Source organism: Marimonas lutisalis (assembly GCF_005434965.1).
Lineage (GTDB): Bacteria > Pseudomonadota > Alphaproteobacteria > Rhodobacterales > Rhodobacteraceae > Marimonas_A > Marimonas_A lutisalis.
Genome location: NZ_SKCI01000006.1, coordinates 56,416 through 109,815, shown reverse-complemented (window position 1 = coordinate 109,815; position 53,400 = coordinate 56,416). Strand labels below are relative to the sequence as shown.

65 protein-coding genes, 1 tRNA gene and 1 pseudogene (1 of these 67 only partly in view) are annotated in these 53,400 nt (G+C 63.6%); 24 read left to right on the top strand and 43 right to left on the bottom strand.

Going from position 1 to position 53,400, the window contains the following annotated elements:
- The 6 genes in view from E0501_RS20020 to E0501_RS19995 are tightly spaced (at most 32 nt apart) and all read right to left on the bottom strand, a layout consistent with a single transcriptional unit that may run on beyond the window.
- Positions 1 to 537, bottom strand: partial view of a phage BR0599 family protein gene (locus tag E0501_RS20020; RefSeq protein WP_137703186.1) — the 5' portion only. The gene continues 312 nt to the left of window position 1, outside the view; the window shows 537 of its 849 coding nt (coding positions 1–537); its start codon is at positions 535 to 537; its stop codon lies off the left edge, out of view.
- 13 nt (positions 538 to 550) lie between these two features.
- Positions 551 to 1,672, bottom strand: a complete 1,122-nt coding sequence (locus E0501_RS20015) for a hypothetical protein (RefSeq protein ID WP_137703185.1) — start codon at positions 1,670 to 1,672, stop codon at positions 551 to 553.
- The gene (locus E0501_RS20010) at positions 1,665 to 4,151 is read right to left on the bottom strand and encodes a phage tail tape measure protein (RefSeq protein ID WP_137703184.1); all 2,487 of its coding nucleotides are present in this window, start codon (positions 4,149 to 4,151) and stop codon (positions 1,665 to 1,667) included. Before E0501_RS20010 ends, E0501_RS20015 begins: the two co-directional genes overlap by 8 nt.
- Positions 4,144 to 4,338 (bottom strand): DUF7697 family protein, encoded by a 195-nt coding sequence (locus E0501_RS20005; RefSeq protein WP_235857921.1) that lies wholly within the window; start codon positions 4,336 to 4,338, stop codon positions 4,144 to 4,146. The genes E0501_RS20010 and E0501_RS20005 overlap by 8 nt, the downstream gene beginning before the upstream one ends.
- 32 nt (positions 4,339 to 4,370) lie before the next feature.
- Entirely contained in the window at positions 4,371 to 4,808 is a 438-nt protein-coding gene (locus E0501_RS20000) for a hypothetical protein (RefSeq protein ID WP_137703182.1), read from the bottom strand.
- Positions 4,808 to 5,746, bottom strand: a complete 939-nt coding sequence (locus E0501_RS19995; protein ID WP_137703181.1) for a phage tail tube protein — start codon at positions 5,744 to 5,746, stop codon at positions 4,808 to 4,810. The genes E0501_RS20000 and E0501_RS19995 overlap by 1 nt, the downstream gene beginning before the upstream one ends.
- 110 nt (positions 5,747 to 5,856) lie before the next feature.
- Here E0501_RS19995 and E0501_RS19990 point away from each other — a divergent pair, with 110 nt between their 5' ends.
- Positions 5,857 to 6,060: a hypothetical protein gene (locus E0501_RS19990; protein ID WP_137703180.1), complete on the top strand. Its 204-nt coding sequence runs from the start codon at positions 5,857 to 5,859 to the stop codon at positions 6,058 to 6,060.
- Between the two features lie 22 nt (positions 6,061 to 6,082).
- Here E0501_RS19990 and E0501_RS19985 read toward each other — a convergent pair whose 3' ends face one another.
- Positions 6,083 to 6,502 carry an acyl-CoA transferase gene (locus tag E0501_RS19985; RefSeq protein WP_137703179.1) on the bottom strand — a complete coding sequence of 140 codons (420 nt, stop codon included), beginning with the start codon at positions 6,500 to 6,502 and terminating at the stop codon, positions 6,083 to 6,085.
- An 88-nt stretch (positions 6,503 to 6,590) separates the two neighbouring features.
- On the opposite strand from E0501_RS19985, the gene E0501_RS19980 reads away from it, so the two are divergent.
- Positions 6,591 to 7,193, top strand: a complete 603-nt coding sequence (locus E0501_RS19980) for a hypothetical protein (protein ID WP_137703178.1) — start codon at positions 6,591 to 6,593, stop codon at positions 7,191 to 7,193.
- A gap of 36 nt (positions 7,194 to 7,229) precedes the next feature.
- Here E0501_RS19980 and E0501_RS19975 read toward each other — a convergent pair whose 3' ends face one another.
- From E0501_RS19975 to E0501_RS19940, 8 genes are all read right to left on the bottom strand, one after another.
- Positions 7,230 to 7,859 (bottom strand): DUF6441 family protein, encoded by a 630-nt coding sequence (locus E0501_RS19975; RefSeq protein WP_137703177.1) that lies wholly within the window; start codon positions 7,857 to 7,859, stop codon positions 7,230 to 7,232.
- Entirely contained in the window at positions 7,856 to 8,167 is a 312-nt protein-coding gene (locus E0501_RS19970; RefSeq protein WP_137703176.1) for a head-tail joining protein, read from the bottom strand. The genes E0501_RS19975 and E0501_RS19970 overlap by 4 nt, the downstream gene beginning before the upstream one ends.
- The gene (locus E0501_RS19965; RefSeq protein WP_137703175.1) at positions 8,167 to 8,502 is read right to left on the bottom strand and encodes a DUF2190 family protein; all 336 of its coding nucleotides are present in this window, start codon (positions 8,500 to 8,502) and stop codon (positions 8,167 to 8,169) included. The genes E0501_RS19970 and E0501_RS19965 overlap by 1 nt, the downstream gene beginning before the upstream one ends.
- Before the next feature lie 79 nt (positions 8,503 to 8,581).
- Entirely contained in the window at positions 8,582 to 10,636 is a 2,055-nt protein-coding gene (locus E0501_RS19960; protein ID WP_137703174.1) for a prohead protease/major capsid protein fusion protein, read from the bottom strand.
- A 5-nt stretch (positions 10,637 to 10,641) separates the two neighbouring features.
- Positions 10,642 to 12,201 carry a phage portal protein gene (locus tag E0501_RS19955; RefSeq protein WP_137703173.1) on the bottom strand — a complete coding sequence of 520 codons (1,560 nt, stop codon included), beginning with the start codon at positions 12,199 to 12,201 and terminating at the stop codon, positions 10,642 to 10,644.
- Positions 12,201 to 12,410, bottom strand: a complete 210-nt coding sequence (locus E0501_RS19950; RefSeq protein ID WP_137703172.1) for a phage head-tail joining protein — start codon at positions 12,408 to 12,410, stop codon at positions 12,201 to 12,203. Before E0501_RS19950 ends, E0501_RS19955 begins: the two co-directional genes overlap by 1 nt.
- A complete protein-coding gene (locus E0501_RS19945) occupies positions 12,410 to 14,401 on the bottom strand; it encodes a phage terminase large subunit family protein (protein WP_137703171.1) in 1,992 nt (663 codons plus the stop codon). Before E0501_RS19945 ends, E0501_RS19950 begins: the two co-directional genes overlap by 1 nt.
- Complete coding sequence (locus E0501_RS19940; protein ID WP_137703170.1) at positions 14,349 to 14,909, bottom strand: hypothetical protein; 561 nt, start codon at positions 14,907 to 14,909, stop codon at positions 14,349 to 14,351. Before E0501_RS19940 ends, E0501_RS19945 begins: the two co-directional genes overlap by 53 nt.
- 111 nt (positions 14,910 to 15,020) lie before the next feature.
- Between E0501_RS19940 and E0501_RS19935 the strand changes: the two genes are divergently transcribed.
- The 3 genes from E0501_RS19935 to E0501_RS19925 all read left to right on the top strand — a co-directional run bounded on the left by E0501_RS19935 (position 15,021) and on the right by E0501_RS19925 (position 15,848).
- Complete coding sequence (locus E0501_RS19935) at positions 15,021 to 15,290, top strand: hypothetical protein (RefSeq protein WP_137703169.1); 270 nt, start codon at positions 15,021 to 15,023, stop codon at positions 15,288 to 15,290.
- 5 nt (positions 15,291 to 15,295) lie between these two features.
- Positions 15,296 to 15,514 (top strand): hypothetical protein, encoded by a 219-nt coding sequence (locus tag E0501_RS19930; protein WP_137703168.1) that lies wholly within the window; start codon positions 15,296 to 15,298, stop codon positions 15,512 to 15,514.
- 91 nt (positions 15,515 to 15,605) lie between these two features.
- Entirely contained in the window at positions 15,606 to 15,848 is a 243-nt protein-coding gene (locus tag E0501_RS19925) for a DUF3489 domain-containing protein (RefSeq protein ID WP_137703167.1), read from the top strand.
- Here the strand turns inward: E0501_RS19925 and E0501_RS19920 are convergent.
- From E0501_RS19920 to E0501_RS19840, 17 genes are all read right to left on the bottom strand, one after another.
- The gene (locus E0501_RS19920; protein WP_456237894.1) at positions 15,830 to 16,132 is read right to left on the bottom strand and encodes a DUF7220 family protein; all 303 of its coding nucleotides are present in this window, start codon (positions 16,130 to 16,132) and stop codon (positions 15,830 to 15,832) included. The genes E0501_RS19925 and E0501_RS19920 overlap by 19 nt on opposite strands.
- On the bottom strand, positions 16,129 to 17,388 hold the full coding sequence (locus E0501_RS19915; RefSeq protein WP_137703166.1) for a site-specific DNA-methyltransferase: 1,260 nt from the start codon (positions 17,386 to 17,388) through the stop codon (positions 16,129 to 16,131). The genes E0501_RS19920 and E0501_RS19915 overlap by 4 nt, the downstream gene beginning before the upstream one ends.
- A gap of 406 nt (positions 17,389 to 17,794) precedes the next feature.
- The gene (locus E0501_RS19910) at positions 17,795 to 18,175 is read right to left on the bottom strand and encodes a DUF6362 family protein (protein WP_137703165.1); all 381 of its coding nucleotides are present in this window, start codon (positions 18,173 to 18,175) and stop codon (positions 17,795 to 17,797) included.
- On the bottom strand, positions 18,168 to 18,365 hold the full coding sequence (locus tag E0501_RS19905) for a hypothetical protein (protein WP_137703164.1): 198 nt from the start codon (positions 18,363 to 18,365) through the stop codon (positions 18,168 to 18,170). Before E0501_RS19905 ends, E0501_RS19910 begins: the two co-directional genes overlap by 8 nt.
- The gene (locus E0501_RS19900; protein ID WP_137703163.1) at positions 18,362 to 18,847 is read right to left on the bottom strand and encodes a hypothetical protein; all 486 of its coding nucleotides are present in this window, start codon (positions 18,845 to 18,847) and stop codon (positions 18,362 to 18,364) included. Before E0501_RS19900 ends, E0501_RS19905 begins: the two co-directional genes overlap by 4 nt.
- Positions 18,848 to 19,229: 382 nt before the next feature.
- Positions 19,230 to 21,500 carry a PriCT-2 domain-containing protein gene (locus E0501_RS19895; protein WP_137703162.1) on the bottom strand — a complete coding sequence of 757 codons (2,271 nt, stop codon included), beginning with the start codon at positions 21,498 to 21,500 and terminating at the stop codon, positions 19,230 to 19,232.
- Positions 21,500 to 21,724, bottom strand: coding sequence for a DUF6511 domain-containing protein (locus tag E0501_RS19890; protein ID WP_137703161.1), 225 nt, complete (start codon positions 21,722 to 21,724; stop codon positions 21,500 to 21,502). Before E0501_RS19890 ends, E0501_RS19895 begins: the two co-directional genes overlap by 1 nt.
- Positions 21,721 to 23,460, bottom strand: coding sequence for a DEAD/DEAH box helicase (locus E0501_RS19885; protein WP_137703160.1), 1,740 nt, complete (start codon positions 23,458 to 23,460; stop codon positions 21,721 to 21,723). The genes E0501_RS19890 and E0501_RS19885 overlap by 4 nt, the downstream gene beginning before the upstream one ends.
- A complete protein-coding gene (locus tag E0501_RS19880; protein ID WP_137703159.1) occupies positions 23,454 to 24,398 on the bottom strand; it encodes a PDDEXK family nuclease in 945 nt (314 codons plus the stop codon). The genes E0501_RS19885 and E0501_RS19880 overlap by 7 nt, the downstream gene beginning before the upstream one ends.
- Entirely contained in the window at positions 24,398 to 24,760 is a 363-nt protein-coding gene (locus tag E0501_RS19875; RefSeq protein ID WP_205123525.1) for a hypothetical protein, read from the bottom strand. Before E0501_RS19875 ends, E0501_RS19880 begins: the two co-directional genes overlap by 1 nt.
- 64 nt (positions 24,761 to 24,824) lie before the next feature.
- The gene (locus tag E0501_RS19870; RefSeq protein ID WP_137703158.1) at positions 24,825 to 25,322 is read right to left on the bottom strand and encodes a DUF669 domain-containing protein; all 498 of its coding nucleotides are present in this window, start codon (positions 25,320 to 25,322) and stop codon (positions 24,825 to 24,827) included.
- Positions 25,323 to 25,340: 18 nt separating this feature from the next.
- Positions 25,341 to 26,087 (bottom strand): ATP-binding protein, encoded by a 747-nt coding sequence (locus tag E0501_RS19865; protein WP_137703157.1) that lies wholly within the window; start codon positions 26,085 to 26,087, stop codon positions 25,341 to 25,343.
- Entirely contained in the window at positions 26,087 to 26,572 is a 486-nt protein-coding gene (locus E0501_RS19860) for a hypothetical protein (protein ID WP_137703156.1), read from the bottom strand. Before E0501_RS19860 ends, E0501_RS19865 begins: the two co-directional genes overlap by 1 nt.
- A 10-nt stretch (positions 26,573 to 26,582) precedes the next feature.
- Complete coding sequence (locus tag E0501_RS19855; protein WP_036175309.1) at positions 26,583 to 26,792, bottom strand: helix-turn-helix transcriptional regulator; 210 nt, start codon at positions 26,790 to 26,792, stop codon at positions 26,583 to 26,585.
- 233 nt (positions 26,793 to 27,025) lie between these two features.
- Positions 27,026 to 27,574 carry a hypothetical protein gene (locus tag E0501_RS19850; RefSeq protein WP_137703155.1) on the bottom strand — a complete coding sequence of 183 codons (549 nt, stop codon included), beginning with the start codon at positions 27,572 to 27,574 and terminating at the stop codon, positions 27,026 to 27,028.
- Positions 27,575 to 27,766: 192 nt separating this feature from the next.
- Entirely contained in the window at positions 27,767 to 28,660 is an 894-nt protein-coding gene (locus E0501_RS19845; RefSeq protein WP_137703154.1) for a hypothetical protein, read from the bottom strand.
- Positions 28,661 to 28,688: 28 nt separating this feature from the next.
- Positions 28,689 to 29,915 carry a hypothetical protein gene (locus tag E0501_RS19840; protein WP_137703153.1) on the bottom strand — a complete coding sequence of 409 codons (1,227 nt, stop codon included), beginning with the start codon at positions 29,913 to 29,915 and terminating at the stop codon, positions 28,689 to 28,691.
- Between the two features lie 168 nt (positions 29,916 to 30,083).
- Between E0501_RS19840 and E0501_RS19835 the strand changes: the two genes are divergently transcribed.
- The 6 genes from E0501_RS19835 (at position 30,084) to E0501_RS19810 (ending at position 33,921) form a co-directional block, all read left to right on the top strand.
- A complete protein-coding gene (locus E0501_RS19835; RefSeq protein ID WP_036175300.1) occupies positions 30,084 to 30,404 on the top strand; it encodes a helix-turn-helix domain-containing protein in 321 nt (106 codons plus the stop codon).
- Entirely contained in the window at positions 30,401 to 31,318 is a 918-nt protein-coding gene (locus E0501_RS19830) for an ImmA/IrrE family metallo-endopeptidase (RefSeq protein ID WP_137703152.1), read from the top strand. The genes E0501_RS19835 and E0501_RS19830 overlap by 4 nt, the downstream gene beginning before the upstream one ends.
- A gap of 222 nt (positions 31,319 to 31,540) precedes the next feature.
- Positions 31,541 to 31,732 (top strand): hypothetical protein, encoded by a 192-nt coding sequence (locus tag E0501_RS19825; protein WP_137703151.1) that lies wholly within the window; start codon positions 31,541 to 31,543, stop codon positions 31,730 to 31,732.
- Entirely contained in the window at positions 31,716 to 32,213 is a 498-nt protein-coding gene (locus tag E0501_RS19820) for a DUF2924 domain-containing protein (RefSeq protein ID WP_137703150.1), read from the top strand. The genes E0501_RS19825 and E0501_RS19820 overlap by 17 nt, the downstream gene beginning before the upstream one ends.
- A 2-nt stretch (positions 32,214 to 32,215) precedes the next feature.
- Positions 32,216 to 33,541: a recombinase family protein gene (locus E0501_RS19815; protein ID WP_137703149.1), complete on the top strand. Its 1,326-nt coding sequence runs from the start codon at positions 32,216 to 32,218 to the stop codon at positions 33,539 to 33,541.
- Entirely contained in the window at positions 33,538 to 33,921 is a 384-nt protein-coding gene (locus tag E0501_RS19810; protein ID WP_137703148.1) for a hypothetical protein, read from the top strand. The genes E0501_RS19815 and E0501_RS19810 overlap by 4 nt, the downstream gene beginning before the upstream one ends.
- Positions 33,922 to 33,981: 60 nt before the next feature.
- Here the strand turns inward: E0501_RS19810 and E0501_RS19805 are convergent, their stop codons facing one another.
- The 5 genes from E0501_RS19805 to ychF form a co-directional block, all read right to left on the bottom strand.
- Entirely contained in the window at positions 33,982 to 34,281 is a 300-nt protein-coding gene (locus E0501_RS19805; RefSeq protein WP_137703147.1) for a hypothetical protein, read from the bottom strand.
- A 346-nt stretch (positions 34,282 to 34,627) separates the two neighbouring features.
- Positions 34,628 to 34,864 (bottom strand): hypothetical protein, encoded by a 237-nt coding sequence (locus tag E0501_RS19800; protein ID WP_137703146.1) that lies wholly within the window; start codon positions 34,862 to 34,864, stop codon positions 34,628 to 34,630.
- 349 nt (positions 34,865 to 35,213) lie between these two features.
- A tRNA-Ser gene (locus tag E0501_RS19795) sits at positions 35,214 to 35,303 on the bottom strand.
- Between the two features lie 78 nt (positions 35,304 to 35,381).
- The gene (locus E0501_RS19790) at positions 35,382 to 35,630 is read right to left on the bottom strand and encodes a helix-turn-helix domain-containing protein (protein ID WP_137703145.1); all 249 of its coding nucleotides are present in this window, start codon (positions 35,628 to 35,630) and stop codon (positions 35,382 to 35,384) included.
- A gap of 248 nt (positions 35,631 to 35,878) precedes the next feature.
- Entirely contained in the window at positions 35,879 to 36,976 is a 1,098-nt protein-coding gene (gene ychF / locus E0501_RS19785) for a redox-regulated ATPase YchF (RefSeq protein ID WP_137703144.1), read from the bottom strand.
- Positions 36,977 to 37,268: 292 nt separating this feature from the next.
- On the opposite strand from ychF, the gene trpA reads away from it, so the two are divergent.
- Complete coding sequence (gene trpA / locus E0501_RS19780; protein ID WP_137703143.1) at positions 37,269 to 38,060, top strand: tryptophan synthase subunit alpha; 792 nt, start codon at positions 37,269 to 37,271, stop codon at positions 38,058 to 38,060.
- A 5-nt stretch (positions 38,061 to 38,065) separates the two neighbouring features.
- Entirely contained in the window at positions 38,066 to 38,851 is a 786-nt protein-coding gene (locus tag E0501_RS19775) for a hypothetical protein (protein WP_137703142.1), read from the top strand.
- Here E0501_RS19775 and modC read toward each other — a convergent pair.
- The 3 genes from modC to modA are packed head-to-tail and all read right to left on the bottom strand — an operon-like array spanning position 38,842 to position 41,371.
- Positions 38,842 to 39,933 carry a molybdenum ABC transporter ATP-binding protein gene (gene modC / locus E0501_RS19770; protein WP_137703141.1) on the bottom strand — a complete coding sequence of 364 codons (1,092 nt, stop codon included), beginning with the start codon at positions 39,931 to 39,933 and terminating at the stop codon, positions 38,842 to 38,844. The two genes, E0501_RS19775 and modC, sit on opposite strands and share 10 nt — an antisense overlap.
- Positions 39,930 to 40,619 (bottom strand): molybdate ABC transporter permease subunit, encoded by a 690-nt coding sequence (gene modB / locus E0501_RS19765; protein WP_137703140.1) that lies wholly within the window; start codon positions 40,617 to 40,619, stop codon positions 39,930 to 39,932. Before modB ends, modC begins: the two co-directional genes overlap by 4 nt.
- Complete coding sequence (gene modA / locus E0501_RS19760; protein ID WP_137703139.1) at positions 40,619 to 41,371, bottom strand: molybdate ABC transporter substrate-binding protein; 753 nt, start codon at positions 41,369 to 41,371, stop codon at positions 40,619 to 40,621. The genes modB and modA overlap by 1 nt, the downstream gene beginning before the upstream one ends.
- 183 nt (positions 41,372 to 41,554) lie before the next feature.
- Here modA and E0501_RS19755 point away from each other — a divergent pair, with 183 nt between their 5' ends.
- The 7 genes from E0501_RS19755 (at position 41,555) to ptsP (ending at position 48,079) form a co-directional block, all read left to right on the top strand.
- Complete coding sequence (locus E0501_RS19755) at positions 41,555 to 42,046, top strand: NUDIX hydrolase (protein WP_235857920.1); 492 nt, start codon at positions 41,555 to 41,557, stop codon at positions 42,044 to 42,046.
- A gap of 61 nt (positions 42,047 to 42,107) precedes the next feature.
- On the top strand, positions 42,108 to 42,548 hold the full coding sequence (locus E0501_RS19750) for a DUF1178 family protein (protein ID WP_137703138.1): 441 nt from the start codon (positions 42,108 to 42,110) through the stop codon (positions 42,546 to 42,548).
- Positions 42,549 to 42,639: 91 nt separating this feature from the next.
- Entirely contained in the window at positions 42,640 to 43,284 is a 645-nt protein-coding gene (locus tag E0501_RS19745) for an SDR family NAD(P)-dependent oxidoreductase (protein WP_137703137.1), read from the top strand.
- Positions 43,281 to 43,733, top strand: coding sequence for an SgcJ/EcaC family oxidoreductase (locus tag E0501_RS19740; protein WP_235857919.1), 453 nt, complete (start codon positions 43,281 to 43,283; stop codon positions 43,731 to 43,733). The genes E0501_RS19745 and E0501_RS19740 overlap by 4 nt, the downstream gene beginning before the upstream one ends.
- Before the next feature lie 158 nt (positions 43,734 to 43,891).
- Positions 43,892 to 45,130, top strand: a complete 1,239-nt coding sequence (locus E0501_RS19735) for an aspartate kinase (RefSeq protein ID WP_137703135.1) — start codon at positions 43,892 to 43,894, stop codon at positions 45,128 to 45,130.
- 57 nt (positions 45,131 to 45,187) lie between these two features.
- Complete coding sequence (locus E0501_RS19730) at positions 45,188 to 45,697, top strand: hypothetical protein (protein WP_137703134.1); 510 nt, start codon at positions 45,188 to 45,190, stop codon at positions 45,695 to 45,697.
- 129 nt (positions 45,698 to 45,826) lie between these two features.
- On the top strand, positions 45,827 to 48,079 hold the full coding sequence (ptsP, locus tag E0501_RS19725) for a phosphoenolpyruvate--protein phosphotransferase (protein WP_137703133.1): 2,253 nt from the start codon (positions 45,827 to 45,829) through the stop codon (positions 48,077 to 48,079).
- A 9-nt stretch (positions 48,080 to 48,088) separates the two neighbouring features.
- Here ptsP and E0501_RS19720 read toward each other — a convergent pair whose 3' ends face one another.
- Both E0501_RS19720 and E0501_RS19715 read right to left on the bottom strand, forming a co-directional pair.
- A complete protein-coding gene (locus E0501_RS19720) occupies positions 48,089 to 48,859 on the bottom strand; it encodes an EcsC family protein (protein WP_137703132.1) in 771 nt (256 codons plus the stop codon).
- Between the two features lie 52 nt (positions 48,860 to 48,911).
- Positions 48,912 to 49,394, bottom strand: coding sequence for a GNAT family N-acetyltransferase (locus E0501_RS19715; RefSeq protein WP_137703131.1), 483 nt, complete (start codon positions 49,392 to 49,394; stop codon positions 48,912 to 48,914).
- A 79-nt stretch (positions 49,395 to 49,473) separates the two neighbouring features.
- Between E0501_RS19715 and E0501_RS19710 the strand changes: the two genes are divergently transcribed.
- Complete coding sequence (locus E0501_RS19710) at positions 49,474 to 50,079, top strand: flavin reductase family protein (RefSeq protein WP_137703130.1); 606 nt, start codon at positions 49,474 to 49,476, stop codon at positions 50,077 to 50,079.
- On the opposite strand, the gene E0501_RS19705 is transcribed toward E0501_RS19710, so the two are convergent.
- Entirely contained in the window at positions 50,080 to 50,655 is a 576-nt protein-coding gene (locus tag E0501_RS19705) for a DNA-3-methyladenine glycosylase I (RefSeq protein ID WP_137703211.1), read from the bottom strand. It lies immediately after the preceding gene.
- A 104-nt stretch (positions 50,656 to 50,759) separates the two neighbouring features.
- Between E0501_RS19705 and E0501_RS19700 the strand changes: the two are divergent.
- The 3 genes and pseudogenes from E0501_RS19700 (at position 50,760) to E0501_RS19690 (ending at position 53,328) form a co-directional block, all read left to right on the top strand.
- Positions 50,760 to 51,602, top strand: a pseudogene (locus tag E0501_RS19700) (EAL domain-containing protein).
- A 147-nt stretch (positions 51,603 to 51,749) separates the two neighbouring features.
- Complete coding sequence (locus E0501_RS19695; protein WP_137703129.1) at positions 51,750 to 52,925, top strand: acetyl-CoA C-acetyltransferase; 1,176 nt, start codon at positions 51,750 to 51,752, stop codon at positions 52,923 to 52,925.
- A gap of 1 nt (position 52,926) precedes the next feature.
- Entirely contained in the window at positions 52,927 to 53,328 is a 402-nt protein-coding gene (locus E0501_RS19690; protein ID WP_137703128.1) for a hypothetical protein, read from the top strand.
- The last annotated feature ends 72 nt before the right edge of the window (positions 53,329 to 53,400 follow it).

The window sequence follows — 53,400 nt, the reverse complement described above, 5'->3', positions numbered from 1 at the left end:
ATGCGCACTCGCCGTGCCCCCGACGAAAAACGTTTCGATGTCGAGGCGGCAGCCCCGGGAATAAAGCGCATGACGACAGAGACGTTGATATTTGGCGCGCACGCCTTCGCGGCGCATGGATGTGAAGAGGGATTCACAGCGTAGAGTGATGCGCCGACCTTCGACCCGAGCCGAGACCACTCGACCCTTCCAATGCGCAACCACCTCCGTCGGCACCTGTTCGTGGCCGCGAAAGATGGTCAGCGTCGTGACCGCACGACCACGGGGTCCGAGATAACGTCGGGCGAAGGGATCGGAGAGCGGAAAGGAGACGCTGAGATCGACCCGTCTAGGGTCGCTGCTCTGAACGACAGACCCTTGGCTGACGGGCGAAGGGTCCCAGATCAGATCCTCAGTCTCGTCGGCAATCGCCCCTGCAGGCGAAGTCCAGGCCGTAGCTCGGCTGGTGAACCGCCAGACCAGATCTCCTTCTGCAAAAAGATACAGGAAATACGGCCGCCCTTCGGCGGTCGAGGTTTCAGCAAGATCGTAGGTCATGTGGGTACAGCGGTCATACTGGCGTCTCGATCAGGCTGGCTGCGAACTCGGACCGGTTGCCGAAATGCTCCAGTTCGATCCGGTCGGTATCGAGCCGCACCTTCGTGAGCAGATGAACGGGCGTTGTGACGGGAATGCTCTTCCCCGGCGCCGCGATGGTCAGCCGAATACCAAGTGCGTCATAGACGGCGTCGGTGATCTCGCGGAACACCGGGCCAGAGGCGACCTCGAACATCACGTGCCGTCCGATCCAGACACCGGGATCAGCGGTGGCCGCGACGACAATTGAAGTGGCCGAGGACGTGACAGGTGCCTGCAATACCAGTTCCCGCCCCCAGGTCGGAAGCCAGAAAGCGCGTTGGCGGCCGCGCAACGCATGCAGCCAGCGGCGGCGCGACCAGCGGGCCGTACCTCGGTCAACAAGGGTGATCGTCGACCGACGCTGGACATGGGACAGCACCGGTTCCATCACGACGGGACCGAAGCCATTGTCGATGACCTCGACGGATTGCGCGATGCTCTCGGCCAATGGCTGACGGAGCACGGCCGGATCGGTCAGCACATCGAGCCCGAGATGGGTGGGATAGCTGCTGGCCGGTGTCACCATTGCGTCCTGCAGCGTGAAACGCGCCGTAACGGTTCCCAGTCGCTGACGCCGCCTGTCGATCTCGATAGGACGCGTCAGGATCCCGGTGCCCACTGGAACCACAATCGGATGCACCAGCGTCACGCCCGCTGGCGAGGCCAGCTCCAACCGGTCCGGCAGGACCGCGCTGACCTCTACGGGGACTGCCTCCCCGCCATCGGCGGCGATAACCGCCTGTCCCGGTGCCTCGAAGATTCCCTCGCTGGTATCTACGAACACAGTCAGGTCGGCGGCATCGATTGGTGTCGTCGCCGGACGCGCCAGATGCCAGAGAGGAAGGATCCTATCGTCAAGTGCCCCAGCCTGGGCGAGCTCGGCGGAACGTGCGAGGCCAATCCCATCAAGTGAATGCGTGTAGGTCAGGATCGACCGGGGTCCCGTCCGCAGCGCGATACGCTGTTCGGCCGCCTCGGTGATCAGTGTGTCGGTGTTCCATTCCAGCACTTCAGAGACCGGTTGGCGTACAGGGAAAGGCCAGAGGTCAGGCATCAAGGCCTCCCCGATTGCGCCGGATCACGTTGACGATCAGTCGTTCGCCCGCGGGCGTCGCCAGATAATCGCCGACGATGGAGGGATCGAGCACGTTGACGATACGGGTCGCGGACTGAGCGCCCTGGCCTTCGCCACTCGCCTCAACCCCAAGCCGACCGCCCCGCCCACGCCGCAAAGGCAGGATCGCCTCCGGGCCTGCTTCACCCATCAGCCCGATGCCGCGGGCAAAGGGAAACACGGTCGGGTGTGAGACCACACCACCGCTGGCAAAGGCCGTGATTTCGCCGGCCTGACCGAAGGCACCGCCGCGCGCAAAAGTGCCGCCAATCCCGAAGAGACCGCCGAGGGCGCTGGTCAGCCAGCCAAAAAGGCCGCCACCCCCGCCGGTGCCCGCGCCGGAAAAGGCACGAAACAACGCATCCTCTATCGGTTTGAAGGCGTTATCAATCAGACGGTTTGCCAGGTTCTGCGCGATCCCAGATATTGCGCTCGCGAAGGTTTGCCAGCTCAGTTCGCCTGACTTCAGAGCCTCTTTGATCGGCCCGGTGATATCGTCGGCCAGCCCTCGCGCGATTTCCTGCGTGCGCTCCACGGCAGCCCGCGCCGCATCCCAGGACTGGCGCGCAACATCGGCAGCACTTTGCAGCGCCCCACCGGCACGACCGGCTGCAGCGGCCGTCTCATCAAGCGCGGCTGCAGGACCACCCGTTTCATCTTCGGCCAAGGCCGCATCAAAGCGATCCGCAGCTGCCGTGGCTCCATCAAGGGAGGTCTCTGCCTCGGCGCCTGCAGCTCGCATCGCCGTGCGCAAAGCCTCAATGGCTTCTAGCGGCTCCAGGGCGCCATCTGCGAGCGTTGCGGCGCTCTGCCTCCATGCCTCGGCTGAAGCGGCGGCGTCTCTGGCTGCTCCGGCAAGTCCGAGATCTGGAACAGCCAACGGGTTGTCCGCGAAGGCACCGGCAAAAGCATCTTGCGCTGCATTGGCCGCCTGGGTCGCAGCACCCGTAAAGCGGTTCTCAAGCTGTCCCAGATCGAGATCGGCGATCAGGCCGATCCGCCGCTCCACGCCAAGCGCTTCAAGCCCGGCATTCACGCCATCGATGAAACCGTTGATCCGGGACACAACGCCGTTCAGCATCGCCTCGACGCCTTCGATCAAGCTGTTCGCCGCCTGAAACGCCAAATCGCCTATGGCGGCAGGCAAAAGCACCCAGACAGCCTTGATCGCCTCGAACGCCCCCTCAAAACTGTTCACGGCGGCATTGGCAAAACCGACAACGCCTTCAAGCGCGCCCTGCATAGCGGTGGCCGAAGCTGCTTGAACGTCGGCGAAAGCCGCCATCGCAGAGGCTGCAAAACTACCAACACCCATCTTGATCCGTTCCCAGACCTCGCTCACGAGGTTGCCCAGCATAGCCATGGCATTGCCGAAGCCACCTGCTCCGGAGACAAGCTGACCGAATTGGTAGATCAGTTCACCCGCGCCAACGATCAGCGCCCCGATCCCGGTTCGGATCAATGCGCCTCGCATCACGACAAGTGCGGTTGCAAGCCCGCGGACGGAAATCGCCGCAGCCGTCATTCCGGCCACCCAGCGCCCCGCCAGGAGGGCTGCGAAGGTCGTGGCGTAGGTGGTCAGACGGCCGATATTGTCGAAGAGCCCGCGAATGGCGATGCCCAGCGGGCCGGTGCGACTGGCCACGGACGCCATAGCATTCGCGACCGCTTCGAGTGCGGGGGCTGCGGCAACCGCCAACTGGTTCGACAGCCCGCGCCAGACCAGGCCTAGCCGAGAAATTGCGTCATTGGTGCGTTCGATCTGGTCGGCATCCTGCTCGGACACAACAACACCGAACGCAAGGACGTCCTCGGTCGCCTGGCGGAGCGTCGCAGTGTCGATGCGCGACATTGCGATTGAGCCTTCTTCGCCGAAGAGCTGACCGGCGACCGCGGCGCGCTCGGCCACCGGTACGAAATCTTCGATGGCGGCGTTGATGGCGCCGACGCGCTCATCTAGCGGTAGGCCCAGCAGGTCAGACGCGGACAACCCAAGCCGCTCAAGTGCCTGCGTTGCAGGGCCGCTACCGGCGGCCGCCTGGCTGAGACGACGCGTGAGGTCCTTCGTCGCCTGCTCGATGCCAGACATCGAGACGCCCGCCAGTTCGCCAGCACGTTCGAGTGTCTGGATTGAGGCGACCGTGGTGCCGAGGGATTGCGCCAGCTTTGCCTGTGCATCCACCGTCTGCAGCCCGGAGCGGACCATGGCAACTCCAGCAGCCGCAGCGGCGGCAACTGCAGCAGCCGCAGCGATCCGGACGCGCCGCGAGAATGCAGCCAGCCGCGTATTCGCCGCCTCCATCTCCCGGCTGAGCCGCCCGAAGCCACGCGCCCCGGCTTCGCCGACACCTTCCAGCTCGGCGCGCACCTGCCGCCCGCCAACCGCGGCAAGGCGGACAGAAACGCGCTTCTCAGCCATTGGTGTGATCCATCTGTTCGTTGAGTTTGGTGACCATCACCGCCTCGATGACGGGCAACAGTTCAGCCATAACCAGTGGCGAGATGCCAAGGGCATCACCCAGTGCCAGTGCAGCCGACATGTCCCAGCCGACGACAGCGCCGGGCAGCACGCGCAGTTGTCCGCCAAGACGGCCTACAAGATCCAAGACCTGCCAGCCTTCAAAGGAGGTGGGTCGATTCAGCCGCGCGGGGCAGTCTTCGCAGACTTTTTCGCAGGCTTGACAGTATTGCTCGCCCCCGCCGAAGGACCACTCGGCAAGGGCGCTAAGGCGTTTTTTTCCTGTTCCAGCAGCAGGCCCTTGGACACATAGGTCAGCTGAAACGCCTCGAAGATTGGCCAGACGTCCAGGAGCGCATCGATGGCCTCGGGGCTCGGGTCGATGGGATTGCCGTCGGCATCGCCGATGCCATCCCAGGCGAGGATCACCCGGCGAGCCAGTGCTTTAGCGAATGCAACGGCGCGTTCCTCGTCAGACGCCTCCTCGGGGACCTCCTCAACAGCGGTGTCGCTCCGCGTCGCCACCATCAGAGCTGTGGTCAACGGGCGCAGCTGCACCCGCACGCCGGGCACGAGATCATGCCAACACGGGGCGTTGGTCAGGTCGAGCGTCAGCATCAATACACCTCGATGTCGTTGATCAGGGTCGCAGTGCACATCCGCCCGATCAGACTGTCGCGCGCGGCCTGCCAATCGAAGGTCGCTTGGACACCCTGCGGCCCGGAGATCTCGATCCGCGGGCGCGGCAGGTAGACGGCGTGTACGGTGAAGGTGAAGCTCTCGCCCGACGGCAAAACGTAGGCGAACTCCAATTCGCAAGCCTCGCCGTTGATGGCCTGCGTTACCAGCGTCTGATCGGCGAAGCGCACTTCGATTGAGCCGGTCAGCGCGGCGATAGAGGGGTCGGCCCCATCAATACGGCCGTCTGACCGGATGGTTTCGATACGGTCGAGGTTGTTTGCATAGGTGATGTCGGCCGAGACGACGTTGCCAAGCGCCGATCCGTTGCGGGTGATCGCCCCGTTGAAATGGCCGAAGCGCTGCAATTCGAGCGATGCAGGCGTGCCTGCACTCGTCGTTGTGCCCACGGTCTCCCCCTGCGCCACCAGACGGGCCGTTGCGGTCAAAAGGCCAGATCGCTGCATTTGCCAGGTGATCTGGTCGAGCACACAGCCGGAATACATCGCATAGCGCGGCACCTCGGGCATGCCGGTCTCGATAGACATGCTGGGCAGCGTCCAGGCCCCCGACTGAAACTCATGGGTCCAGGGGCCGGTGCCGGTCGTGGTCGGATCACCAAAGGCAGCCTTGAGCCAGAAGCCGAAGGCTTCCGCATCGAGCGGCACGACCACATCGCCATCGGCCGTCACCGCATCCTTGATTGGCGCCAGCGGATCCCGGCCGTAGCCGAGCAGTTCCGAGTTCAGCAGCGGCTGCTCTGCGCCAAGCGAGGTACTGGCGAAGGGCATCTTCGTGAAGCCGCCCACGGGGGGCGTTCCATAGGTCGTCTCGAACGCAAGCGCCATTTGCGCCCGCGCCCCTTGGGCTCGTGCCATTGGAAGTTTCTCCTGTAACGAATAGAGTGTTTTCGGGCATCAGGTGACGTTACAAAACCCGGACATTCTATGGGTTTCAGTCCACTAGCGAATTTTGAGGAGCCGCCACGTTGGAAACGGTTTTTACCATCATCATCGGGCTGGCAGCTCTCTATGTCGTTCTTTGGATTTACATCCTGTTACCCGCAGGGATGGCCGCGAAACGCGGGCGCAGTGCCTTTGGCTGGGTGGTTTTGAGCCTGATTTTTTCGCCAATCCTTGCCTGCCTTTTGCTGCTACTCCTTGGAGACAATCCGAACGCGCAACGAGGTTAACCTTCGCACAGCGTGCTGGAGTTTATCCAAGCGGATCGCTTGTCGCGTAGAACAGCGAAACCCTGATCACGGCAGCCTTCAGGCTCGCGGCGCCCTCGACCGGCAGATCGACTGAGCGTGGTGCTTCGGCCTCGACCCAGTCGCAGAGGCCGCCCAGCGTCCGATCAGCGGCGAGCGTCGCGCCAACGCTAGCACAGAGATTATCGAACAGTTCATCGCGGTCATCACCCTGGACGACCGCCTCGATCTCCGCGCGGTGCTGGTAGTGGTAGGCAAGCGGCGACAGAGTGACATCGGGATCGCCTGGCTCCCCATCCCGAAGGATCAACAGGCCCTCGGATGGGACGCGCTCGGGCAGCACCTCGCCGCGCAGGGCGCTGGCGGCCAGCGCCGAGAGCCGCGCGTGCAGTGCGGCGAGGATGGTTTCGCGAGGTGTGGGCATTTTCTACTCTGCCGGGGGCTGGTGAGCATCAGCAATCGTCGTGTACTCGTCGGAATTGTAATTCAATCAATCAGTGAGGGGCGTCAAAGTGTTTTACCTTGATCTTTATCCAGCCAATCCGCCTGGCTTTCATGCACTTTCGACATCCGCGGATTGGCTTCCTTGGTTGATCAGGGCAGTCCCGGCCGGCATTCACTTAGATGTCAGGAGAAGGCTGAAGTCTAACCTGAAGCACATCATGGTCGGCCTTGAGATGAAAGCTGGCCTTATCGTTCCGCATGGGGAGCGGGTATCTGGCAGATCAGTGCTTTTCGAGCCCTACTTCCAAATCATGAACTTCGAGTTCAGCGTTGGGGTGTTTTCGGTCTGTGAAGGCCTTGGTTCGGTCCATCACCTGGCCGGAATTGGCGACGACGGCACCACAGGCGCTCGCGTCAACACGAACGACTGGATTGCAGCACTTTGCCGCGAGTTCGACCCAACCGGTGCAGCGCAACTTGATGCAAATGTCCGCCGGGTCAAAGAGGTGCGGGACAAGATGCACCAAGATCGGCTTGGCGCACGGGCTGACATTGATTGGCACGACTTTGACTACAACGAGTCATTTATTCCGTCCCGCGCCGCATTGCAGCCGCTTCTGCGGAGGCACCTTGGTGACGTTCCGGGGCAAACCAATCTACTGCTTACATGATGTCAGCGGGATTGACGCTCGTGCGCCGGACGAGCTTCAACGCGCCTCCACCCAATTTGCCACGATAAGCCACGGCACGCTGTCGAGCGCCCTGTCGGCGTCTCGGTCGAGATCGAGCCGCTTCGGCAACTTGACCTGCGGAACGAGCAGGAAGATCGGTGCGGTGACCTGGTTGCGGCCGGTCTTCGCGCGCGAGGCCACCGCCTGGCCGCGGCTGTTGATGCGGGCCCGGTCGGCGACCAGCAAGCTCGGCCGGCGCCTACGGTAGACGAAGCGCAGGCGCAAGCCGCGCCGCCGCTCCCATTCCCCCGGGGTGATCCGGCGACCCCGCAGGCCTCGACCTGCTGCTTCGGTCGGGATCGCGAGGTAGAACCCACCTTTCGAACGGATCAGCGGACCAGAGTCGTGCGCACCGACGATGACCGGGGCTTTGGACCAGACCAGCGCCGCTGCATCAAGGCTTTCGCCTGCACGCGGGAAGGTCTGGTTGCGGATCGAGTTGGCGAGCCGCCGACCGAGTCCTGCGCCGGTGATCTGGGTCCGCCACGAAGACTTCACCCCGGTGCCGGCTTCCCGCATGGCGGCGGTGACGGCCTTCTCACCCGCCTTCACCTCCGTGGCCATGGCAGCAACGAGGTCGGGCGTGATGTCGAGCTTCAGCTTCATGCTGCGCGCAGATCCAACGTCCAGACGAGCCGCTCGCGGTCGCGGATGGGTTCGCCTTGGATGAGGAACGCGTCACCATCAATCTCGATCCGGTCGCCGGGGCGTGGGTTCGCCACCTCGGCGACGCGCAGGTCGATCCGAGTGGTCTCGGACCAAAGCCTCGCGTCGCCGAAGTCGGTGATTGCATCCGCCTGCCGGGAGACGATGCGCACCAGAACGGGCGCACCGCCATCGGAGGTGTAGACCGCTTCGCGTCCGATGTTCGGATCGGAAAAGAGCGCATCAACCACGGCGACAAATGCAGTCATCAGAACGAGGCGTTCAGGCGCACCCGGCCGATCAGGTCGCCCGCACCGCCCGCAACAGCCTCTGTGGCCACGCCGATCAGGGTATTCGATGTGGCCACGCTCGTGGTGCGCTTGTTGGTGTCGTCCCAATAGACCTTCGCGCCGACTGTCCAGGCCTGCGAGCCAACCTTGGTGAGGTCGAACACGCCGGTCAGGGCGGTCTGAACGGGATCGTTTAGGGCAGCGTCCACGGAGGCGACGCCGAAGATGGAGCCAACGAGCAAGCCATCGCCGGATGTCACTGCATAGGGCGCAGTCAGGGTGAGAGTATTGCCGGGCTGGACGTAGTTTTTCATGTGCACGTTCCTTTGCAAAAGGGAACGGGCGGCCCAATTGGACCGCCCGTCAGAGGTAAGATTTCAGCGATGGCCCGGTTTATGCGCCCGGGTTCTTGTAGAGGCCGCGCCAATCGATGGCCTTGGCGCCGAAGTCGAGGCGGCACTTGATCTCGACACCGTCGACGTCAAAGCCATTGCGCGTCTCGATGTAGGCGCCCTGCTGGCCCTCGAGATAGGCGTACTCGATCGTGTCGATCTGGTTCGGGCTGGCCGCCAGATACCAGGCGGTCTCGCTCACCGCATCAAGCCGGGGCTCGCTGATCGGCGCGAGCGTGCGGATCGACTGCGGCACGACACTGGACGTTGCGGCGGGCACGAGGTTCTGGGCGACCAGCTGCTCGGCCTTCAGTTCCAGCGAAGCAGGCACGATCAGGAAAGCGGGACGGACATTGAGCACCGTCTTCTTGTCGAGGCCGGTCTGCTTGGCCATGGCGGCGCGGGCCGCACCGACGCTGGTCACATCGAGCGCCGCACCGGTGCCTGCCAGGTTCTTATGGCTGTTGTGGAACAGAGCGTTGCCATCGGCCATCGCCGGGTTGGCGGTGATGATGCCCCAGACAACGTCCGACTCCAGCTGGGCGATGGAGTTGCCGTACATCGCTGGGATCCGGGTGAATGCGTCGAGATCGTCGTTGATCAGCGTCTGGCGGGTGATCGCGACCACCCGGCCATAGGTCTTGACCTTGTAGCTCTCCTTGCTCTCGCCGAGCGTGCCGCGTTTGAACTCGCCGCTTTCGCTCACCTCGAGCAGTTGCGGGGCCTCGCCAAGCTGGACCCGATGCATGGCCTTGAAGTCGGTGGCGAGCACCTGGCGGCAGAACAGCATGAAGGTCCGGGGATAGGCCTCGTAGGCTTGCCGGAGCGTCTTGTTGGTGACCGCCGAAAGGATCTCGGGGAAGTCAGATGTCGAATGCAGGGCCCGTGTTGCCACCTCGTCGCGCGACAGGCCGCGTGTGTTGACGCCCGCATTGCCAAGGCTTTCACGGGCGAGCTCCAGCAGCGTCATCCCGCGATACTGCCGAGCGGCATCCTCCAGTTGGAAGAGCGTCGGGCTGTAGCGGTGAAGCAGCGCATTGGCGACGGCGTCGCGGCGGGTGACCTGTTCGTCGCGACCGCCCAGCGGGATCGATACCTGGCTGAAGGTACGGGTTTCCTCAGATTTTGAAGCAACCTGATCGAGGATCAGGCGACGTGCCTCATCGACGTCGGTGCCGCGTTTCACCAGATCCTCGGCAAAGCTGCGCTCGAGATTCAAGCGTCCAGTCAGATCGTAGATCGTGGAAACGCGGTCGCGCTCGGTTTCGCGGGCGCGGGTCGCGACGGCTTCGGTATCGGGTGCGGCGGCGTCTTCGGGTTTCTGCATCTTCGGCTGCGCGCGGTTCTCAACAGCAGCAACCTTCGGCTCTGCTTCAGGCGTCTTGGGTTCAGTCATGATGGTGTCCTCGGTCGCGACAGAGTCGCTGGGCTGGTCTTCGGCCTCTGCGGCAGGGGCTTTGGATTTGTCCGTCATCGGGATGGCTCCTGTGGTTGGGGGTGGGACGTCCCGGCGATGGAGGACGCAGTCATGAAGGGGGGATTGGGCGCGAAACCCTGCGGCGGGATCCGCGCCAACGGGTACGGCGGACACCTCGAAGGGTGTCCAGTCCACCGCGCGCCAAAGCTCGCGGGCCGCTTCGGGTTTCGAGACCTCGAAGCGGTGGACCTGGTAGCCGATGGAGACCGCGCGGATGTGGCCCGCCTGGATATCGCGCCAGATCGGCTCGACATCGGCACGCTCAGAAATTCGAACCTGCGCAATGCCGCGACCGTTTTCGATGCGGGCCGACCCCGGGACGACCGAGCCGATCACGGCATCGAGCGTGTCGACCTCATGCACCTTCAGAAACGGCGCGCCGGCGTTCAGCCGATCCAGCCGCACATGGGTCGGATCGAGGCTCAGTTCCTCGTCATAGGGTTCGCCGAATAGCGTCGACCGGCGGACCCGAGCGCCTGCCGACCAGATCACCTCGACAGTGCGGGCGTCAGTATCGGCTGAGTTCGGCGCAAGCTCCGCCATCCGGCGCAAGGCCGGGATTTCGATCATCGTGTCCATATTGGTCAGTCCTGTTGGTCGGGCTCGGCCTGCGCCGGGTCGGTGTCCGTGTCGGCAGCGGGCTCGTCCTCGGCCGGTTCGTTCGACGGATCGCTGGCCCCGTCATTGGATTGTGCACTGCCGGTTTTGGTGACGCGGCGGGGGTCGCTGTCGAGCACTAGCCCAAGGTCATCGAGCTTGGCATTGGTCGCGGCGATCTCAGCCAGCACGGCGTCGGGGTTGCGCCCCTGCCGCGCGATCACCTCGGCCAGCGTCATGGTGCCCGAGCGGATCGACAGCAGGTTCGCCATCGCGTCTTTCTGCGGATCGACCGCCTCGAACTTCGGAGGCGACCATTCGACCGGCACGTCCGGTGTCGGGATCTGGCCTGCTGCCCACGCAGCCTCGGTGAACCAGCGCCAGGTGGGGGCGCAGAACATCGGGATGAACAGCTGCCATTGCACCGCGTCGATCTGGCGGCGGAACTCAACGAGCCCCGCCCGGATCGAGGAATAGTTGACCTGGGACAGGTCCCCGGTCAGCAGTTCATAGGGCACCCGGAACCCGGCCGAGATCGTGTGCAGGCTCGCCCGCTTGTACTCGGCATAGCCTCCTGTGGCCGAGGGCTGGTTGAAGCGGATGTCCTTGCCGCCGCGCGCATAGGCGATCAGCCCCGGCTCGAACTGCTCGACCCGGTTGCCATCAGCATCCACCACGGAGGGCGCGATGCCCTGCTGGGCCTCGTCATCTCCGAAGACGATGGCGGTGACGCAGGCCTCGGTCTTCTTGCGGACCAGTTCGGCCACCTCGTAATCATCGAGATCGCGCAAGCTGCGGATCACCGGCGCGCCCCAGGGAACGCCGCGCGCCTGCGTGCGCTGCTTCTCGTAGACATGGGCGATCTCGCTCGCCGGGACCGGGCGGCTCTGCAACCCGTTCTGCAAGGCCCCATAGGCATCGCCGGGATGTTCGGCATGCAGCCAGTAGGCCCGGCGCTTGCCGACCGGGTCGAACTCAATCCCTTGAACCAGCCGTCCTGCGCCGAGTGCGCCGGACTTGGTGGCGTCGAGGAAGTCGGCCTCCAGCACCTGCACTTGCAGCGGGACGGGCAGACCGTCGCTTGCACGGCGCAGACGCCGACGCACCAGCACCTCGCCCGCCTCGACCATCTCGCGGCAGATAAGCGTCTGCAGGCCATAGAAGTCGAGCTGGCCGTCAGCATCGGCCGTGTCCGACCATTGCGCAAAGAGCGCATCGACCTTGCGGTCCAGTTTGTCATTGCCGCTGGCGGCGCGCGGCATGATGCCCGCGCCGACGATGTTGTTCACCAGCACCGCCACGGCTTTGGCCGCATGCGGGTTATTGCGGACCAGATCGCGCATCCGGTCGCGCAAGAGTGCTCCGGCCACGCTGACTTCTGTGTCAGCAGAGGTGCCCGGCGCGCGCCAGCCTTCGGTACGCCGCCCTTTGGCCGCGCCGTCATAGCCGCGCGTCAGGGTTTCGAACGCCTGCCTGGCAAGAACGCGGCGGGCCGCAGCGCGCGGAGCCACCGTGGCAATCGCATGGTCAAACCAGTTCGCCGACATCAGCGATCTCCGCGCGAGAAGCTTGCGAGCCCTGCGACCGGCGCGGATTTTGTCATCCCCGCGATAGCGCGCTCAATGGTCCGGATGCGGGCGAGCAGATCCTCGGCCGAGCCGTAGTCCACCGACTTGCCGTCATAGCTGACCCGCGTCGTGCCGCTGGCATAGGCCCGGCGCAGCGCGGACAGCTCGGTTTCCGTCCAATCGGTCATCAAAACCATCCCCCACGCCGTCCAAGCCAATCGGATTGGCGTTTCCCCTGCGACGTCTGTGCTTGCCTGTTGATCTGCCCCGCGGGATCCGCAGAGGCGTCGGCGACCCCAAGCTGATCCTCAAGGTCGCGCCATTTCTCATCCGTCCAGCGGTCCGCGCCTGCGATCCAGGCGGCGGCGCGGGCATAGACCCGGCAGTCCAACGCCTCGTTGCGTTCACGCAGTTTCTGCCATTCAAGCCGGGCAAAACCGCGCTTCGTGCGCACGGTGACCAGCTGCTCGGCCACGAACTGCTTCAGCCATTCGTTCTCTACCCAATGCGGCAGATGCACCGTACCGGGCGAGAACGCCGCACCATTGGCCATGTCCTCCTCAGTCGGCCGTTCGAGCCTCAGGAAGCGATAGGTCTCGGCCTTGAAGGTCGACACCGCCACGGTCCAAAGGCGCGCCCCGCGGCGCAGACGTTTGCCGCCCTCGGTCGCATCCACATAGGTGGGCCCCGACACCGGGCTGGCCCGGTTGAACCCCTCCACGCCTTTGACCGGGGCGACCTGCGCAAACCCTTGATCCCGCGACCAGCCATAGACCGCCGGGGCCTCATAGCCCGTGTCGATCGCAAGCCGCGCGATCTTTAGCAGCGCACCACGCTCATGCGGCCATGTTCGACCGAGCAGGTCGGTCAGGTCGCCCCAAGCCTCATGCCGGTCGGGCCCGCCCTCGATCACAATGTGATCGACGAGCCAGCTTTCGAGCCCACGGCCCCAAGCCCAGACATCGACCTCGATGCGGTCCTTTTGGACATCGGCCCCGGCGGTCAGGAACAACCCGCCCGCCGGGACAATGCCCGGTTTCCAGCGTTCGCGCTGGTCGTAGAGCCGCTGCCAGTCCGGGGCTTCACCGGTCTCGACCCAAGTCTCGCCGAGGATCGTATTTCGGAATGCCTTGATCGCCTCATCAGACCCTTGAGCCGCATCCCAGGCCCGTACAATCCGCTCCCAGCTCAGCCAGCCGATGGGCGAATAAAGCGCCGAGAGATGGTAGCCGACCGTATTGGGATCCGCTGCCGTAGCGGTCGCCCGCCATTCGCCAGCCTCCAGCATTGCCGTCTTGTGATGCTCCGCGATGGGCGTGTCGCAACCCTCGCAGTGATATTCTGCTGTTTCCGGCTGTCCCTTCTGCCAGCGGAGGCGTTCGAATTTCAGCCACTGCATTGCGCCGCAATGCGGACATGGCACGAAGAACCGGCGTTGGTCACTGGCCTCGTAGTCCCGCTCGATCCGGCTCATCCCCCGAATGGTCGGCGTCGAGACCAGGAACACCTTGCGCCGGTGGGCGAAAGTCAGCGACCGGGCTTCGGCCAGCGTAACCGGATCGCCTTCCTCGTCGGCTGAGGCCGGATAGGCATCGACCTCGTCGAGGAAGATGTAGCGTGCCGGGGTCGAGCGGAGACCTACCGCCGAGTTCGCCCCGGTCATGATCAGGATGCCGCCCGAGAATTCCTTGGACAACATGGTGTTCCCGGCGTCGCGCGAGCGCGCCGGTTTGACCCGCTCCCGCAGCTCCGGGCTTTCATCGATTAGCGGGTCGATCCGCTGCCTTGAGTTCCGTTTCGCCAGTTCCACCGTTGGCTGGACTGCCAACATCGGCCCTGGCGCCTGGTGGATCGCAAAGCCGATCCAGTTGTTGCCGGCCTCGGTCGCACCGACCTGCGCGGCCTTCATGAACACGATCCTTTGTGTCGGATCGCATGGGCTCAGCCGGTCCATGATCTCGCCCATGTAAGGCGTGCGCGCGGTGCGATACCGGCCCGGTTCGGCCGATGCGCGACCGGACAGCATCCGGTGCCGATCCGCCCATTGCGAGACCGTCAGATCCGGGTCCGGCGTGAGACCTTCACTCCAGGCACGCAGGATTTCGGCGGCACCCTCGAAGTCGTCTTCACCGGAGATCGGGTTTGACCTCGGCAAGATCGTCGAGCTGGGCACGGACATGTTTCTCCAGAACCTTTTGCATCGCGGCCGGCTCAACGCCCAGATCGGCCGCCATCAGCGCCGCGGCACGGGCGGGCCAATTGACCCAGACATCACGTTCCTGCCGCGCCAGCCGAAAGACCAGCGACAGCGCGCGGGCCCGGTCGATCAATTCGCCCCTTAACTTTTGCAGTCGAAGACGGCGCTCCTGCGCCTTCAGAACCTCGTTGGCCGTCTTGGCCTGCAGAAAGGTGGTGCCACTGCCGACCGTCGGGGCAGGCATTCCCTGTTCGCGCAGCGTTTCGCCGACAACTGAGACCGCAGCCTCGGATACTGGCTTAAGCTTCGGCTTCGGTGCCTTGCGGGTTTTCGACGGATCGGTCGCCTGCGCGCGCAATGCATCACTGGCCTCGGCGTCGATGCTGCCATCGGCATGCAGCACCAGCCTTCCCGTGGCCTTGGCCTTCTGGATTGCACCGCGTGAAAGGCCGACGCGGGCGGCGTATTGGCGCTCGCTCAGACCCTCCATGACGCACTCCGATTATTATTTAAAATCATGTGCTTATTTAGTTGATAAGCCTCCACACCAGAGCGAACGTGATCCTACGAAAACGATGCAACCCACCTCGGAGCCGCCACGATGAACCGCCTGAACCCGCAGACAACACCGCGCCACGAGCTTCGCGCCGAGAAGGCACGCCGCAACAAGGAGGCCGCTTTGAACGCCTTCATCGGCAAGAAAGCCAAGATCGACGAGATGCTCGCCCGGCTGCAGAGCCTCAGCGACGACCATTTCAACACCCACCCCGACGAGGTCAACTGGGGCCATGTCGGCACCCTTGAGCATTACGCCAGCCTCCTGAAGCGCATCACCGACAGCGCCTTCAGCGAAGGTGAGCACGCGGAGTGAGCACCATGGAAACCAGCACCATCCGATTGCCGATCCGCAAGCTACCCGATCACTTCGACCGAAGCCGCATCACCTCAGTCCTCGACGAGATCGAAGGCGCTCTGATGGACGTCGGTGGCATCTATGTCCGCGCCTACGCCGACAGCATGACAATCACTATCGAATTGCCCACCGATCAGCTGATCGATGCGGCCGCCTGTTTGAAAGACGTCGGCCTGATTTGAGCCGCGCAACCGAGCAGACTTGCCCCGCACCTGTGGGGTTCGTCCCGGTAGAAGGACCGCATACCGCGCGCCCCGATAACCGGAGACAACGATGTCAAAGAATTCCACCCCCAACACAACCGATGTAGCCCCGCGCCAGACCAAGCAGCAGATCATGATCGATCTCCTGCGTCGGCCCGAAGGCGCGAACATCGAAGAGATCACCGCTGCCACCGAGTGGCAGTCGCATACGGTGCGCGGCGCAATGTCCGGCGCGCTCAAGAAGAAACTCGGGCTCGAGATCACATCAGAAAAGGTGGAGGAACGTGGACGCGTCTACCGTATCGAAGACTGATCACGCGCTGCTTTGCCGCTGAAGTCACGGCGGTAGGGAAGCCGTCGCCGTGTAGGCGGCGGCTTCCTTGCTCTAACCCGGATTACCTCGAACACCCGTCGCAGGGCGAAGGACCGAGCGATGCTCACAACGGTGAAGATCGCGCCCATTTTCAGGTTCTGCGCCAACGTGGTGTGCAGCCCGAAGGTCGGGAATATCAGGATCTGCGTAAAAACCGCAACGCCGTACCCAACAAACACGTTGGCGATAGCCTCGATCAACGACATGGTCCGGCTTTGCTTCACGCTGCAGCCCTTCCTTCTCTGATCTCATCGAAGGGTCGGCCATCGCTTTCCAGCACGGCCGCCTGACCTGTGAATTGCTGCCACCGCTGTATGGCGACATCTACATAGGCCGGGTTCAATTCGATCCCGAAGCACACACGGCCCGTGGTTTCGGCCGCGATCAGCGTCGTGCCCGATCCCATGAAGGGTTCGTAGACCGCTTGGCCCGGGCTGGAATTGTTGAGGATCGGCCGGCGCATGCATTCGACGGGCTTCTGTGTCCCATGCACGGTTTCAGCGTCCTGATCCTTGTTTGCGATCTGCCAAAGCGTGGTCTGCTTGCGGTCGCCTGCCCAATGGCCCTTGCCGGTCTTTTTCACGGCGTACAGGCATGGTTCGTGCTGCCAGTGATAATCACCGCGGCTCAGGACCAGGCGATCCTTCGCCCAGATGATCTGGGACCGGATGTTGAAGCCGGACGCTTCGAGGCTTTCCGCGACCGTCGTCGCATGCAGCGCCCCGTGCCAGACATAGGCCACATCGCCCGGGAACAGCGCCCAGGCCTCGCGCCAATCCGCGCGGTCGTCATTCAGCACCTTGCCGGTGCGCTTGGTCGCGGCCGCTCCTGCCTTGTTGCGCCAGCCCGGATCGTATTCGACCCCGTAAGGCGGGTCGGTCACCATCAGCAGCGGGGTCACATCGCCGAGCAGACGCTCGACATCGGTTGGCACCGTTGCGTCACCGCAGAGCAGCCGATGCTTGCCAAGCACCCAGAGATCGCCGGGACGGCTGACCGGGGTCTCGGGAACCTCAGGAACATCGTCCTCGCCCTCACGGGACGCGGCCTCGGGGTCGACCTCTCCGGCCAAAAGCGCCTCAAGCTCCGCGTCATCAAAGCCGATCAGCGACAGATCAAAATTCTCGGCCAGCAGGTCGTTCAGCTCGGCCGACAGCAGCGCCTCGTCCCAGGTCCCGAGTTCCGTCAGCTTGTTGTCCGCGATCCGGTAGGCCCGGCGTTGCGCCTCGCTCAGATGCCCGAGCACGATCACCGGGGCCTCGGTCAGCCCCAGCTTCGTGGCGGCCAGCACCCGGCCATGGCCCGCGATCAGCTCGCCGTCGTCAGCGACGAGGCACGGCACGGTCCAGCCGAACTCTGCCATGCTGGAGGCGATCTTCGCGACCTGGTCCGCGCCATGCGCCTTTGCGTTCTTCGCATAGGGCTGGAGCCTGGCCAGCGGCCACATCTCGATCGCATCCGGGGCAAAGCTCAGGGTCATGCGGGTGGGTTCGCCTCAATCTGGTGGACTCCGGACACCAGTGGCCAGCCTGGACTCCGCGAGGGGTCCAGCGGCCACCGGGTGTGTCCGGTTCAAAGGTTTGTTTTGTCGTGGTTTTCAGCGGATCGCGGGTGGATGCCGACTATGGGTGGCTTCCCAAAAAACCGGCCCTGTCGCTAGCGACATTGCGCGCTTCGCCCGCCCGTATACGTTTCGGGCCCGGAAGGACCCGCAAAGTCAGTGGGTTAGCCGATTGGACCCCAGCTGGACTCCGGCTTCAGCAGGGGTATCCACCACGAAAACGGGGAGAGCCGTCTTCCAACGCACTCTCCCCATCATGCCCTACGGGTAGCACGATAATGTTGCATGTGTCGAACACAAAAGTGTTGCAACATATTGGAGTCGCTCAGACATTCAGCCTCGAGGCGATCTTGGTCAAAGCCAGTTTGTGCTTGCGCCATGCCGTTGTGCGGTCGACGCCCAGCTCGCCGCTGATCTGCTTCCAGGGCACGCGGGCGGCGCGAGACCAGATCAGCTTGCGTTCCTCCTCCTCGATCCAGAGCACCCAGTCGAAGGTCTGCTCGAGTCGGGTGATGGCGGCGGCTGACGGCCAGACCCGCATCGGCTGCGGATCCATCGCCGCGATCTCTCGCGCTGATCGCACAATGTCTGGCCAAGCGTTGAAATACCCGCGTACCTTGACCGGCGGCAGCTTTCGCAGCGTGCGAAACGCTTCCTCGAAATGGTCAGCGACGTCGACGGCAGTCCATGTCTTCTTCTCACCCATGGCGCACCTCCCCAACGGGGCGTGGTCCATAGAGCTTGGTGCCCAGTTGTTCGACGAGCTCGCGTTCTGGCCAAGTCAGGCGATGGTCATCGACTGAGACCGCCAGCACGCCTTGCTCGCGCCAGCCGTCACGCTTGACCTCTTCGGGTGAACGGCGCTGGCCGCCGTAGCCTTTGGGGAAGTAGCTCATGCCACACCTCCCTGCGTCTCGATCGCCCAGTGCAAGATCGCGATGGCATCGGCCTCATTGTCGTCAACAGGACTGAACCCTCGCGCCTTGGCGGCAGCGATCATGGCGGCTTTGTTGGCGTTGCCCTTGCCAGTAGCGTGGCGCTTGATGGTTCCGACCGGCACACCTTCGTAGGGAATGCCTCGCAGCTCGGCCCAGCTGGTCAAGGACGCCATAAGCCCGCCATAGACATGTGCTGCATCGGTGCCGGCGTGACGGCGCACCTCTTCAAACCAGATTGTGCCAACCGGGCCGCTCAGCCGATCCAGTTCGGTGAGCCAATTGGTGAAGCGTAGATAGCGCATGCCGCCACCATCGTAGCGGCCGGGTTTGAACGACGCGGTGCCTGTGGTGACCAGCCCGTCAAAGCCACGGAGCGCCCAGCCGGTGGTGGTGCCAAGATCGAGCGCCAGGATGGGACGCAGTTTTTGTGATTGGGTCATGACGACCTCCTCTTCGTTGTGCTGGACGCGGCGAGAGGGCTGGCCGGTGAAGGCTGCGGGCTCGCCAGGCCCCGAAGGGTTGTCTGGTCATGTCAGGTGCTGGGCACATGAGCGGCCCGGCACTTCTTTCAGTTTCTTCAGGCGGGCGGCTTGAAAGAAGTCTCGCCCTAAGTCTCTGGTCTGTATGGCTAATATACCTTCTTTCAATATTTCAATTATTTCATGGGGTACATCATCCTATTTCCAGCCGCGCGCAAGAACACATACATACAAGGCTCCTCTTGAAAGATTGAAAGAAGTGAAGGAAGGCAAAACCGTTCATGTTTTCAGATGCTTGCCCCTGAACTTCCTTCAATTGAAGAAATCCCGCGTTTGAAAGAAGCTAGCCAGAGAGCCGGTACACCATGGCCCGGCGCCCCCCGGTGTCCCGCATGCCGGTGGTGATGTCGCCGCTTTCGATCAGAGTCAGCAGGATCTCGTCACGATCCCGCGCCTTCAGCCATTGGGAGGACCGGGTGATCTCGGATTTGGTGATGCCCTTGGCACCGGCCGCGCGAATGATCTCTTTCAGCCGCTTCAGGTGAGCCTCCGTTTCGGTATCGGCCACGTGCCGCTCAATGGCTTCCATGGTTCTGGCCGCGAAATGCCGCACGAAACCGATGGCCCATTCCGCCGCGCTGAGATCGATTATGGGTCGCGCCGGGTCGCGACCGACGGCCACGATAAGCGCCAGCTTGAGGGAGTTCTCACCGATCCGGGCAAGGATCGCGGTGAACGCCGTGCCGCGGGCCGCTCGCAATTCCTCTGTCAGCGTGCCACTCAACTCCTTGAAACGGGCTTTGGCCTCGTCTGACATCGGCACCGTGATGGGGGTCACCGCTGTTGTCTGGCCCGCGGTCATTCCGGTGAGATTACCGCTTTGCAGACCGCCCCCGGCCGCCAAGGCCTTGAGCCCGTGGATCAGTCCGGGAGGTGCCTGCCGAATACCGGCTGCGAGGTTTTCGTCGGGGTAATCGTCGTCGCTGGGCAGGATGAGAAACCGTGCGAGCGATCCATCCACGACATTCGCGCCCTGCAGCGCGCCCCAGAAATGCAGGGGCGTGGTTGTGCCATAGACACAGAGACAGGGCTGATTGATGTCGCGCCGTTCATTCGAGCCGTCTCGGTTGGCGTATTCGGCCCCCAGGAATACCCCGCCGGCCGCTGTGTAGAGCTCGGTCATGTTGTCGAGGATCTCAGTGATGTGGCGCGGGCTTCGCTTGCGGTCGGCGGCGGCCGACAGGAACATGCCGAACTCATCGATCTGAAACAGGATCGCGGGCTGGCGATGCAGCGCTGTCAGGAGGCCTGCCCCCGAGGCAATCTTGTTGCCGCCGAGGTGATGGGCGAGCCCGGCTTCAAAGAACACCTCGTTGATGATTTCCCGCGCGTGGTTCTTGCCTGACCCGCTATCGGCGATGCCGACGATGTAGAGGTTTGAACGCAGATTGCTCTCGGTCCGGTAGTTCCGTCCCATGAGCGCGCCGATGGCACAGAGACTTGCGCCGAGTGACAGAAGAGGCTGCGGCCGTCGCGCGGTCGACAGCATGTAGGCGGTCAGATCCCCGACCAGCCCGTCCGGCATGTGCAGCGTGTAGGCGGTGTGATCGTCCGTTTCCTTGCTGGGTTTCGATGTGCCGCCCAACTGTGACAACAATCCTGCGGCGGGGTGGGCTTCCGCGCAGTCCATAGATCCATCGAGGCGCAGCGAGGCGTCTGGTTTCCAGCCGCGCTCCAAGGCGAGATGGTAGATCGACCCCGCGCCGATCCGGTCCGGTTTGAAGCTTGCCCAGGCCTTGAGCGTAGTCCCCGGTACGTCCTTTGCAGCCTGTGCCGACCATTGCGCGAAAACATCCTTGCCCTCATCGCCAAGCGCGCCTTTGAGCGCCATGCCGATCCGCATCCAACTGTCGTAATCAAGCTCGGCATTTGGCAGCCACTCGAGAGCCGCTTGAATGGCCGGCATCGTGCCTGTCTGGCTGTGCCCGGTAAGATGTGGGTGCGCTGAGGGCTTCACGATGAACCCGCGCTGACGAACCGCTTCTGGCAGCATTGCCTGAGCTACCTCAAGAAAGGCCGCCGCCGCATCGGCCGTGATAGCCGGGAGCTCGGAGATATCGAGGTCGGCCAGACCTTCCTCGGGCCAAGCATAGGGTGCGCCCGTGTCGGGATGAGTGGCATAGGCCAGAAACTGTTGTCCGAGGCAGAGCACCTCTAGCGGATGGCGTTTGATGCCGCGAAACGGCTCTGCCGCACGATAGACCAGCAAACGCTTGGGGGCGCGCCCGATGCGTAGCGCCGGTGTGTCGCCGAGGCGATCACGCGCCAACTTCTCGATCTTCAAAGCGAGCTCAGCATCTTCGGCAATGTCGATGTCGATGGCGGCAACCGCGCCACCAACCAGCCCGACACCGCAATCAGGCCAGGCGGACCATGTCGCGACTTCGACCTCAGTCGTGGGGCGCGCGGCATGGCGGTTCCACTCCGGATAATCCACCCAAGCGCCACGTTGGAAACGGCCGGGCTTCTTGGTCCCCGGCGCAATGGGCAGGATGGCGTAGCCATTGGTGACAAGCCGCGCACCGTAGCGCGCCATGTGGGAGGAGTTCTGCATCAGAACGGCACCTCCTGCACCATACCGTCGAGCCGGGTGCGATCCCGCGCGGCAAGCTCGCGCAGGTGATCGCAATACCCAGTGACCACGACATTAATGAACTGATCCCATTCGGTCGCGCTCAAGGTCGCAAGATCGGATTTGCCGATGCTCTCCAGAAAAGCTCCGCCTTCCTGACCGCCGACGGTCATTGCCTCGGTCTCGTTGGGTGTGGGGTCGATCATGCCCTTCCTCCCATGGCAGATGTCCTGGCACGTCCGGCTGCAGAGGGACTTGCGGCTTTGATCTCGCCGCGGGTCCGAGACGGGGAAGACTGGCTCGAACCAGCCAAACCCGCGAGGTTGCCGGTGGCAGACGGCGCAGAGGCCGTTGTGGAATGCGTGCATGGGTCAAACCTGTAACCGGTGATCTCGAAATAGCGGCCCGACGGACGGACCGAGATATGGCTGGGACGGGATAGGCTGCGGGACAGCGCCAGGACCTCGTTCACACTGCGCGGTACGGGCTGACCGGGCGCACGCTTGCGCCACCAGTCTTCTGCCTTTCGCCGCGCGTAGCCCTGATGCTCGAAGCAGATCCACTCCTGATAGGTCGTGAGCCCGCAGCTATAGGTCACTTTCAGCGAAGGCCGACCGCCCCGCTTGTCATGGCGGCTGTAGGACACGTTGCTCACGGCGACCCATTGCGGTGCCTTGGGCGACAGGACGGGCAAAGTGGCTGCGGTCGGCGCGATCTTCACCTCACGCGGCGGGAACACATAACCGCAATCCGGGCATTCCGCCGCCGAGAGTGCGACGATGCTATCGCAGTCCGGGCAGACCTTGGTCGGCGCCTCGCCCCCGCCGCCATCACCGGGGCGTTTGGGTCGCACCAGGTCGATCGGTCCGTGGCGACGGACATTGCCCGCGAAGTCCAGCACCAGGCAATTCTCTTTGCCGGGCGCGAGACGGGTGCCGCGCCCGACCATCTGCACATAGAGCCCGGCTGATTGCGTGGGACGCAGGAGCGCAATCAGGTCGACGCCGGGCGCGTTGAAGCCGGTGGTTAGCACGCCCATCGAGGCCAGCGCCCGGATTTCTCCCCGCTTGAAGGCGGCAAGGATCGCATCGCGCTCGTCCTTCGGCGTGTCGCCGAAGATCGTGCGGCAGCTGATGCCCTGGCGGCCGAATTCCTCCGCCACATGACGCGCATGCTCAACGCCCGAGCAGAAGGCCAGCCAGGATTTCCGGTCACGGCCATGCTCGATGATCTCGGTGACGGCCGCCCGAGTTATGGCGTCCTGGTCGACCGCCGCCGCCAGATCACGCGCAATGAAATCGCCCGCGCGGGTGCCCACCTTCGAGACGTCGAGCCGGGTTGCAGGCTGTTTCGAGACCAGAGGGCTCAGGTAGCCTGCGTCGATCAGTTCGCGGACCGGGGCCTCGTAGGCGATGTCGGTGAAGAGCGCGTTCTGCCCCTCGTGCAGCATCCCGCAGTCGAGCCGGAACGGCGTGGCGGTCAGCCCGATCACCTTGAGCGCTGGGTTGATCGCCTTCAGCGCGTCGAGAAAGCGCCGATACATCGTGCTCGATTTGCCCGGGATCAGATGTGCCTCGTCGATCAGCACAAGATCGGTGTGGCCGATCTCGGCCGCGCGGCGGTGGATCGACTGGATGCCGGCGAAGAGGATCCGCGCCTGAGCTTCGCGCTTGCCGAGGCCCGCCGAATAGATGCCCGCCGGGGCATCGGGCCAGAGGCCGATCATCTCGGCGTGGTTCTGGGCGATCAACTCGCGCACATGGGTCACGATCAGTATGCGCTGATCGAGCCAGGCCTTCAGCACGCCCTCGATGAAGGCCGCCATGACCAGCGACTTGCCGCCCGCGGTCGGGATGACGACCAGCGGATTGCCGGTGTGGGTCTGGAAATAGCCGTAGATCGAGGTGATCGCGGCTTCTTGATACGGTCGCAGGGTCAGCATGGCGCGGCCTCCGGGGAACGGGCGTCATTGGTCCAGGTCGAGCCATCAGCCACGCGGTAGGTGACGAGATCGTCGCCCGCATCGATGACCTCTCCCGGGATGAGATCGGGGATGAAGAGATGGCGTCCGCAGGCCGCGCGTTGCTCCGCCGGAGCCAGCATCCGGTCGTGCCGCGCGCAGTGCCAACCGCCGTCGACCGGCGTCGTATGCAGGCAGGACCGGCAGGTCACCGCAACGCCACCGCCTTCATGGCAGGCCGCATGGTGATCGCAGAACCGGCATTCGAACCAGGCCGGGTCCTCGCTGATCCGCGCAGGCGGATGCTGGGCGAAGATGATGCGCCCAGCCTTTTCCAGCAGGCGTTCGGCTATGGCGCTGTCAGCCTTGATGCGTTCGATGTGCAGCGCGTCGGTGTCCTTGCAGACCGCGACGTAGAGGGCGCGCGTGATGCCCGTCAGGTGCATGTAGATCTGCATCTGCGCGGCGTGCTGAGGCTTCGCCAGAACGACGCCCTTGGCAGTAAACTCGTTGAAGCTCTTGACCGAGTGGGTCTTGAATTCAAGCACATGCCAGGTCTTGGGCGCCTCCAGGAGCCCAAGGGCCACGCCGTCGAGCGATCCGCCGAAATGCCCGCCATGGGCCTCGACCCGGAACTGGCGGCCGGTCTCGGGATCGACCTCAAGCACGGTCGCCCCGGTGGCACGCAGGTTGCGCACGAGCCGGTCCTCTTCCAGCTGGCCCGTTTCAAAGAGGCGCAGCAGGCGGCCGGAATGGCGCGCGGGCGTGATCCAGCGGAAATCGTACCAAAGCGCGCGGGCGCAGGATTTGCCGATGATCGACGCCCCGAGGTGGTCGCGGAAACCATCACCCTGGCGCACCTCATAGTCGGCATAGATCGCCGTCAGCGTCGGCGTGGGGGCTTCGGGAAGTTCTGCCATCACAGTCCCTCCCGTTCGCTACGGGCCTGGGCCTCGGCCAGAATGCCATCCCAGGTCTCGCGGTCATGGCGTTCGCGCAGGACGCCGATCAGCGCGTCCTTGAGTTTTTCGCGGCGACGGCGGCCGGTGCCCTGAGCGAGCAGTTCCGCGCGCTCGCGGCACAAGTGGCGCAGGGCCGTGCGGGCCCGGTGGAACCAGTCCGGATCGATGGGCTTCTGGCCCCGCTGCCGCGCGAGGTCGGCCGTTGCGATCTGCGTGCGGATCTTGGCGATGGCATCGTCGAGCTCGATCAGCCGGCGCTGATCATCAGGCAAATTGGGGCTGTTCACAGCCGCAAGGGCTGCGTTGGTCATGTCAGTCATGGGAGTATCCTCAGATGGGGTTGCGCGCTGCCCCGTCAGTCAGGGCGCAGGGCAGCGCGAAGGCTCAGCCCTTCTTGTTCCAGGGCGCGGAGGCCATTTTCGCAGGGGGCGTGGAGGCGCTCCCGCCATTGGGCGGTGTCGCAGCTTGCTGGGCTGCCGCTCCGGGCTCGGGCAGCAGGTAGCGAATGCCGTTGCTCTCGCCGTAGCCGTTCTTGGGCGGTTTGACCGTCACCTGAATGGTCATCGGGATGAGATGCAGCTCCTCGCTGTCACTGACCTGCATCTTGCCGGTGGCGTGACAGATCGCCGAAAGCGTCCGCTGCGCGATTTCCACCGTGGTCGGGTTCGGGTTTACCAGGTTCAGCTGGTCAAAGATCTTCCGACCCTTGTGTTCACCCTCCAGGATATCGAGCATCAACCACAGGAATTGGCCCATCCCATTGCGGGTCACGCGCATCTCGCTTTCGACGATCTGGGCGCGGTACTTGCCTGCGGGAAGGACCTCGTAGGCGGTGGTGGGTTCGACGCCGGTCGCGTCAAAGGACGTATCGAAACGTGCCATGGTATTGTCCTTTCTTGATTATTCAGGCTGCGGCATCGCGCCGAGGAACTCCGGCCACGAAAGCGGCAGGGTGTCCGGCAGGCCGTAACGGTTCTTGGCGAGGAAGGCGGGGCGCTCTTCGGTGTGCATGACGCGCGCACCGGACCCGAGCGCCCGGGTCACCTTCTTGTTGAAGCCGACATCGGATTTCGCGACCGAGATCTGATAGTTGGCGAATAGCACCACGTCCGAATGCTCCTGCAGCAGCGCCGAGGCGCGGGTCTGCAGCTTGATCACATAGCGGTCGTAGGGCTCGTGCTCGGGGCTGTCGAAGCGCTTGATGTCGGTATGGGCGATCTGGATGACCACCATGCCTTTGCGGTCGCGCAGCGCGTTGAGCTTGTCGAGATATTCACGCCAGATGGTCAGCGCCTCGGCATAGCCCTTGCCAAAGCCCGGCGTCTCGATCGAGGCCCAGCCGTTGCGTTTGCAGGCCTCGGCCCAGATCAGCGGCTCCAGCCAGTCGACGCTGTCGACGACGATTGTGCCGAAATCGTGGTCCTCGTTCGAGAGCGCATCGAGGGCCTCGGACACCTCCGCATAGCTGGTCGCGAGCGGGAAATGCGGGACCTGCAGCTTGCCCAGGCCATCCTCGGTCATGAGGAAGACGGGCCGGTGGGCATCGGCCGCGAAGGTTGATTTGCCGACTCCGGCCACACCGTGGATCAGGATGCGTGGCGGCTGAAGCACCGAAGCTGTGCTCAGGGAAGCGAGCGAAATGGCCATCAGCGCACCTCCTCGTTCAGCACGAGGCGGAACTTGGGATTGCCGGTGCGGACCGTGCGCGCGGGCTCGAAGCCCTTGCGCCAGCTCTCCGGGAGCGCGGCGTATTTGCGTTCCGACACCTTCAGCGTGGTCTCAATGAACTCGGCAGGGTTTTCGCCCGATGCGGCGATGGTTTCGGCCAGTTCTGCCAGCGCGCGCTGATCCCAATCGATGCGTTTTGGCAGATCAGCGATCACGGTGACGCCGTCATCCTCGAACCGGATCGTGCCGGTGTCCTTGCCCGCCTCCTGGCGGCTGTCATGGGCGCGGTCGGCATATTTCAAGGCGATCGCGCCTTCGAGCCAGTCGGACACCGTCTTGGCCCGCTGGAGGTCTTGCTGTGCCGCCTCTTGCAGCAGCGCCAGTTGATCTGCGGAAAGCGCAGCGATCTCGCCGACGGGCATGGCGGGAAGATCCGCGAGTGTGATGTGGTTAGGGATCGTCATTGCAGCCCCCTTACGCTGACATCGGGCGATGGGGTTCGCCGTCTGCGCCACGGATCTGCTCGGCCTCGAATGCCTCGACATCTTCGAGGCGGTAAATCACGCGGCCTCCGAGCTTGATGAATTTCGGGCCTTCGCCCGTCCACCGCCAACGCTCCAGCGTCCGGTGCGAGATGTTCCAGCGAGCTGCCAGCTCGATCTGGGAAAGGTGCCTTGTCGCCATGTGAACCTCCTTGGGGATTGTGCGAACAGTTGCGGAACCAACATCGCGGAGGGGGTGGGAGGCACCGGGGAGGCAGCCGGGAGGCAAACTGGAAGTTCGAAAAGATCTCCGCGCCGAAATCAAAAAAGGCCGCCCCAAGGACGGCCTTTTTCAAAAATCATGCAGGCGCGGCGTAACCTAAAACGGCTTGGGGCCAAGATCTTCTTGGATGCGTGCCAGCAGTAACCGACAGGCTACGCGTCGATATCCCAAAGGTAGTTGATGTTGCGGATATAGGTTTCAACCTTATGCACATCGTCTTGGATCAGATACTGATGGAATATCTCATATCCGTCCTTCGCCAAAGACGGGACATCGGTCATCTCGCCAAAGGTGATGGCCCAAGAGTCCCCATGCTCGGCGTCGACCACCTCGTTGATGACCCGGGTAACCTCTTCCCGGTAGGCGCGCTTCTGGTTATCGCTCAGACGGGCAGCAGACATCGAGTTGAACACGACGGTCACGCCGCCCTTCCGCTCGCCGATCATGGATACTGCGTGCAGAAGGCCAGCCATGAGCAGCGCTTCCACGCATGGAATGATCCGCTCATCATGGTCTTCATCCCAGATGATCGCGACGTTTTGGACAGAAGCCTGCTGACGCAATTCGCCTTTTTCCGATCGCCAAGACAACGCTTGGACTACGGAATAGTGCGTGCCGCGACCGATGTGACCGGTCGGAGTAGGTTCATCATAGATGCAGTGGAGGTGGGGAGAATACTTCGGAGTATCATGCTGAGGCATGAGCTTTTCCTTTCATTTAGAACTTTTTCAGACGGCTTGCGCCATCGCTCTTTGCAGGTTCCCCTGCCGCGCTGCAGCCTTCCGGCATTCACGCATGACTCCGGGCTCTTCAACCCGACCGTCACGTCAAAAGTAGAGGCGTCACGTTCTCGTTTCAAGTGTGAGGCCTGCCAAATTCGGGCGAAACATCAATCACGGCTCAATCCAGCAGTTGCCATCGTCAAATCTGATGAAGGTTTGCCAATCATCACGTCGGCCAAAGGCTTTCTTGAGCGAGTTGACCTGGCCACCATATCCTGCCTCTTCCAGCACCGCTGCAACCCGAAGAACCGGTGAACCGGACCAGTAGGCGGCAAACAAGATCTGTAGAAGCAGCCGCTGTTTGTCGCCACCGAAGCTGAGGGTCTTGTCACCATGCCAAACGAGCCCGCAGTCATCCGAATGATCTATCGGGAACCGTCGCTGCGCCTGCCCGGGGAACACCCGCGCCCCGAGAATCTGCGGTGAGATCGCGAGCTTGGCCGGATCACTCGCAACATCCGCAACATTGATAATGTGATTTCGCTTCTGGGAGGTCTCTGGGATTCGCTCACCGGGCGTCGAGGTCAGAATGATGCGGATTTCCTGTGGCGGCTTGCGTGCGATCCGCGCCTCAAGCTGCGCCCAGACCCCCGGGTCGTTGAGCCGTCGGGCGAACCAGAAGGGCACCGGGGCTTTCGCTCCGGCAAGCTTGATGGTTCCCGCATCAAAGATGAGATCGGCGATCAAGGGTGTCGGACGGGAGGGCCCGGCACGCTCGAACGCCACCAGCATCTTGGCGAGGGCCAGACCATAATCGATCCTACACGCCGCGATGTCCTGATCGGTCACAGTGATCCAGCGGCCAGTGCTGTCGTGATAGCCGTACGATTGCAGTTTGGCCGACCACGTCGCCTCAAACGGCTCATCTTCGTAGTCGTCCATACCCGCAACGACCGGGACATGCCCGCTCGGAACCAGCAGGTTGGCCTTCAACAATGCGTCTGTCGCAGCGCGCGAGACCTGGTCCAGCGCCGATACCTGAAGCGACGGGCTGCGGGCTTCCATGGCCCGCAGCAGAAGGTCGATCGCACGCCTACTCAAGGACGTCGCCTTCGTCGTTGTCATCTTTCAGGATGCCCCAGAGCCGCAGGTACTTCTCGCCGATCAGGCGCTCTTGCGGCGTCATGTCCTTCAGGTTGCAGCCATGCGGCATGGTCACGGTCAGAGACAGAGACTTGCCGCGCCCGCCGGATGGACCGGGGTGGAACTTGATCGTGAAACGCGCCCGGGTGATCACCCACTCCGGCACCTCACCGGTAACCCCGTGGGCGAAGGACCCTCCGCCGATGTCCAGACCAATGCGATGCTCGGCCATCTGCCAGATCGTCCGGTCCGCGCCCGACATGGATTCCAGCGTGATGCGTTCCTTTGCATCGCCGAGATCCATCAAACGCAATTCCTTGACGGTAACGCCCGCGATCCCGTCCGCCGGATCGGTCGGAAAATCGAACGGCTGAAGAAGCATGCTGAGATCGTATTCCCGCAGCGGCAGCTGTTGCTTCTCGTCAATGGTAATGCCGAGCAGATCCCGCGCCATAAAACGCGTCAGATCCATGCGATCCTCGCGGGTCTTGGCCACGACCTCGATCACGCCGGTCGCTGCTTCATAGGTCAGCGCAGCCTCGAATACCGGCTTGACGATGCGGCGGGACAAGGTGCTGTTGGCATCGAAACCCAGCATGTCCTCGGGACGGCCTTCACGGTAGACGGCCACCTGAACGAGTTCGCATTCCAAACCGTCGAGGATCACCCGGTGACGGTCAAAGATGTCGACATGCACGTTGGGCGTCTCAAACCGCTCACGGATCGCGGCAGTGAAGGCAGCAATCGAGATCGGGTCTTTCTTTACGTTCAGACCTTCATCGACACCGAAGCCGCTCCAGGACCGCCCACGCCGGCGCTCGTCGTTATAGCGGACCTCTTCGGCCAGCCGGAACCGGTCTGCCTCGTTCAAGAACACCCAGAGTGACCGATTGTTGGGGCCCTCGAGCGTGTCGAACGTCGCGCGATCCAGCACGACATTCTGCAAGGCATTCTGTCCGGGCTCATCTGCGAGGGCCGCAACGCGCCCAGCGTCAAGGATGACGCGCTGCTTTTCAGCCTCGTCCATGTCGTCGACTGCCTTGATCAAGGGCTCGACAACCTCCGGCTCGGGTTTGGTCCAGTCGACCGGAGGAAGGGAGGTGAAGCCGCCTGCGGTAAAGTAGTCCTGCAGCCGGGGAATCGGGGTTTTGCGGAGGAAGGAAGCAATCGCTGTCATGACGTGGCCTTTCTAAGCCTGGGAGGGAGGAGGACGACAGAATCGCGAAAATGCGATACGATCATGTTCGATATATACCGAACAAACCGTCAGGTCTACTTGCGCGGCACAATTTTGTTCGGCATATCGAACAAGCGTCCTCCAACCAAGGAAACCAAGGATGATACGATGACCACGTCCCTCGGCGCCAAGATTAAGCGCCACCGCAAGGAGAAGGGATACTCCCTCGACAAGCTCGCGGCGCTGACCGACTCCAGCAAAAGCTATCTTTGGGAGCTCGAGAACCGCGACACACGAAAACCTTCCGGCGAAAAGCTGACCCGCATTGCCCAAGCACTGGAGGTCACGACCGACTATCTGCTCGATGACAGCGAGGAGCCCGGTGACGAGGTTCTGAAGGAGGCGTTCTTCCGCAAGTTCAGCAAGCTCGATCCCGAAGACCAACAGAAAATCAACCAGATGATCGATATGTGGGGAAAGAAGGATTGAGCCTGCCCACGACACCACAGGGTTGGGCGATCCGCCTGACGCAGATCCTGTCGCTGCACCAAGCAGCCCATGGCCTGCCTCGGTTCCCCATCGATGTGGCGGGGCTCGCGCAGGATTTCTCGCGTCAGGTCTTTCCGGACGCGCCGATCACAATGGTCGGCGGACTGGACCTGTCCAAGGACATCGAAGGCATGCTGATGCCCAATCCTGACGGTTCCGGAGAGTGGGGCATCATCTACAACGAGACGGTCCGCTCGCCGGGGCGGCGCAACTTCACGCTGGCCCATGAGCTGGGCCATTACCTACTTCACCGGCAGCTGCATCCACAGGGACTGCAATGCACCAACCGCAACATGGCTGATTGGGATGAGGCTCGGGACAAGATCGAGGCGGAGGCAAACACATTCGCCTCCTACCTGCTAATGCCGCTGGACGACTTCCGCGAACAGATCAAAGGACGGATCGTCGACATCGACGTGATGACCGAACTCGCAGATCGATATGCCGTATCGCTCACAGCCGCGATCCTGAAATGGATGACGGTCACCGACAAGCGCGCGATGATCGTGGTTGGCAAGGAAGGCTTCATCGACTGGGCCTGGTCCAGCGAACCGCTGTTGAAATCCGGGATCTTCTACCGGGCACGCCAAATCGTGACGGAATTGCCCGCAGCGTCATTGGCGGCGCAGGAAGTCGATTGGGACACAGGTCGCCACGGCGTTGAGCATCCGGCCGGGGTCTGGCTGGGCAACGAACCGGTCCGCGAGATGACGGTGTTCTCCCCGGGCAACGAGATGTCGATCTCATTGCTCCTCTATCCCGACCAGGCGCCCTCGCGTTGGGAGATGGCCGAGCTCGAGGAAGAAGCTACCGTCGATGCGTTCGACAAATTCATGGGCGGTTCCGGGCGGTGATTCGCCATGAGGCCCGGTTAGGACGGCCAATGAACTGACAAAGCGCATACGCAGATTTGCGCGGCTCTTCGCACAGGTCGTAAACTTCCACAAATTATTGATTTACTTGTGTTTTCCTGATTTCGCGATACCATTCGGGCATCATCTCAATCGCGAAAAGTCGCCATGTCACCTGATCCAGCAGGCCCGATTTCCGGGCCCAATCCCCTGTGCCCTGAGCGCATGTCGCCTGAGGCGCGCCTTAAAGAAATCGGCCACATCCTCGCTGCCGGCTTGGTTCGTGTTCTGGCCGAGAAGTCCAGCTCTTTATCTGCCGAAACCGGAGACCGTTTCGTGGACTTACCGCCCCGAAAGAGCGGTGGTCGTCGCAGGAAACGTATCCGTATCGGAGGAATTGATGAAGCATCACAATAAGATAACACCGCCCGCGCCGGGCCAGGATGCCAGCCTTGACCAAACGGTCCTGTCGCGTCTGGCCGCGTTAAAGACCTTGTCCGTCAAGGAATTGAAGGCCGAATGGGAAACCCTGATGGGCAGCTCAGCGCCCAACAACAGCCGCGCATTCTTGGAAGGCAGGCTCGCCTATCGCATTCAGGAACTGACCTATGGCGGGCCAGATCGTGAATCGCGGCGGATGCTCGATCTGCTCGCCGACGAGGTCGAAGGGATTGCGCGCCGCAAGCATCAGATCACGGACCCTCGCAATCCCGTCCCGGGCACACAGCTCATCCGCGACTGGAACGGCGTCGAGCATACGGTGACCGTTTTGAAAGACGGCTTCGATTGGGAGGGCCGCAAGTACAAGTCGCTCTCCAGCGTTGCTCGCGAGATCACTGGTACGCGCTGGAACGGTTACCGTTTCTTCGGCCTGCAAACCCGTTCGCGGGAGGTTTGACCATGGATAGCAACACGCGTCCGAACCGCCGCTTGCGCTGCGCGATCTACACCCGCAAGTCCACCGAGGAGGGGCTCGACATGGAGTTCAACAGCCTCGATGCACAGCGCGAGGCCTGCGAGGCCTACATCGCCAGTCAGCGCTCCGAGGGCTGGGCCTGCCTGCGCGAGCGTTACGACGACGGCGGGTTTTCCGGTGGCACGCTGGACCGCCCGGCGTTAAAACAGCTGATCGCCGATGTCGAAGACGGCCTCGTTGATGTGATCGTGGTCTACAAGATCGACCGCCTCAGCCGCGCCCTGATGGATTTTTCGAAGCTAGTCGAGCTTTTCGATCGGCACGGCGTGACCTTCGTGTCGGTGACCCAGTCCTTCAACACGACAACGTCGATGGGGCGGCTCACACTGAACATCTTGCTCAGTTTCGCGCAGTTCGAGCGGGAGGTGACGGCAGAGCGGATCCGCGACAAGGTCGCCGCCTCCCGGAAGAAGGGCATGTGGATGGGCGGATACATCCCCCTCGGGTACGATGTTGTCGACCGCAAGCTCATCGTGAACGAGGACGAGGCGGCACAGGTGCAGCGGATATTCGGGCGCTTCGTCGAACTTGGGTCCGCCACCATGCTGGCGCGGGAACTCCGCCGCGAGGGAGCCCGCAACAAGCAAGGGACGCTGATCGACAAGGGCTATCTCTACCGGCTTCTCAAGAACCGAGTTTATCGTGGTGAAGCCGTCCACAAGGGCAAATCCTATCCCGGTGAGCATGATGCCATCATTGACGAGGCCCTCTGGGACCGCGCCCACGCCATCCTGCAGGAGAGTCCCCGCAAGCGGGCTAACAACAGCCGCGCGCAGACGCCCGCGCTGCTGAAGGGGCTGATCTTCAGCGAAAATGGTGCCGCTATGACGCCGACCAGCACGAAGAAGGGGGCGAAGCTTTATCGGTACTACGTTTCCATGGACGTGATCCGGAACCGCGAGACCGGCGAGAAAGCAGTTCCGATGCGACTCTCCGCTGGAATGGTCGAAGAGGCGGTGGTGACCGAAATCCGCCGGATCCTGCAAACGCCGGAGGTGGTCACGCAGGTACTATCGGCGCTGAAAACGACCACCGCCAATATCTCCGAAGCCGACGCCTTGGGGGCGCTCCACGAATTCGACACGCTGTGGGCACAACTCTTTCCGGCCGAGCAAGCCCGGATCGTCCAGCTCCTCGTTCGACGCATCACGGTGACGGCGGCCGGGCTCGAGGTCGATATCCGGCGCGAGGGCATCGCCGGGGTCATCCGCGAGATGTTCGCTCCACGCGAAATGGAGGCGGCCGAATGACAAAGCCTGACGACACGATCCGCATCCTGATCCCTCTCAAGCTGCGCAAGAAGAACGGGAGACCGAAGATTCTGCCCCCCGCCGAGCACGCCTCTAGCGCGGATCAGGCACAGGATCCTCACATCCTGCGCGCCATCGGCCGCGCATGGAGCTGGCGCCGCTGGATGGAGGCAGGTGAGTTCGCGACAATCCAGGAACTGGCCGATGCCGTCGGTCTGGCTGAGCGGCATGTTAGCCGCCAGTTGCGGCTGGCATACCTCGCGCCAGAGGTGCTCAAGCGACTGACCTGCGGCCGCGAGGCGTCGGCGGTCAGTCTTTACGATTTGTGTTTTCTTGCTGGGAAGACATGGCAGGAGCAGCCGATGCGAGTATTTGATTGAGACCAAAAAGCTCGGTTCGTCGGTTCGCCCGTATCTGTTCTGCCTAGAAATCGACAGCCATCAATTGTTTGCGTCTTTCGACATCTTGATCCGGACAATCTTGCCGAGCCTGGCACAGATGAAATCAACGCGTAGTCCGGTAGCCGAGCTTTTGTCGAGATCCACCACAAAGGAAGGCGCATCGAAGAAATCGTCGAGCTTCAGCCCTCCTTTTTTCATCGTCGCTTTTTTCAGAATACCGGTCCGTCGCTTGTTGGAGTCCTGGCGACGAAAGATGAACTTGTAGCGGCCGTCCAAGTCCTCGAAGTCATCTAGATCATAGAGGGCGAGTTGAGCTCCATCCCGCGCTCGGAAAGCCAAGATATTGCCCGTACGCTTTGGGCGCCTTGGTTTTCCTGTCGGACGTTTGTTGTCGGTACACGGATGTTTTGGCCACGGCCAGCCAAGGTCATCGAAGAAGACTCTTCCACCGTTGGGCGACTGATAGAAAAAGACCGTCTCACCACAAACTGGGCAAGTCGCGTTTGGAACAACATACGAGCGCAGAGAGCGAAAAGGGGAACTATCCGACGATGTACGAGAGACCCGGAAACCCCGGCACCAACCACCATTGGTGTGGATCGGCGTCGGGCGCCCATCAACGTACCTGAAAACAATCGGCTCTCCACAAACATCACAGGTCGGCATTCTAGACTTTATACCTTGTTCATCTGGTAATCATCGATCGTCGATGCCCGCTGGTCGGCTCCCCACCGAAGTTCGCTTCAGCGACGTTCTGTCTTCGCCCCTCGAATTCGACGCCCGCCTCGCGCCGATCGGTCAGAAGCACTCGGCGATGCTCGGTTGTGCAATAGCGGGGCTCAGCAATATCGTCGGTCAGCATCGCAAAGAAACCCGCGACTAACGGGTCGTTTTCTTCATATGTCCTGGGCGCATTCGACATGCCGCCAAGCTATGAGCGGAAAGCCTCGTTGTCATCAGAGACTTCTCGCGGTCTTTCGCATCAGCCCGCACAATCACGCCGCCTTCGGGTGTCTCTGTTTGCACCCCTAGCGGTCAAAATCACCGCAACTGCGGCGCAGTCTATTCTCGCCAAGCGTCTGAAAAGACGTCCAGTTTCAAATCCGTCCCGATCTGGATGGAGGGCGGATGGAAAGAGACGCGGGGCGTTCGGAGACCGATTTCGGGCTAAGGTCCAGTCTCCGAAAGTCGCATGGCCTCGTTAAACCCCTTTGAACCAAAAAGAAAAAAGGCCCCGCTAGGGACCTCATCTCGGGTTCGCGAAGTGTTAGTGGCGGAGACGAAGGGATTCGAACCCTCGAGACGGTTTCCCGCCTACTCCCTTAGCAGGGGAGCGCCTTCGACCACTCGGCCACGTCTCCGCCGACCCGTTTAATGATCCGGGCGGGCGGGGACAAGGGCGAATGCGCTAAAAAATTCGCTCTCCCTGGTGGGATAATTCAGGCGGCAAGGACCTTGAGCACGCGATCGGGGTCGGCGTCGATCAGGCGCAGCAGCTGGTAGGCCGGACCGCCAGGGCGGCGGTGGCCGCGTTCCCAGGCGCTGTAACCGAAATCGCTCATTCCCATCAGCTCGGCCATCTGGGACTGATCCAGCGCGGCCTTCTCGCGCACTGCGCGCGGGTCCGGGGTATCGTCCGCTTCGGTAGGGGTCTCGATTTTTTCTTGCATTTTCAATGCAGTAGACATTTTTTCTGCTCCTCAATATCCATCCCGGCTTGTTTAGCGCCGGGCTTTTCAGATGGGGGAAAGCAGCGGGTTGGAACCACGCGTTCTGGTGTGATTGACGCGCGGGCCACCCACCGACCACCCGCTTGCGTTTGCGCAAACAGGCTTTGAAAATCATATAGTTATCTTGTGACTTTCATGACGGCACCTTAACGCGCCGAACGCAGAAAATCAAATCCGGCCCGACCAGGGCCCGGTTACGCGTTGAACTACGCGTTGAACAGGAAGTGCAGAACGTCGCCGTCCTTGACCTCGTATCCCTTGCCTTCGGCGCGCATCTTGCCGGCCTCTTTCGCGCCCTGTTCGCCGTTGCAGGCGATGTAATCGGCATAGGCGATGGTTTCGGCGCGGATGAAACCGCGCTCGAAATCGCCGTGAATGACGCCGGCAGCCTGCGGCGCGAGCGTGCCGCGTTTGATTGTCCAGGCGCGCGCCTCTTTCGGGCCAACGGTAAAATACGTCTCAAGGTTTAACAGCTCGTAACCGGCCCGTATCAGGCGGTCGAGCCCCGGCTCGGAGAGGCCCATTTCCTCGAGGAACATGGCGGCCTCGTCATCGTCGAGCTGGCTGATCTCTTCCTCGATCCGCGCCGAGATCACGACGGTGGCGTTGCCCTCGGCCTCGGCCATGCGGGCCACGGCCTCGGAATGGGCGTTGCCGGTGGCGGCCTCTTCCTCGGACACGTTGCAGACGTAGAGTACCGGCTTCGTCGTCAGCAGCTGGAGCATTTTCCAGGCCTTCGCATCCTCGTCATCGACCTCGACAACGCGGGCGGGCTTGCCCGCTTCGAGGACCTCAAGCGCCTGTTTCATAAGGCGTTCCTGCTGCACGGCCTCCTTGTCGCCGCCGCGGACCTTGCGGACGATATTCTGCAGGCGCTTCTCGATCGATTCGATGTCGGCGAGCATCAGTTCGGTCTCGATGGTTTCGGCATCGGCCACCGGATCGACGCGGCCTTCGACATGGGTCACGTCGCCATCCTCGAAACAGCGCAGCACGTGGGCGATGGCGTCGACCTCGCGGATATTGGCGAGAAACTGGTTGCCGAGCCCCTCGCCTTTGGAGGCGCCCTTGACCAGGCCGGCGATGTCGACAAAGGTCATCCGGGTCGGGATGATCTGCTTGGACCCGGCGATTTTCGCAAGTTTATCAAGACGTTCATCGGGAACGGCGACCTCGCCTACATTGGGCTCGATCGTGCAGAAGGGGAAGTTCGCGGCCTGTGCGGCGGCGGTTTTCGTCAGCGCGTTGAAGAGCGTGGATTTGCCCACGTTCGGCAGGCCGACGATGCCCATCTTGAAGCCCATGATACTGTCCTTTCAGCGCAGATTGCGGGCGCATCTAGGGGGCGAAGGGGCCCATGGTCAACCCCTGCGAAACAAAGGTTAAGACCAGCGCGCGATCGGAAATCAGGGGGGTGACTTGCGTGCACCGCCCAGCTGACATCCGGCTGCCGGGAAAATCGCAACGCTTTGTTAACCGCCGGGGTTAACGCACCGCGCGCTCCCCTGCCCCGGCGCAACGCAATGGGCAATTGATTTCTCCGCCGATTTTCTGCAAACCGCCCGGAACAGACATTCACCCCCGGGGAGGGACAGCATGACACGGATCGATGCCAAATTCGCCAAGCTGAAGGCGGACGGGAAGAAGGCTTTTGTCGCCTACGTGATGGCCGGCGATCCGGATTACGCGACATCGCTGGAGATCGTCAAAGGCCTGCCGGGCGCCGGCGTAGACGTGATCGAGCTGGGCCTGCCCTTTACCGATCCGATGGCTGACGGCCCGACGATCCAGCTGGCCGGGCAGCGCGCGCTGGAAGGCGGCATGACGCTGCAGAAGACGCTGGAACTGGCCACCGAGTTCCGCAAGGACGACGACGAAACCCCGATCGTGCTGATGGGGTATTACAACCCGATCTACAGCCGCGGCGTCGACCGGTTTCTGGACGATGCGAAGAAGGCAGGAATTGACGGGTTGATCGTGGTGGACCTGCCGCCTGAGGAAGATGACGAGCTGTGCATTCCGGCGCAGAAGGCGGGGATGAACTTCATCCGGCTCGCGACGCCCACCACCGATGACAGGCGCCTGCCGAAGGTGATGACCAACACCAGCGGTTTCGTTTACTACGTGTCGATCACCGGCATCACCGGCGCGGCCGAGGCGGACGCAGGCGACGTGGCCCCCGAGGTGGCGCGGATCAAGCGCGCGACCGACCTGCCGATCGTGGTTGGTTTCGGCATCAACTCGCCCGAAAAGGCTGAGGCCATCGCCAGCGTTGCCGATGGCGCGGTGGTGGGCAGCGCGATTGTCAGCCGGATCGGCAAGGGCGAGGCCCCCGCCGATGTGCTGGCCTTCGTGAAATCGCTGGCGGACGGGGCGCACCGGGCCTGAGCGCGGTGCTGTCCACGCTTCTTCTGATCAAGATCGCGGTTACGCTGGTCGCCGTTCTGGGGCTGGCCTGGGTGGCCGAGCACGTGAGCCCGCGGCTGGCCGGGATTCTGGCGGGCTTTCCGCTGGGCCTGGCGATCATCCTGTTTTTCGTGACCCTGGAGCAGGGGCCGGAGTTCGGCCGGGAGGCCGCTTTTGCCGCCATCGGCGGGCTGTCGGCCAACGCGGTTCTGGCGCTGGCCTATGCGGCGGTGGCAAGAGGCACCGGATGGATCGCGGCGATTTGGGCGGGCGCGATCGCCACGGTTGCGTTCCTGGGCGTGGCGGCGGTGATGCGCGGTTTGATGCCGGGTGTTCTGCTGTCTGTCGCGATTACCTGCGCGGTGCTGGCACTGGTCTGGTGGGCCCTGCGGCAGATGGCGGATGTGCGGATCGCGAGGCAGGCGCGGCTGGGCCCGCTGGAGGTGGCGATCCGGGCCGGGATGGCAGCCGCGACCGTGCTGCTGATCACCGGGATCGCGGGCCTGGTGGGGCCGGTCTGGTCAGGGCTGCTAGCCGGGTTCCCGGTGGTGGCCTTTCCGCTGCTTCTGATCCTGCACGCACGCCATGGGCGGGCGCCGGTGGTGACGATGGTCAAGAGCTATCCGATCGGGCTGACGACGCTGGTGATCTATGCGCTGGTGGTGGCCGCGGCCTTTCCGGTGCTGGGGGCCGGCGGCGGCACGCTGGTGGGGCTGGCGGCGGCGGTGCCGTGGCTGGCCGGGCTGTCGGCGCTGCGCGGGCGTCAGGCCTGAACCGAGCCGATATCGCTGCGCGCAATCGCGGTGGCCTTGAGGATGGCAAAACAGTCGCGGCCGGGTTCGAGGCCGATTTCAGCCACGGCGCGCGAGGTGATGCGTGCAAGCAGGCGGTCTTCGCCACAGCGCAGCGACACGGCGGCACCGGGCCCGTGCCCCTGCTGAACCGTCTCGACCGTGACCGGCAGCACGTTGCGCGCCGAGATGGCGCGGGGGGCCTCGGCGGCAAGGATGATGTCGGAAGCGAGCAGGCGCAGCCGCAGACGGGTGCCCACCGGGGCGCCGACGCCCATGACCCAGAGCGCGCCGCCGGAGATACGCAACCGGCTGAGCCCGTCAGGCGCATGCGCTTCGACCGTCGCGGTGAGGATCGCGCCCGCCTCGCGGATGCCGAACTGGGGCATCAGGGCGGGATCGGAGAGTAGGTCCTGGGCCGGACCGGCGCGCAGGACCCGGCCCTGATCGAGCATCACGATATGGTCGGACAGGCGGGCGATCTCGGCCACGGAATGCGATACGTAGAGGATGGGCGGGCCGGCCTGATCGCGCAGGCGTTCGAGATAGGGCAGAATCTCCTCTTTGCGCGGGCCATCGAGCGCGGCAAGCGGTTCATCCATCAAGAGCAGGCGCGGACGCATCAGCAGCGCACGGGCCAGCGCGACGCGGGATTTTTCACCGCCCGAGAGCGCTCCGGGGCGGCGGTTCATCAGCGCGGTGATGCCCAGCAGATCGGTGATGCGGCTTTCCTGCGCCGCATCCACGCCCCCCGCGAGCCGCGCGCCATAGCGGATGTTCTGGGCGACCGAGAAATGCGGGAAAAGCCGGTTGTCCTGAAACACCACGCCCACGCGGCGGTGGTGAGCTAGAAGATGCGTTCCCGTTTCGGCATTGAAGAGATCGCTGCCAGCGAAGGCGATGCGCCCGGCATCGGGGCGCGAGAGGCCGGCGATGGCGTTGACGATCGAGGATTTACCAGCCCCCGACGCCCCGAAAAGCGCGGTGACACCCGGCCCCGCCTGAAACGCGGCCTCAAGCGTGAAGGCGCCGAGGCGCTGGCGGATATCCAGGGTCAGCGTCATTTGCCGGCGATCCTGTCGGCAACGCGGCGGCCAAGCCAGTCGGACATCAACACTGCGCCCACAGCGACGATGAGCGCGAGCGCGACAAGGCGGAGCGCGGCCGGTTCGCCGCCCGGCACCTGCAGGAAGGCGTAGATCGCCGAGGGCAGCGTCTGGGTTTCGCCGGGGATGTTGGCGACAAAGGTGATGGTGGCGCCAAATTCGCCCAGTGCCTTGGCAAAGCCTAGCACGGCGCCCGCCAGCACGCCGGGCGCGATGAGCGGCAGGGTCACGGTGAAAAACACCCGCGCACGGCCAGCGCCCAACGTGGCGGCGGCCTGTTCCAGCTTGGGATCGACCGCCTCGAACGCAAGCCGGATGGCGCGCACCATGAGCGGGAAACCCATGATCCCGGCGGCCAGCGCCGCGCCGGTCCAGCGGAAGGCGAAGACGAGGCCGAACGCGTTTTCGAGAAAGGCGCCGGCCGGACCGTTGCGCCCGAAGGTCAGAAGCAGCAGGTAGCCGGTGACGACCGGCGGCAGCACCAGCGGCAGGTGCACCAGCGCGCTGAGCACCGGCTTGCCCCAGAAGCTGCGGCGCGCAAGGGCCCAGGCCGTGAGGATTGCAAGCGGCAAGGCGACGAGAACCGCCCAGAGCGAAACCTTGAGCGAGAGTGTCAGCGCCGCGAGTTCCTCGGGGCCGAGCATCACTGTGCAACCCCGAGCGGCGTGAAGCCATGCGCAGCAAAGATAACTGCTGCCTGCGGGCCGGAGAGATAGGCAAGCAAGGCCGCCGCGGCGGGACTGTCTGAGACCTGGGCCGCGGGATAGGTGATGGGCGGGTGGCTGTCGGCGGGAATGTCATAAAGCACGGAAACGCCGGGATCGGCCTGCGCGTCGGAGGCATAGACGACGCCCAATGGCGCCTCGCCGCGCGACACCAGCGCCAGCGCGGCGCGGACGTTCTCGGTTTCGGCGAGGTGGGGCGCGAGCGCGGGCCAGAGGCCAGCGCTTTCGAGCCAGGCCCTGGCGTAGATGCCGGCGGGTACGGCGTTGACCTGCCCCAGGGCCAACCGGCCATCGCCGAGACGGGCCAGCATGGCCTGTTCCGATGCGTCGAGCGGCGCGGCCCCCGCAGGGCCGATCAGCACCAGCCGGTTGCCGAGCAGATCGCGCCGGCTGTCGGGCATCAGAACGCCCTGCCCTTCGAGCCAGTCCATCCATTGCGGATTGGCCAGGATCACCAGATCAGCGGGGGCGCCCTGGGCCACCTGTCGCGCCATAGCGGCGCTGCCGCCGTAGGAGGCGACGATCCGCGCACCATCGTAGCTTTCGGCCACGGCATCGAGCGCATCGCGGAGGCTGGCGGCCGCAAAAACGGTCACTCGCGCAGGCGCATCGGCGAGCGCGGCGCCGGTCAGCAGGACAAGTGCTAGAAGGGTGTGACACAGAACTTTCATCGGCGGCGACTATCATGGAAGGCACCCCACCACGCAAGAGGGCGCAGGCGCGCACCGAAAGGCGCAAAATGTGCCCAGTTTTCGTGCGCCCGGGGCCACATCCTGTGGTTATTTCATTGCCAGAACAGGGAAAAACTGGAAAAATCCACCAAAAGGCATAGTTGTAAGAAAAGAAATTCGGGCATGGATCGGCGCAAGATGACGCTGCAGACGATCAAACAGCTCCCCCTGAAGCTGAAGAGCGCGCACAAGACGGATGTGCGCAGCCAGTTTGCCGCGCTTTGCTATCGCATCAACAACGGCAAGCCCGAAATCCTGTTGATCACCAGCCGCGGGTCGCATCGCTGGATCGTGCCCAAGGGCTGGCCGATGCATGGCGCCACGCCTGGTGAAGCCGCCCTGCAGGAAGCCTGGGAAGAGGCCGGCGTGCAGGGCAAGGTGATCGAGCGCTGCATCGGGCTGTTTTCCTACTCGAAGATGATGGACGGCAAGAAGAGCCTGCCGATCGTGGCGCTGGTCTATCCGGTGAAGGTGAAGGCGCTGGCCCAGGAGTTTCCCGAGGCCGGGCAGCGGCGGCGCAAGTGGTTTTCGCCGAAAAAGGCTGCGGCCAAGGTGAGCGAGCCGGAGCTGGCGCAGATCCTGAAAACCTTCGATCCGAAACTTCTCAAACAGTGAGATATCTTGCGCGCGGACGCGGGATGGTTATGTATATCCAGTCCTTTCGGAAACCATGACCATGATCCAGTTTTCCTTGAAATGCGCCGAGGGCCACAAGTTCGAGAGTTGGTTCCAATCGGCAGATGCCTTTGACAAGCTGCGCGCGGCGGGCCACGTGGCCTGTGCCGTCTGCGGCGGCACCGACGTGGAAAAGGCCGTGATGGCGCCACGGGTCAGCACCGCCCGCAAGAAGGTCCGGGCCGAAGAGCCGCAAGAACGCCCGTTGTCGGCCCCGGCGAGCCCGGCCGAGCAGGCGCTGGCCGAGCTGAAAGCGCATGTCGAGGCCAATTCCGAATATGTCGGCATGGAATTCGCCCGCGAGGCGCGCGCCATGCATGACGGCGACGCCCCGGAACGCGCGATCTATGGCGAGGCCAAGGCCGAGGATGCCCGCAAACTGCTGGAAGAGGGCATTCCGGTTGCGCCCCTGCCCTTCCGCCCGGGGCGTAAATCGAACTGATCGGAATGGTGGGTTGAAAACCCACCCTACCGCGCGGCGCCGGCCGGGGCTAAGGTGTGCATGAAAACGCAGCTTAGGGCGGAGAACAGACATGCATGTGGTGATTACAGGCGCGAACCGGGGGATCGGGAAGGCACTGGCCGAGGGCTATGCGGCACGTGGCGACGATGTGCGCGCGACCTCGCGCGACGGATCGACCGGGTTGGCACTGGACGTGGCCGAGCCCGCCGCGTTTGCGGGCCTTGCGCAGGCGCTGGACGGCAAGCCGGTGGACCTGTTGATCTGCAATGCCGGGATCTATGCCGACAAGGGCCAGAGCCTGGCCGATGGCTATCCGGCGCAGATGTGGGCCGACACGTTCGCAGTGAACGTGACCGGCGTGTTCCTGACGATCCAGGCGCTGCTGCCCAACCTGCAGATGGCCGAGGGCGCAAAGATCGCCATCATATCCAGCCAGATGGCCAGCGACGAGAAGGCGCCGGGCGGGTCCTATATCTATCGCGCGTCGAAGGCGGCGGCGCTGAACCTGGGCCGCAACCTGGCGGTGGACCTGAAGGACCTGGGCATCGCCGTGGGCATCTATCACCCCGGCTGGGTGCGCACCGACATGGGTGGCGGCGCGGCGGATATCGGTGTGGACGAGGCGCGCGACGGGCTGATGACGCGGTTCGACGCGCTGTCGGTGGCCAGCACCGGCGAGTTTCTGACATGGGACGGGCGGGTGCATCCGTTTTGAGCGGCTACGCGGAGCACCCCGAGAACATTCCGCACGATTTCGCACGGGCCTGGATGGCGCGGGATGCGCAGGCGCTGGCCGCGCTTTTTGCCAAGGACGCGGAGTTCGTCAACGTCGTGGGATTGTGGTGGCATGACCGCGCGGCGATCGAGCGCGCGCATGACTATGGCCTGCGGGTGATTTTCGCGCAAAGCACGCTGAGCCCGGGCACGGTGCGGGTGAAGCGTGTCGGCGACGATGTGGCCGTGGTGCAGTGCCGGTTCACGCTGTGCGGGCAGACCCTGCCCGACGGGAGCGAGGGCGGCGCGCGGCGCACGATCCTGACCTTCGTGGCCGAACGGCGCGACGGCGGCTGGCCGGTCGTGGCCGCACAGAACACCGACATCATCGACGGCGCGGAAACGCTGGCGCGCACCGATATGATGCGTCCGGCCGATTACCGGCGCTAGCGGGCGGTCCGCTCCCTCGGCTGCCGACCGGGGCGCTGCCCCGGACCCCGGAGTATTTCAGGCAAGATGAAAGGCGCGGGCCTGCGGCGGTATAGCCGTCTTGCTCTTGGGCGGGTTACGGCATAAACCGCGCTGGCAATTGAAGATGGGGAAGGCGTATGCCCGTTCTCGTGATGAAATTCGGCGGCACGTCGGTGGCCACGCTGGACCGGATCCGGCGGGCGGCCAAGCGCGTGGGTGTCGAGGTGGCCAAGGGCTATGACGTGATCGTCATCGTGAGCGCCATGGCCGGCAAGACCAACGAGCTGGTGGGCTGGGTCAACGAGACCTCGCCACTTTATGACGCGCGCGAATACGACGCGGTGGTCAGTTCCGGTGAAAACGTCACCGCGGGCCTGATGGCGTTGACGCTGCAGGAGATGGATATCCCGGCGCGCAGCTGGCAGGGCTGGCAGGTGCCGGTGAAGACCACCAGCGCGCACAGCCAGGCCCGGATCGAGGACATTCCGCCGGAAAACATCCGCGCCAAGTTCGACGAGGGCATGCGCGTGGCGGTGATCGCCGGGTTCCAGGGTGTGAGCCCCGAGGGCCGCATCACCACGCTGGGCCGGGGCGGCAGCGATACGACCGCGGTGGCCTTTGCCGCCGCTTTCGAGGCCGAGCGCTGCGACATCTACACCGACGTGGACGGCGTTTACACGACCGACCCGCGGATCTGCGACAAGGCACGCAAGCTTGACAAGATCGCCTTCGAGGAAATGCTGGAGCTGGCAAGCCTGGGCGCGAAGGTGCTGCAGACCCGCTCGGTCGAGCTGGCGATGCGCTATAACGTGAAGCTGCGCGTGCTGAGCAGTTTCGAGGAACAATCCGATGAGGCGGGCACGCTGGTCTGTGCCGAGGAGGACATCATGGAATCGAAAGTCGTCAACGGGATCGCCTATAGCCGCGACGAGGCGAAAATGACGCTCGTGTCGGTCGCGGACCGCCCCGGGATCGCCGCGGCCATCTTCGGCCCGCTGAGCGAGGCCGGCGTGAACGTGGACATGATCATCCAGAACATCGCCGAGGAAGGCCGCACCGACATGACCTTCTCGTGCCCCACCGACCAGGTGAAACGGGCCGAACAGGCGCTGAACGGGGCGAAGGACCGCGGCGAGATCAACTTCCACGACCTGATCGCCGACACCGACGTGGCCAAGATATCGGCCGTGGGCATCGGCATGCGCTCGCAATCGGGCGTCGCGGCGAAGATGTTCAAGACGCTGAGCGACGAGGGCATCAACATCAAGGTCATCGCCACCTCGGAGATCAAGATCAGCGTGCTGATCGACCGCAAATACATGGAGCTGGCCGTTCAGGCGCTGCATGACGCGTTCGAATTGGAAAAAGCTGCCTAATTTCCGCCAAGATTTTCGGCAATAGTCTTTGGACCGATCAAACCGGAGACGCTGCCGATGTCACCCGCCCCCCGAAGCCAGATGCCGAGACGCGGCAAATGGGCCTCAAAGCACACGCAAATCGAACAGGCCGCCCTGGGCGCCTCGATCGCGTTGATCGCGGTCCTGTCGGTTTATGTGCTGGTCGCTCCCGAACAACGGCTGTTGCTGGGGCTTTACATGGTGCTGTTCCCGGTGGGGCTTCTGGGGTTTGCGCTGCGCGGGCTCGCCTTTGACCAACTGGCCGAGCGGCTGAGCCGCGGGTTTGGCCGCCACCTGGCCAGCGACAGGTCGTATGAAAGGTTCTCGGATGCCGTGACGTTGACGGTTGCCGGGCTGATCCTGTGGGTGCTGCACGATGTCATCGCGGTGATCATGGCCGGGCGCGACCTGCTTGATATCGGGCTGGGCCTGTTGGTGCTGTCGCTGCTTCTGGGCGCATTTCTGGGCGATCTTCTGACCCGCGCCAAACGCCGCGAAAGCCGGAAAGACGCCCCTGACACGGCATCACCCCCGGCGCGCAACTGACGCGAAACGTGGCATTTCACACCGTGTTTCCCGCCTGAGGCGAGAAACCCGTTTCCCTTGCCATATGGCTGTGATCTATGATGGATAACAGTGTGCCCATGCGCGGAGCCCCGGGGGAAGACGACATTCATGTCCGACAAGAGCCTTACTGACAGCCGGCAGATGCTGGGCCGCCTGCGCGGGGTCATGGCCGAGGACAGCGCGGGCCAGGCACGTCTGGACAAGATCACCGGGCTGATCGCCGAGGAAATGCATTGCGAGGTGTGTTCGGTTTACCTGTTCCGCGACGAGGAAACGCTGGAACTGTGCGCGACCGAGGGCCTGAACCCCAGCGCCGTGCACGAAACCCGGATGCGGCTGGGCGAGGGCCTGGTGGGCCGGGTGGCCCGCACCGGGCGTATAATCAACACCGCCGATGCGCCGTCGGAGCGTGGCTTCCGCTACATGCCCGAGACGGGCGAAGAGATCTATTCGTCCTTCCTGGGCGTGCCGATCCAGCGGCTGGGCGAGAAGCTGGGTGTTCTGGTCGTGCAGTCGAAGGCCAAGCGCGAGTTTTCACCCGACGAGATCGAAGCGCTGGAAGTTGTTGCCATGGTGTTGGCCGAGATGGCCGAGCTGGGCGCCTTCGTTGGCGAAGGCGCGGCGCTGAAGGCGCGCCACACCCAGCCGGTGATGATCCGCGGCGGCACCGGGCAGGAAGGCGCGGCCGAGGGCCATGTCTGGCTGCACGAGCCCCGCGTGGTGGTCACCAACCCGATTGCCGACGACCCGCATCGCGAGCTGGAGCGGCTGCACGAGGCGGTGGAATCGCTGCGGGTGAGCGTCGACGAGATGCTGGAAGGCGCGCGCGGCGGTGACAGCGACCAGGTGCAGGTGCTGGAAGCCTACCGGATGTTCGCCAACTCGAAGGGCTGGCTGCGCCGGATGGAAGAGGACATCAGCCGAGGCCTGAGCGCCGAGGCGGCGGTGGAAAAAGAGCAATCGACCGCACGGGCGCGGATGGCACAGGTTAACGATGCCTATCTGCGCGAGCGTCTGCACGATCTGGATGACCTTTCAAACCGCCTGCTGCGCATCCTGACGGGACAGGGCAATGAAACCGGCGCCGAGATACCCGAGAACCCGGTCCTGATCGCGCGCAATATCGGCCCGGCGGAGCTGCTGGATTACGGGCGCAGCCTTAAGGGCATCGTGCTGGAGGAGGGCTCGGTCGGATCGCACGCGGCAATCGTGGCGCGTGCGCTGGCGATTCCGCTGGTCATTCATGCCGGGCGGATCACCACCGAGGCGCTGAACGGCGATCACATCATGGTGGATGGCGATCAGGGCGTTGTGCATCTGCGCCCCGACGAAACCGTGGTCAGCGCCTTTCGCGACAAGATGGCGATGCAGGCGCAGGCGCTGGAGCGCTATGCCTCGATCCGCGAGAAGCCGGCGACAAGCCTTGATGGCGAAACCATAGCGCTGCAGATGAATGCGGGGCTTATGGCCGATCTGCCGTCACTGGACAGTTCCGGGGCCGAGGGCGTGGGCCTGTTCCGCACCGAGCTGCAATTCCTGGTACGCAACCAGATGCCCAAGCGCAGCGAATTGTCGGCGCTTTACGCGCGGGTGCTGGATGCGGCGCATGGCAAGCGGGTGGTGTTCCGCACGCTCGATATCGGGTCGGACAAGGTGCTGCCCTACATGAAGCCGCAGGACGAGCCCAACCCGGCCCTGGGCTGGCGCGCGATCCGCGTGGGCCTGGACAAGCCCGGCGTGATGCGGATGCAATTGCAGGCGTTGTTGCGCGCGGCGGCGGGCCGGCCGCTGAGCGTGATGTTTCCCTTCATCGCCCAGCGCGAGGAATATGATGCCGCATGTGCCGAGATGGACAAGGCGCTGGAGCGCGAGCGCATCCTGGGCCACCCGATCCCCGAATGGCTGGAAGTGGGGGCGATGCTGGAGACGCCCAGCCTGGCCTTTGCACCGGACAAGTTCTTCAAGGAAGTCGGTTTCCTGTCGATCGGGGGCAATGACCTGAAGCAGTTCTTCTTTGCCGCCGACCGCGAGAACGAGCGCGTGCGGCGGCGCTATGACACGCTGAACGTGAGTTTCCTGAGCCTGATCGAACGGATCGTGGAGCGCTGTGCGGAACACGATACGCCGCTGAGTTTCTGCGGCGAGGATGCGGGACGGCCTGTCGAGGCGCTGTGCTTTGCCGCGATCGGGCTGCGCGCGCTGTCGATGCGGCCGGCCTCGATCGGGCCGGTCAAGAACGCGATCCGCCGGACAAACCTGGCCGAACTGCGCGAAATCATTCACGCCGCACGGGACCACGGCGATCAGTCGGTGCGCCCGGCGGTTGAGGCGTATCTGAGAAAAAACGGGGTGCTTTCCTGAACCCGCCCTTCAGGCGCGGTTGACCTTGGGCGGTTCCACCCGCAGGCGCAGCTCTTCAACCAATTCGGCATGATCGCGGTCGGCGGTGATGGCCAGCCGGCGCAGGCCGAAATGCACATGCGCCATTTCCTGATAATAGTTGGTATAGGCATAGTTCGTGGCCGCGCCGGCCACGGCGCCCAGCACCGGCACCGATTGCGCGGCGAGTTTCTGCCCCAGCACCACGCCAAGGCGCGGCGCCACGCGGGCAATAAGCGCCTGCAAGGCCTGGCCTGTTACGATCATGCGGGTGGAGATGAAGGCGAGATCGCTGCCATCGTCGGCTTCGAGCGGGCCGGCGGCGGCAAAGACCTGCAGGCAATCGAATTCAACGCCCTCTTCGTGCGGATCGAAACCGTGTTCGACGGCGATGCCCTGGATCACGCGTAGAAGGATGGTTGTGGTGACCGGCAGTTCCGCCAATGCCGAGGGCAACCCGCCCATGCCGCCCGCCGCGCCCATCGCGGTGGTGACGGCGGTATTGAGCCAACCCGGCTGATCGCGCACTACCCCGCGCGAGTCGCGCGCGGTGCGCAGCGCCAGACGCAGCGCCCGTTCGGTCTGAGCGTCCAGTTGGGTGCGGATGTTTTCGGGCAGGCGGTCGAGCAGAGATTCGGCCTGCCCGCCGATGAGGTTGAGCAATTGCAGACCCGCGCCCCCGGCCCCACGATAGCGCTGGGCCAGCGCATCGAGCTGGCCCTCGACATCAAGATCAGCGGGCGGGATTTCGAGAATTTCCATGCATCACCTTTGCAAAACCTGCCTTAAGAGATTGCCAACGGGCGACATGGTTTCAAGCGTCGCGGGTGACTTTGCCGGTGATCCCGTCCCAGGCGCCGGGGGTGAGAGCAAGCCCAAGAACGCGCGCGGGGTTGGTGGGCGGCGGCATTTCAACCCCGGACAGCCGGGTGAAGCCGAACCGCCCGTAATAGGGTGCGTCGCCCACGAGCATGACCCGCTGCCAGCCGCTTTTCCTTGCGATTTCGAGGCTTTCACGAATGAGGAGGCCGCCCAGCCCTTCGCCCTGGTGGGTGGGGTGCACCGCCACCGGCCCCAGAAGCAGGGCGTGCGCCGCACCGATACGCACCGGCCAGAAGCGGATCGCGCCCGCGAGGATGCCGTCTTCGCGCGCCACCAGCGACAGGCCCGGCACGGGATCGACGCCATCGCGCAGGCGGTAGGACGACAACGCCGTGCGCCCCGGCGCAAAGCACAGGTCATAGAGCGCTTCGACCTCCCACCAGTCCTCGGCGCTTTCAGGCAAAAGCTCGAACACCGCAAATCCTCACTCCCGGGGTGGAATCGCCCCTAGCACGGGGGTAGAGACGGATCAAACGGATAAGGAAACGCGCGACATGTTCTACAGACCCGAAGACGGCCACGGCCTGCCCCACAACCCGTTCAACGCCCTGATCGTGCCCCGTCCGATCGGCTGGATCTCGACCCGGGGCAGCGATGGGGTGGACAACCTGGCGCCCTATTCGTTCTTCAATGGCTGCGCCTACACGCCGCCACAGGTGATGTTCGCCACCACCGGCGTGAAAGAGGATCGCGAGGGCACCAAGGACAGCCTGGCCAATATCCGCGAAACGGGCGTGTTTTGCGTGAATATCGTGGCTCAGGGAATGACGGACGCGATGAACGCCAGTTCCAAGACCCTGCCCGCCGACCAGTCCGAGTTCGATCATGCCGGGCTGGAACGCGCCGAGTGCGAAACCATCGCCTGCGCGCGTGTCAAGGATGCGCCAGCGTCGATGGAATGCAAGATGACCCAGATCGTAAAGATCGAAGGCGAGGCGAATTACGTCTGTTTCGGCACGGTCACGGGCATTCACATGCGCGACGATTGCATCGTCGACGGCATGTTCGACGTCACGCGCTTTACCCCGCTTGCGCGGCTGGGATACCGGGACTACTCGGTGGTGACCGAGACGTTCACGCTGGCCCGGCCCGACGACTGATCAGGGCTGCGCCGCAAGCGCGGCGCAGGGGCCGTGGCGGGGACAGGTGACCAGGTGATCGTTGACCATGCCCACGGCCTGCATGAAGGCATAGACGATGGTGGGGCCGCAGAACTTGAACCCCGCCTGTTTGAGGTCCTTGGAAACCTGTTTCGACAGGGCGGTTTCGGCCGGCACCTCGGCCAGAGTGGACCAGCGATTCTGGATCGGCGCGCCATCGACATAGGACCACAGGAACCGGTCGAAGCCCTCGCCGGCCTCGATCTCGGCCCAGGCGCGGGCATTGCCTATGGTGGCCTCGATCTTGCCGCGGTGGCGGATGATGCCGGGATCTGCCAGCAGGCGCTGAACATCGGACTCGTCCCAGGTTGCGATCTTGTGGGGATCGAAGCCCTGAAAGGCGGCGCGGAAGTTTTCGCGCTTTTTCAGGATGGTGATCCAGCTGAGCCCGGCCTGAAAACCATCGAGGATCAGCTTTTCCCAGAGCGCACGGCTGTCCCATTCGGGCACGCCCCACTCGGTATCGTGGTAGTCGAGATAGATCTGATCGGGCCCGGCCCAGCCGCAACGCTCCATACGCGCTCCTTTCATGATCGGCCGCCTTCGGGTGCGCGGGCCGCGTTTAACCGGGTTTTAGCAAATCCGCTGCAAGACTGCACCCAACCGATACGGAGGAGCGGATGCAGCGCCGAAACCGGAAGACCTGGGCCGACATTCCCGCCGGCCATGAGGACCCGCTGAGCTATGCCGTGACCACGCGGAACCGATCGACCATGGAGATGGTCGAGGATGCGGTGCGGCGCAAGCGGGTGTTGCTGGCCTACCAGCCGGTGGTGCAGGCGGGCCGAACCGATCACGTGGCATTCTACGAGGCTCTGATCCGCGTGCAGGACACCTCCGGCCGCGTCATCCCCGCGCGCGAGTTCATTACCCGGGTGGAGGAAACCGAAACAGGGCGCCTGCTGGATTGCATCGCGCTGGAGAAAGGGCTGCGCGCGTTGGCCGAAGAACCGGCGCTGCGCCTGTCGGTGAACATGTCGGCGCGCTCGATCGGCTACGAGAAATGGATGCGCACCCTGCGCCGGGGATTGCAGCGTGACCCCACGGTGGGCGAGCGGCTGATCCTGGAGATCACCGAAAGCTCGGCCATGACGGTGCCCGAGCTGGTGGTCAGCTTCATGAGCGAGCTGGGGCGCAAGGGGATCAGCTTTGCGCTGGATGATTTCGGGGCGGGGCAGACCTCGTTCCGCTACCTACGGGATTTCATGTTCGATCTCCTGAAGATCGACGGGCAGTTCATCCGTGGCATCCACGCCAATCCCGACAACTAGGTGCTGACCCGGGCCCTGGTCGCCGTGGCGCAGCAATTCGACATGTTCACCGTGGCCGAGTTTGTCGAAAATGCCGAGGATGCGGCCTATCTGGCGACCATCGGGGTGGATTGCCTGCAGGGCTATTTTTTCGCTGCGCCGACAGTGCGCCCGCCCTGGCAGGACGCGCCCCGGGCCCGCGCCAGCGCCTGACGGCGCAATGCCGCGCATGCAAAGGCATACCGAGAGTTGCCGCAGCGCGGCAAATCCGCTATGCACAGCGCGAAGGCGGTGGGGGATGCGCCGGCCAGACGGGCCTGATGCGCGCCCCTGCCCCACCCAGGGAAGAGGACTTCGCCCATGACCAATGTCGTTATCGCCTCCGCGGCCCGCACCGCCGTAGGCTCGTTCAACGGAGCGTTTGCCAACACGCCCGCCCATGACCTGGGCACCGCCGTTCTGGAGGCGCTGGTCGCGCGCGCCGGGATCGACAAGGCCGACGTGTCAGAAACCATCCTGGGCCAGGTGCTGACCGCCGGCCAGGGCCAGAACCCCGCCCGCCAGGCCCATATCAACGCTGGCCTGCCGATCGAAAGCGCCGCCTGGAGCATCAACCAGGTCTGCGGATCGGGCCTGCGCGCGGTAGCGCTGGGCGCACAGCACATCCAGCTGGGCGATGCCGATATCGTGGCCGCCGGCGGCCAAGAGAACATGACGCTCTCCCCGCATGTCGCGCATCTGCGCGCAGGCGTGAAAATGGGCGACATGAAATACATCGACAGCATGATCAAGGACGGTCTGTGGGATGCCTTCAACGGCTATCACATGGGCCAGACGGCAGAGAATGTCGCCGAGAAGTGGCAGATCAACCGCGACATGCAGGACGAGTTCGCCGTCGCCAGCCAGAATAAGGCCGAAGCCGCTCAGAAGGCAGGCAAGTTCGACGACGAAGTGATCCCCTTCACCGTGAAGACGCGCAAGGGCGATATCGTGGTCGACAAGGATGAATACATCCGCCACGGCGCCACCATGGACGCGATGGCCAAGCTGCGCCCGGCCTTTACCAAGGATGGCAGCGTGACGGCGGCCAACGCGAGCGGCATCAACGACGGCGCTGCCGGCGTCCTGCTGATGAGCGCCGAGAATGCCGAGAAGCGCGGGATCGAGCCGCTGGCGCGGATTGTTTCCTATGCCACGGTCGGCCTTGACCCGACGATCATGGGCGTGGGCCCGATCTATGCCAGCCGCAAGGCCCTGGAAAAGGCCGGCTGGAAGCCCGAGGACCTGGAACTGGTCGAGGCGAACGAAGCCTTTGCCGCCCAGGCCTGCGCGGTGAACAAGGACATGGGCTGGGATCCGGCGATCGTGAACGTGAACGGCGGCGCGATTGCCATCGGCCACCCGATCGGCGCCTCCGGCGCACGCATCCTGAACACCCTGCTGTTCGAGATGAAGCGCCGCGACGCCAAGAAAGGCCTGGCGACTCTGTGCATCGGCGGCGGCATGGGCGTGGCCATGTGCGTCGAGCGCCCGTAAGATGAACAGAAGGGCGGCCCGGGCCATCGCGGCCGCCCTTTCTTTCGGCCTTGCCGGGGCCAATGCGGGCACAGCCCAGAACCGCCAGCCGATCTCGACCAGCCTGACCGAATGCGCGGTGATCTACGAGGAAATCGCAACGGAAGGCGCACGACGCGGCGCGATGTCCCGCCCCGAGATCCCCGAATTGCAGGAGAACGCGCAACGCTTTCGCGTGGAAGCGCTGGCGCAAGCAAGGCGAGAGGGGCGGCGCGATCCGAAATCCCACCTGGAAGAGGAGACCACGCGCCTGACCAGCAAATGGGACGGGCGTTTCGCCAACCTGCTGGAGATTCGCAACAATGCCGACTGGCTCGACTACTGTCGCGCGCTGGGCCGTTCGCGAGGGATTGTGGACCGGTGAGAGGGAAAAGGCGCAAAATCTGCCGCGACGCAGCATTTTCTTTGCGCAATAATGTTGCGCACTGGCGGCAAA

What these genes read in the sequence shown, in the direction of transcription:
- E0501_RS20015 (WP_137703185.1), bottom strand. Translation starts at nt 1,672, where the DNA reads ATGCCTGACCTCTGGCCTTTCCCTGTACGCCAACCGGTCTCTGAAGTG.
- E0501_RS20010 (WP_137703184.1), bottom strand. Translation starts at nt 4,151, where the DNA reads ATGGCTGAGAAGCGCGTTTCTGTCCGCCTTGCCGCGGTTGGCGGGCGG.
- E0501_RS20000 (WP_137703182.1), bottom strand. Translation starts at nt 4,808, where the DNA reads ATGCTGACGCTCGACCTGACCAACGCCCCGTGTTGGCATGATCTCGTG.
- E0501_RS19995 (WP_137703181.1), bottom strand. Translation starts at nt 5,746, where the DNA reads ATGGCACGAGCCCAAGGGGCGCGGGCGCAAATGGCGCTTGCGTTCGAG.
- E0501_RS19985 (WP_137703179.1), bottom strand. Translation starts at nt 6,502, where the DNA reads ATGCCCACACCTCGCGAAACCATCCTCGCCGCACTGCACGCGCGGCTC.
- E0501_RS19975 (WP_137703177.1), bottom strand. Translation starts at nt 7,859, where the DNA reads ATGAAGCTGAAGCTCGACATCACGCCCGACCTCGTTGCTGCCATGGCC.
- E0501_RS19970 (WP_137703176.1), bottom strand. Translation starts at nt 8,167, where the DNA reads ATGACTGCATTTGTCGCCGTGGTTGATGCGCTCTTTTCCGATCCGAAC.
- E0501_RS19965 (WP_137703175.1), bottom strand. Translation starts at nt 8,502, where the DNA reads ATGAAAAACTACGTCCAGCCCGGCAATACTCTCACCCTGACTGCGCCC.
- E0501_RS19960 (WP_137703174.1), bottom strand. Translation starts at nt 10,636, where the DNA reads ATGGACACGATGATCGAAATCCCGGCCTTGCGCCGGATGGCGGAGCTT.
- E0501_RS19955 (WP_137703173.1), bottom strand. Translation starts at nt 12,201, where the DNA reads ATGTCGGCGAACTGGTTTGACCATGCGATTGCCACGGTGGCTCCGCGC.
- E0501_RS19950 (WP_137703172.1), bottom strand. Translation starts at nt 12,410, where the DNA reads ATGACCGATTGGACGGAAACCGAGCTGTCCGCGCTGCGCCGGGCCTAT.
- E0501_RS19945 (WP_137703171.1), bottom strand. Translation starts at nt 14,401, where the DNA reads ATGTCCGTGCCCAGCTCGACGATCTTGCCGAGGTCAAACCCGATCTCC.
- E0501_RS19940 (WP_137703170.1), bottom strand. Translation starts at nt 14,909, where the DNA reads ATGGAGGGTCTGAGCGAGCGCCAATACGCCGCCCGCGTCGGCCTTTCA.
- E0501_RS19935 (WP_137703169.1), top strand. Translation starts at nt 15,021, where the DNA reads ATGAACCGCCTGAACCCGCAGACAACACCGCGCCACGAGCTTCGCGCC.
- E0501_RS19930 (WP_137703168.1), top strand. Translation starts at nt 15,296, where the DNA reads ATGGAAACCAGCACCATCCGATTGCCGATCCGCAAGCTACCCGATCAC.
- E0501_RS19925 (WP_137703167.1), top strand. Translation starts at nt 15,606, where the DNA reads ATGTCAAAGAATTCCACCCCCAACACAACCGATGTAGCCCCGCGCCAG.
- E0501_RS19915 (WP_137703166.1), bottom strand. Translation starts at nt 17,388, where the DNA reads ATGACCCTGAGCTTTGCCCCGGATGCGATCGAGATGTGGCCGCTGGCC.
- E0501_RS19910 (WP_137703165.1), bottom strand. Translation starts at nt 18,175, where the DNA reads ATGGGTGAGAAGAAGACATGGACTGCCGTCGACGTCGCTGACCATTTC.
- E0501_RS19905 (WP_137703164.1), bottom strand. Translation starts at nt 18,365, where the DNA reads ATGAGCTACTTCCCCAAAGGCTACGGCGGCCAGCGCCGTTCACCCGAA.
- E0501_RS19900 (WP_137703163.1), bottom strand. Translation starts at nt 18,847, where the DNA reads ATGACCCAATCACAAAAACTGCGTCCCATCCTGGCGCTCGATCTTGGC.
- E0501_RS19895 (WP_137703162.1), bottom strand. Translation starts at nt 21,500, where the DNA reads ATGCAGAACTCCTCCCACATGGCGCGCTACGGTGCGCGGCTTGTCACC.
- E0501_RS19890 (WP_137703161.1), bottom strand. Translation starts at nt 21,724, where the DNA reads ATGATCGACCCCACACCCAACGAGACCGAGGCAATGACCGTCGGCGGT.
- E0501_RS19885 (WP_137703160.1), bottom strand. Translation starts at nt 23,460, where the DNA reads ATGCTGACCCTGCGACCGTATCAAGAAGCCGCGATCACCTCGATCTAC.
- E0501_RS19880 (WP_137703159.1), bottom strand. Translation starts at nt 24,398, where the DNA reads ATGGCAGAACTTCCCGAAGCCCCCACGCCGACGCTGACGGCGATCTAT.
- E0501_RS19875 (WP_205123525.1), bottom strand. Translation starts at nt 24,760, where the DNA reads ATGACTGACATGACCAACGCAGCCCTTGCGGCTGTGAACAGCCCCAAT.
- E0501_RS19870 (WP_137703158.1), bottom strand. Translation starts at nt 25,322, where the DNA reads ATGGCACGTTTCGATACGTCCTTTGACGCGACCGGCGTCGAACCCACC.
- E0501_RS19865 (WP_137703157.1), bottom strand. Translation starts at nt 26,087, where the DNA reads ATGGCCATTTCGCTCGCTTCCCTGAGCACAGCTTCGGTGCTTCAGCCG.
- E0501_RS19860 (WP_137703156.1), bottom strand. Translation starts at nt 26,572, where the DNA reads ATGACGATCCCTAACCACATCACACTCGCGGATCTTCCCGCCATGCCC.
- E0501_RS19855 (WP_036175309.1), bottom strand. Translation starts at nt 26,792, where the DNA reads ATGGCGACAAGGCACCTTTCCCAGATCGAGCTGGCAGCTCGCTGGAAC.
- E0501_RS19850 (WP_137703155.1), bottom strand. Translation starts at nt 27,574, where the DNA reads ATGCCTCAGCATGATACTCCGAAGTATTCTCCCCACCTCCACTGCATC.
- E0501_RS19845 (WP_137703154.1), bottom strand. Translation starts at nt 28,660, where the DNA reads ATGGAAGCCCGCAGCCCGTCGCTTCAGGTATCGGCGCTGGACCAGGTC.
- E0501_RS19840 (WP_137703153.1), bottom strand. Translation starts at nt 29,915, where the DNA reads ATGACAGCGATTGCTTCCTTCCTCCGCAAAACCCCGATTCCCCGGCTG.
- E0501_RS19835 (WP_036175300.1), top strand. Translation starts at nt 30,084, where the DNA reads ATGACCACGTCCCTCGGCGCCAAGATTAAGCGCCACCGCAAGGAGAAG.
- E0501_RS19825 (WP_137703151.1), top strand. Translation starts at nt 31,541, where the DNA reads ATGTCGCCTGAGGCGCGCCTTAAAGAAATCGGCCACATCCTCGCTGCC.
- E0501_RS19820 (WP_137703150.1), top strand. Translation starts at nt 31,716, where the DNA reads ATGAAGCATCACAATAAGATAACACCGCCCGCGCCGGGCCAGGATGCC.
- E0501_RS19815 (WP_137703149.1), top strand. Translation starts at nt 32,216, where the DNA reads ATGGATAGCAACACGCGTCCGAACCGCCGCTTGCGCTGCGCGATCTAC.
- E0501_RS19810 (WP_137703148.1), top strand. Translation starts at nt 33,538, where the DNA reads ATGACAAAGCCTGACGACACGATCCGCATCCTGATCCCTCTCAAGCTG.
- E0501_RS19800 (WP_137703146.1), bottom strand. Translation starts at nt 34,864, where the DNA reads ATGTCGAATGCGCCCAGGACATATGAAGAAAACGACCCGTTAGTCGCG.
- E0501_RS19790 (WP_137703145.1), bottom strand. Translation starts at nt 35,630, where the DNA reads ATGTCTACTGCATTGAAAATGCAAGAAAAAATCGAGACCCCTACCGAA.
- ychF (WP_137703144.1), bottom strand. Translation starts at nt 36,976, where the DNA reads ATGGGCTTCAAGATGGGCATCGTCGGCCTGCCGAACGTGGGCAAATCC.
- trpA (WP_137703143.1), top strand. Translation starts at nt 37,269, where the DNA reads ATGACACGGATCGATGCCAAATTCGCCAAGCTGAAGGCGGACGGGAAG.
- modC (WP_137703141.1), bottom strand. Translation starts at nt 39,933, where the DNA reads ATGACGCTGACCCTGGATATCCGCCAGCGCCTCGGCGCCTTCACGCTT.
- modB (WP_137703140.1), bottom strand. Translation starts at nt 40,619, where the DNA reads ATGCTCGGCCCCGAGGAACTCGCGGCGCTGACACTCTCGCTCAAGGTT.
- modA (WP_137703139.1), bottom strand. Translation starts at nt 41,371, where the DNA reads ATGAAAGTTCTGTGTCACACCCTTCTAGCACTTGTCCTGCTGACCGGC.
- E0501_RS19755 (WP_235857920.1), top strand. Translation starts at nt 41,555, where the DNA reads ATGGATCGGCGCAAGATGACGCTGCAGACGATCAAACAGCTCCCCCTG.
- E0501_RS19750 (WP_137703138.1), top strand. Translation starts at nt 42,108, where the DNA reads ATGATCCAGTTTTCCTTGAAATGCGCCGAGGGCCACAAGTTCGAGAGT.
- E0501_RS19745 (WP_137703137.1), top strand. Translation starts at nt 42,640, where the DNA reads ATGCATGTGGTGATTACAGGCGCGAACCGGGGGATCGGGAAGGCACTG.
- E0501_RS19735 (WP_137703135.1), top strand. Translation starts at nt 43,892, where the DNA reads ATGCCCGTTCTCGTGATGAAATTCGGCGGCACGTCGGTGGCCACGCTG.
- E0501_RS19730 (WP_137703134.1), top strand. Translation starts at nt 45,188, where the DNA reads ATGTCACCCGCCCCCCGAAGCCAGATGCCGAGACGCGGCAAATGGGCC.
- ptsP (WP_137703133.1), top strand. Translation starts at nt 45,827, where the DNA reads ATGTCCGACAAGAGCCTTACTGACAGCCGGCAGATGCTGGGCCGCCTG.
- E0501_RS19720 (WP_137703132.1), bottom strand. Translation starts at nt 48,859, where the DNA reads ATGGAAATTCTCGAAATCCCGCCCGCTGATCTTGATGTCGAGGGCCAG.
- E0501_RS19710 (WP_137703130.1), top strand. Translation starts at nt 49,474, where the DNA reads ATGTTCTACAGACCCGAAGACGGCCACGGCCTGCCCCACAACCCGTTC.
- E0501_RS19705 (WP_137703211.1), bottom strand. Translation starts at nt 50,655, where the DNA reads ATGGAGCGTTGCGGCTGGGCCGGGCCCGATCAGATCTATCTCGACTAC.
- E0501_RS19695 (WP_137703129.1), top strand. Translation starts at nt 51,750, where the DNA reads ATGACCAATGTCGTTATCGCCTCCGCGGCCCGCACCGCCGTAGGCTCG.
- E0501_RS19690 (WP_137703128.1), top strand. Translation starts at nt 52,927, where the DNA reads ATGAACAGAAGGGCGGCCCGGGCCATCGCGGCCGCCCTTTCTTTCGGC.